Source organism: Sabulicella rubraurantiaca (assembly GCF_017355885.1).
In the GTDB taxonomy this organism is placed as follows: Bacteria; Pseudomonadota; Alphaproteobacteria; order Acetobacterales; family Acetobacteraceae; genus Roseococcus; species Roseococcus rubraurantiacus.
The window spans coordinates 55,116-109,415 of the sequence record NZ_JAFEUU010000009.1 but is presented as its reverse complement, the minus strand read 5'-3'; the positions used below and the strand labels follow the sequence as shown (position 1 = coordinate 109,415).

Below are 54,300 nucleotides of genomic sequence, written 5' to 3'. Positions count from 1 at the left end.
TTCGACGGGATCAACCGTGGCGACATCGGGACGGTGCGCGACGCCATCAATCGCGGGGCGGACGTGAATGCCCGCAACGCGCTGGGGCTGACGGCGCTGGATTCCGCCGTGGATCAGGGGCGGCCGGAGATCACCGTCTATCTTCTGTCGGTGCGCGGCACGACCAGCGCGCCCCCGCCGCCCTCCTCCGTGCCGCAGGGCCGCGCCACCGGCCGCCCCACGCCACTGCCGCGCGAGACGTCGCGCCGCGAGGCTGCGGCGCCCGTCCAGCCCGCCGCCCCGGCCCGGCCGCGCCTGTTCGGCAATGACGGCGGCGCGCCGCGTCCCGAGATCGGCTTCCTGGGCTTCGACGCCGGGCGGGGCTGAAGCCCGCCGCGCGTCAGAGCAGTTTGTACACCTCGTAGCGCGGCCCGGTGGGCGGGCGCTGGCCGATGCCCACCGCGACCACGCGGTTCAGCCAGGCGAGGTCCGGCGCGCCCGTCTCGAAACGCAGCGCGACGCGGAAATAATACTCGGACGGGTCCACGGGCTCCCCGGCGGCGAGGCGCGCCAGCACCTCCTTCGCACCAGTGCGGATGCCCGAATAGCGCACATGGACGATGCCGCCCGATTCGGCGCGCAGGGTCAGGCGCACGTCGATATGCGCCGTGCCATCCGTCTCCACCCGCAGCCAGTCGGCGGAGGCACCGCCCAACACCTCGGCCCGCAGGCGCGGCCCGTTCGCCGTGCCGCCCGTGACCGGGACGATGCGCAGCTCGTGTCCATCCGGCCCCACCCCGGCGTTCTGCGGTTCCCCGACCCGCAGGTCGAGGGTGAAGAGATGCTCGCCGCGCAATTCGTTCATCGCTGCCTCCAGGGAAGGCCCTCGGCCTTCCATCCCCCCACGGTGCCGCGATGGCCCTCGGCGTCAACCGGCCCCTCGAACCCGTCGCGCACGTTGAAGGCGTGGGGGAAGCCGGCCATCTGCGCCGCCTGCCCGGCGGCGAGCGACCGCGCCCCGGAGCGGCAGATGTAGTAGACGTTGCTTTCGGCGGTGACGCCGGCGCGGCGCAGATGCTCGGCGAAGTGGTCGTTCACCTGCATGGAGGGGAAGACCTGCCAGGGGATCAGCACCACCTGCTTGCCCAGTGCTGACAGGTCCGGCACGCCGACGAAGTTCCACTCGGCATCGGTCCGGACGTCCACCAGCACCGCGCCCGGGTCTCCCTGCAGCGCCGCGAAGGCTTCGGATGGCGTCACGTCGGGCACGGCTGGCATGGCCCCTCCTTCTCGCTTTCCGTGGTGCAGCATGGCGCGGAACCCGGCGCTTGCCCAGGGCGCGGGACATGCTGGATTGCCACTCGATGCCGCGCGGGAGGCCGCCGCTTGCGCAAGGCCCCCGCCCTGGTGTGTCTTGCGGCGGAATCCCTTGCCCGGAACCGCCCGATGTCCCTCCCTCGCCGCCTCCTCCTGTCGAGCCCCGCCTTGCTCGCCATGCCCTCTCTCGGCCGTGCCCAGGCGGCGCCGCGGGTGCGGCTGATGCTCGACTGGACCTTCCAGGCGCCCAATGCCTTCGCGCTGGTGGCACGGGAGCGTGGTTTCTTTCGCGAGGCGGGGGTGGAGGTGAGCGTGGATCGCGGCCAGGGATCGGGCGCGGTGCCCCCTGCCCTCGCCTCAGGCACGCATGACATGGGTTATGCCGACATCAATCCGGCGATCCGCTTCCTGGCGCAGAACACCGATAGCGGTCTCGTCGCGGTGGCGATGCTGCATGACCGCTCGCCGCTTTGCGCCATCGTCCGGGCGGATGGGCCGGTGCGGACGCCCAAGGATCTGGAAGGGCGGCGCCTCGCCGCGCCCGAATTCGACGCGGGGCGCCAGCTCTTTCCCGCCTTCGCCAAGGCGGCAGGCATCGATGCGTCCAAGGTGAACTTCCTCTCCGTCACCCCGGCGCTGCGCGAGCCCATGCTGGTGCGGCGCGAGGTGGACGGGGTGACGGGCTTCGTCACAACCTCGGCGCTTTCGCTCAAGAGCATCGGCCTCGACCACCCGCAGCAGCGGGTGATGATGTATTACGACCACGGGCTCGACCTGTATGGCGGCGCGCTGCTCACCACGCGGCGCTTCATCCAGAACAATCCCGAGGCGGTGCGCCGCGCTGTCGCCGCGCTGATCCGCGGCTTCCGCGACCAGCTCGCGAACCCCGCCGCCGCCATGCAGGTGCTGCGCCAAGCGGAGCCGCTGATCGACCTGGCCCAGGAGACCGAGCGCCACCAGATGAACGTGCAACGCGTGATCGTCACGGAGAATGTGCGCGTCAACGGGCTTTCCTCCGTGGACATGGCGCGGATGCAGCGCGGCATCACCGCGGTGGAGGAGGCCTACGGCCTTCAGCCGCGCCTCCAGGCCGCGCAGCTCTACACGGCGGAGTTCCTGCCCCCGGCCGCCGATCGCCGGATCTGACGCGCTTGCGGAACTTCGTGGAGATCGCCGACGTCGCCATGCGCTATGGCGGCGCGGAAGGCACGCTGGCCCTGCAAGGCTGCTCGCTCTCCGTGCAGGAAGGCGAGTTCGTAGCGGTGGTGGGACCCTCGGGCTGTGGCAAGTCCACGCTGATGCGCCTCGTCTCCGGCCTGTGGCCCGCCAGCGCGGGGCAGGTCTGGGTGGCGGGGCGCGAGGTGGCGGGGCCGGTGCCGCTGGTCGGCATGGCCTTCCAGAACCCGACTCTGCTGCCCTGGCGCTCGATCCTCGACAACGTGATGCTGCCGCTGGAGGTGGTGCCGGCGCACCGCGCCCGGCTGCGGGCCGAGCGCGCCGCCTATGAGGCCAAGGCCGAGGCGCTGCTGAAGCTGGTCGGGCTGGAGGGCTTCGGGAAGCGGCATCCGCACCAATTGTCCGGCGGGATGCAGCAGCGCACCTCGCTGTGCCGCGCCCTGATTCACGAGCCGCCGCTGCTGATGCTGGACGAGCCCTTCTCCGCGCTCGACGTGTTCACGCGCGAGGATCTCTGGGCCGTGCTCCAGGATGTGTGGTTGGAGCGGAAGCCGACGGTGATCCTGGTCACGCATGATTTGCGGGAAGCCGTTTACTTGGCCGACCGCGTGCTGGTGATGAGCGCGCGCCCGGGCCGTATCATCGCCGAGCGCCGCGTGGATTTCCCCCGCCCGCGACGGCTGGAGGCGACCTATGACGCCGAATTCAACGCGGTGGTGGCGGAGCTGCGCGCATTGATCGCCCGCGCTCGCGCCGGGGAGGAACCCGATGCCTGACTCCCGCGCCGATTCCCTGGCCACCGCCGCGCGCCGCCAGCGCCGGCTCGAAGCCGCCCTGCCCTGGCTGGTGATCGGCGGCGCCTTTTTCCTGTGGGAGGCTGGGGTGTGGCTGCTGGGCATCTCGCCCTTCATCCTGCCCGCACCCTCCGCCGTGGTGCAGGCCGGTCTGCGCTGGTGGCAGCCTCTGATGCAGGACAGTCTGGTGACGCTGGGCACCACGCTGCTGGGCTTCGCCATGGCGATCGTCTTCGGCCTCGCGCTGGGCGTGGCGATCGGCTCCTCGACGCTGGTGTATCGCGGCCTCTACCCGCTGCTGATCGCCTTCAATTCCATCCCCAAGGTGGCGGTGGTGCCGGTGCTGATCGTCTGGTTCGGCATCGGCATCTGGCCGGCGGTGATCACCGCCTTCCTGATCTCCTTCTTCCCCATCGTGGTGAACGTCGCGACCGGCATCGCCACGGTGGAGCCGGAGCTGCGCGACGTGCTGCGGGCCCTGGGCGCACGCCCGCTGGACATCGTCCGCAAGGTCGGGCTGCCGCGCGCCATGCCGTATTTCTTCGCCTCGCTGAAGGTGGCGATCACCGTGGCCTTCGTCGGTTCCATCATCGCGGAGAGCGTGGCGCCGAATGCGGGGATCGGGCGGCTGATGATGGTCGCCTCCTCCCGCTTCGACGTGCCGCTGGTCTTTGCTGGGCTGGTGGTGACCGGGGTGATGGGCGTCCTGCTGTACTGGATCGCGGAACGGCTGGAGCGGCGGGTGACGGGCTGGGCGACTCGCGGGCAGGAAGGGCTCACACCGGGAGGGTGATGCCGTCCCGCCGCGCCGGGTGATTGGGTGCGCGATGTCGCGTTGGGACGGCTGGACGGGCGAGGATGTTATAATGTAACTTAAGCGGTATGCGCCGCTCCCTGCTTGTTCTGCTGTTCCTCGCACCGTTCCCCGCCGCCGCGCAGGATTCTGTCCTGCTTCCCGACATCGTGGTCCAGGCCCGCCGCCTGGACGAAGCGCGGACGGCGATCTCGCCCACGCTCGGCGCCAGCGTCTCCTCGCTGAAGCGCGAGACGATCGAGAACCTGCCGCAGGGGGCCGATGCGCCGGTCAACCAGCTGCTGCTGCAATTCCCCGGGGTGGTGCAGGACAGCTTCGGCGAGATCCATGTCCGCGGCGAGCACCGCAACCTCCAGTATCGCGTCAACGGCGTCACCCTGCCCGTGGGCATCCAGGGCTTCGGCGCCTTCCTCGATGCGCGCGCGATCGCGGAGCTGCGCCTGCTGACCGGCGCCCTGCCTGCCCAGTTCGGCTACCGGACCGGCGGCGTCGTGGACATCACCCTGCGCTCCGGCGCCTCGGACCCGGGCGGGTGGGTCAGCGCTTATGGCGGCTCCTATTCCACCTTCCAGCCCTCCATCGGCTATGCCGGGCTGCATGGTGGCTGGGATGTCTTCGCCACCGGCACCTTCCGCCAGTCCCGCCTGGGCATCGAACCGCCGACCAGCAGCACCAGCCCCCTGCACAACCGCACCGAACAGCTGCGCGGGCTTGTCAGCGTGTCGCGCCTGCTGACCGACAATGTGCGGCTCTCCGTGATCGGCGGAACCTCGGCCAACCGGTTCCAGATGCCCAACAATCCCGGCCAGCCCATCGAGTTCCCGGTGATCGGCGAGGAGTTCGACAGCGCCCGCCTCCGCGCCCGGCAATGGGAGCGCAACCGCTTCGGTGTGGTGGCGCTGCAAGGAAGCTCCGGCGCCCTGGACTGGCAGGTGGCCGGCTTCGGGCGCGACTCCACCATCCGCTACCTGCCGGACCTGCTGGGCGAACTCGCCTTCAACGGCGTCGCCAGCCAGGTGCAGCGACGCTCCACCGCCTTCGGCGTCCAGGCCGATGGCTCATATCGCCTAAACGACCGCAACACGCTGCGCTTCGGCGTGATGAGCATGGGCGAGCGGAGCTTCGCCGGGAACGTGACCACCCTGCTGCCGCTCGACGCGGATGGCGAAGTCGCGGGCGACCCGTTCAGCATCGTGACGCGGCGCGGTCGCACGAGCTGGGTGCACGGGATCTACCTGCAGAACGAATTCCGCGTTTCCGAGCGCCTGACGATCAATGCCGGGCTGCGCGGCGACTACGCCGACCAGGCGGTGCGCGCCGGCCAGCTCTCGCCACGCATGAATCTGGTCTGGCGTCCGATGGACCGCACCACCCTGACCCTCGGCTATGCGCGCTACTTCACCCCGCCCGCGCAGGAGCTCATCTCGCCGGGCGACGTGTCGCTCTTCGCCGGCACGACCAACGAGCCGGAGAATTTCCGTGCCGATCTGCCGCGCCCCGAGCGCTCGCACTACTTCTCCGCCGGCATCTCGCAGCGCGTGACGGATCGGCTGACGCTGGGCGCCAGCGCCTGGCACAAGGAAGCGCGCGACCTGCTCGACCTCGGCCAGTTCGGCCGCGCCCTGGTCTTCACCCCCTTCAACTACCGCCAGGGCCGCTCCACCGGCATCGAGTTCACCGGGCAATGGCGCGGCGAGCGGCTGGACCTCTACGCCAATCTCACCATCTCCCGCGCCTCTGGCCGCGACATCCGCACCTCCCAGTTCAACTTCGAGCCGGAGGAGCTGGACTATGTGCGCAACAAGTGGGTCCGCACCGACCATGACCAGCTTCTGACCGCCTCGGCCGGCGCGGTGTGGCGCGCCTGGGAGGGCGGACGCATCTCGGCCACCCTGCTCTTCGGTAGCGGGCTGCGGCGCGGCTTCGCCAACACGGAGAAGCAGGACCCCTACGCGACGCTCAATGTCGGCCTCGCGCATGACTTCACCCTGCCGGGCGCCGGGCGCTGGACCGCGCGGCTCGACCTGCTCAACCTCGCGGATGCGCGTACGCAGCTTCGCGACGGATCGGGCATCGGGGTGGGGGCGCCGCAATTCCTGCCGCGCCGCGCCATCTATGGCGGGCTGACGCGCCACTTCTGAAGCGCATCACGCCGCAACGGCCGGATGGCGCCGTCGCGCCATCCGCGCTGCGATGCCACCCATGACATCCCGGGCCTGGGCGCTGCTGATCCTCCTCGCCTTCCTGTGGGGCGGGTCCTTTCTCTTCGTGGGCGTGGCGGTGCGGGAGTGGCCGCCCTTGGCCATCGTCCTGGCGCGGGTGGGGCTGGCGGCCTGTGCTCTCTGGACGGTCGTGGCGGCGCTGGGCCTGCCGGTGCGGGGCGATGCCGCGGCGCTGCGCGCGCATCTCGGCATGGGGGTGCTGAACAACGCCATCCCCTTCACGCTGATCGTCTGGGCGCAGTTCTCGCTGCCGGTGGGGGCTGCCGCCATCCTGAACGCCACCACGCCCTTCTGGGCGGTGCTGCTGGCGCATTGGGCGATGGCGGAGCGCGCCACCCCTGCGCGCCTCACCGGGATCGCCATCGGCTTCTCCGGCGTGGTGGCGATGGTGGGGGTGGACCCGCTCGCTGCGCCCTGGCCCGCCGTCTCGGCGATGCTGAGCGGGACCTTGTCCTATGCGCTGGCCGGGCTCTGGGGGCGGCGCTTCCGCGCACTGGGCATCCCGCCACTCCTGGCCGCCTCGGGGCAGGTCACGGTCGCCTCCCTGCTGCTGCTTCCCCTCGTGGCGCTGGGCCCGGTGCCGCCCTGGCCCAGCCCTGGCGCTGCCGCGGCACTCCTGGCGCTGGCGCTGCTCTCCACCGCCCTGGCCTATCAGGTTTACTTCCGGGTGCTGGAACTGGCGGGACCGGTGAACCTGCTGCTGGTCACGCTGATCATCCCCGCCTTCGCAGCGCTGATGGGATGGGCCGTGCTGGGCGAGGCGCTGGGCTGGCCCCACGCCTTGGGCATGGGGCTGATCGCGCTGGGCCTCGCGGTGATGGACGGGCGGGTCTTCAGCCGGTTCCGCCGATCATGAGCCCGCCCACACGCAGCGTCGGCAGGTGCCGATGCCTGGGTCCATACCACTGCCATCGCCGGGCGATCCAGGGCGGGCTGACGCCCACCTCTCGCTTGCAAGCCGCAGGCGCGGCGAAGCACCATCCCGCCAAGGGCCCGGTGGGGCGGAGGGGAACGGGGTATGGCCTACCGTATCCTGCTGGGAATCGATGCCCTGGCGCTGACCGTTGTGGTCGTCTTCTTTCTGTGGGGCATCGGCGACGGCAGCGTGTCGTCCTTCAACATCCTGTACTGGATGGTGCTTCTGGGCGGGATGGGCACGGTGGTCTGGGGCGGCGTCGCGCTGCACCGCGCAGGCCGCCAAGCGCAGGCTATCTCGCTGCTTGGCCTGCTGGCGGTGCCGGTGGCCCTGATCGGCCTGTTCTTCGTGGCGCTGATCATCCTGCAGCCGCGCTGGAACTGAGCGCGGCCGCCCGTGCCTCAGCCGGTTCCGCCGATGGTGAGCCCGCCCATGCGCAACGTCGGCTGGCCGACGCCCACAGGCACGCCCTGGCCGTTCTTGCCGCAGGTGCCGATGCCAGGGTCCATGCCGCTGTCATTGCCGATCATGCGGATCTTGGTCAGCGCGTCCGGCCCGTTGCCGATCAGCGTCGCGCCCTTCACCGGGGCGCCGATGCGCCCATTCTCGATGATGTAGGCCTCGCTCATCGAGAAGACGAACTTGCCGGAGGTGATGTCCACCTGCCCGCCGCCGAAATTCACCGCCCAGATGCCCTTCTTCACCGAGCGGATGATCTCCTCCGGCTCATGCGCGCCGCCGAGCATGATGGTGTTGGTCATGCGCGGCATGGGGCTGTGGGCATGGCTCTGCCGGCGTCCGTTGCCGGTGGGGGCGACGCCCATGAGGCGGGCATTCTGCCGGTCCTGGATGAAGCCGCGCAGGATACCGTCCTCGATCATCACGGTGCGGCCCGACGGCGTGCCCTCGTCATCCACGGTGATGGAGCCGCGCCGCCCCTCGATCGTGCCGTCATCCACCACCGTCACGCCGGGCGCGGCGATGCGGCTGCCGACGAGGCCGGCGAAGGCGCTGGTCTTCTTGCGATTGAAATCACCCTCGAGGCCGTGGCCGATCGCTTCGTGCAGCAGGATGCCCGGCCAGCCGGGGCCTAGCACCACCTCCTGCTCGCCGGCCGGGGCGGGGATGCTTTCCAGGTTCACCAGGGCCTGGCGCAGCGCCTCGGCCACGGCGCGCTGCCAGCCGCCATTGCCCAGCACGCGGTCATAGCCGTGGCGGCCACCCGTGCCGAAGGAACCCGTCTCGCGCCGGCCGTCCTTCTCCACCACGACGGAGACGTTGAAGCGCACCAGCGGCCGGAGGTCCGCCACCACCTGTCCGTCGGGCCGCAGGATGCGCACTGCCTGCCACTCGCCGGTGAGCGAGGCGCTGACCTGCACCACGCGCGGGTCCAGCGCGCGGGCATGGGCATCCAGCTCCATCAGCAGCGCCGTCTTCTCGGCGAAATCCATGGCGAGGAGCGGATTGGCGTCGTCATAGAGCCGGGTATTGGTGGCGCGCGGCCCGGCCTCCAGCGTGCCGGAGCGCCCCCGGGAGACGGCGCGGACGGTCTCGGCCGCGCGGGCCAGGGCCTCGTCCGTGATCTCGCCGGAATGGGCGTAGCCCGCGGCCTCGCCGCTCACCGCGCGCAGGCCGAAGCCGCGCGACTGGTCATAGGCAGCGGAGCGGATGCGCCCATCATCGAGCGACACCGCCTCGCTTTCCCGGTGTTCCAGAAACAACTCCCCGTCCTCCGCACCCGTCGCCGCCTCTCGAAGGCGGCGCAGCGCGGCATCGGGGTCCAGCGCGGCGTGGAAGAGGCGTTCCGTGACGGAAAGGGCGGTGTCGAGGCTCATGCCTCAAGAAGATGGGGCGGGAAGCGCAGCCGCGCCAGGGTCCCCTTGCCCAGCTCGCTTTCCAGCGTCAGCGTCCCGCCCTGCGCCTCCACCAGGACGCGGCACAGATAGAGGCCGAGCCCCGACCCAGCGTAGCGCCGCGCCGCGCTGCTCTCCACCTGGGCGAAGGGCTGGAAGAGCCGTCCCATGTCGGAATCGGCGATGCCGATGCCGGTGTCGCGCAGGTCGATCACCAGCCCGCCCTCGTCCCTTGCTGCCGAGAGTGTCACCGCGCCGCCTGCCGGGGTGAACTTCACCGCGTTGGACATCAGGTTCAGCAGCACCTGCCGCAGCCGCCGCGCGTCGGCGGTGAGCGCCGGCAGATTCTCCGGCGCATCCATGACCTCCAGGGAAAGCTGCGCCGCCTCGGCTTGGCCCGACATCATCCGGCAGGCGGAGCGCAACAGCGGACCCAGCTCCACCCGCTCCTTCGCCACGGGCAGGCGCCCCTCCTCCGCCCGGGTGATGTCGAGGATGTCGTCGATCAAGGTAAGGAGATGCCGCCCCGCCTCCTGGATTGCCCCCGCATATTCGGGCACCAGCCGCGCATCTGCCCCGGCCGCCAGCACCTCCGAGAAGCCGATCACGGCGTTCAGCGGCGTCCGGAGCTCATGGCTCATCGTGGCCAGGAAGCGCGACTTGGCGAGGTTGGCGGCCTCGGCCGCCTCGCGGGCGCGTTCCAACTCGGCGCGGATGCGGCGATCCTCCGACACGTCGGTGTAGGTGACGACCCAGCCGCCATCGGGGGTGGGGTCGGACACCACCTCCACCACGGTCCCGTCCGCGCGCTGGCGGGTGTGGCGGTAGGAGGTGCTGCGGTCGCGCCGCTTGATCTCCTCCACCCTCGCCTCGGCCTCCGGCCCCGTGCCGTATTCGCCGGCCTCCAACAGGGCGTTCACCATGTCGTCGAGCGTCCGCCCCGGGGCGACCGCCTCGGCGGAGATGTGCAGCATCTCGTGCAGGATCGAGTTGGAGGCGACGATCAAGCTGTTCCGGTCGAACATGGCGATGCCGTGCCGGATGTTGCCCAGCATGGCGGCCAGCAGGTCGGCGCGGCGCTGCGCCTCCTCCTCCGCCCGCACCAGGGCGGTGATCTCGCTGACCGACACGACGAAGCCGCCATCGGGCAAGGGATCGGAGGCGATGGCCATGACGCGGCCATCGGCGGTGCGGCGGGTGGAGCGCTGGCTCCGCGAGCGGTCGGCCGACAGCACGGCGACGATCTGCTCCTCGGATTCCAGGCTGCCGGGCGGGCCGAACTGGCCGGCCCGCGCCTGTTCGAGAACCAGCTCCTCCATGGTGGCGCCGATGCGGCCCTCCAGCCCCGGGAGGCTGAACAGCTCCGCGGCCAGGCGATTGGCCTGCAACAGCCGCTTGTCCTGGTCATAGAGCATCACGCCCTGCTGGCTGTTGCTCAGCATGGCAGAGAGCGTCTGCGCGCGGCGTTGCGCCTTCTCCTCCGCCCGCACCAGCGGCGTCACGTCGCTGGCGCTGATCACGATGCCGCCATCGGGCGTGGGGTCGGAGGAGATGTCGAGCACCCGTCCATCCGCCACGGCACGGGTGAAGCGGTGCGGAACGGAACGGTCGAGGCCGTGCAGCTGGGCTTCCACCACCTGCGCATCGGCGGTGCCGGGCTCGCCGAAATAACCCACCCGCGCCAGCTCGGTCATGACCTGCGAGCCAGCCGTGCCGGCCCGGTTCTCGATGCCCGGCAGGTTGAGCAACTCCCCGGCGAGGCGGTTCGCCGCCACCAGCTGGCGGTCCTTGCTGTAGAGCAGCACGCCCTGGCGGCTGTTGTTCACCATTGCCTGCAGCAACTCGCTGCGCCGCTTCGCCTCCTCCTCGGCCCGGACCAGCGCCGTCACGTCGGCCACGGCCACGGCGAAGCCGCCGTCATGCGTCGGGTCGGAGGTGACGTCGAGCACGCTGCCATCCGGGCGGCGGCGCTGGTAGCGCTGTGGCTTCGAGCGGTCGATCGCGAGAATGCCGGCCAGCTCGCGCTCCACCTCCTCCGGCTGGCCCGGATATTCGCGCCCCAGCTGGATCCGCATCACTTCCTCGAAGGTGAGGCCGATCAGCAGCCTGGGATCGCCGTTCAGCACCAGCGATCCGGCAATGCCGTTCGCGGAGACGAGGCGGTAGTCGGGCCCGTAGAGAGTGATGCTGTGCCGCGTGGCGTTGAGCGTCGCCTCCATCCGCGCCGCACGCTGCTTCGCTTCCTCCTCCGCGCGGACCCGGCTGGTTACGTCGGTGACGGTCAGCACGTAGCCGCCACCGGGAACGGGGCTGAAGGTCGCCTCCAGCTCCGTCCCGTCGGGGCGGCGGCGGCGGCGATGCGAGGGCTGGCGATTGTCGCGGCGCCCCAGCTCCTCCAGGTAGCGCGCCGTTTCCTCCGCATTGCCGAATTCCCCGGCGACAGCCTGGGCGGCGCGCAGCTCGGCCATGGTCGCGCCGACGACGAGCGCCTCGCCCATGCCGGTCAGCTCGGCGGCGAGGCGGTTGAAGGCGATCACCCGCTCCTCGGCATCGAAGAGCATGATGCCGTGCCGCATGTTGTCCAGCATGACCTGGAGCATGGCGGCGCGGTCCGCCGCCTCGGCCTGCGCGGAGGCCAGGGCGGTGATGTCCGTGACCGAACGGACACAACCACCTTCGGGCAGGGGCTCGGTGCGGACCTCGATCACCGTGCCGTCGGGGCGTCGGCGTTGATAGGTGTTTTCGCGATCCGCGAGGGTCGGACGCTCGGCCAGGGTGCGGGCGGCGGCCTCCGCGTCGCCATGCTCGCCGCGTGCGATCTGCTCCGCGCGCAACTCGTCATAGGTGACGCCTGGCCGCACCGTCCCCTCGGGCAGGCCGAAGAGCTGCTCGGCGAGGCCGTTGCCGGCCACCACCCTGCCCTCCGCGTCGTACATGATGATGCCGTGCCGCACCGTGTCGAGCACGCGCTGCAGCGTGTGCGCCCGCGCCTGCGCCTCGCGCTCCGCCCGCACCAGCGCCGTGACGTCGGTGTAGGAGCGGACGAAGCCTCCATCGGGCAGGGCGTCGGTCACGACCTCGATAACGGTGTTGGACGGGCCGGCGCGGCGGTAGGAATCCTGCGCGCGCAACGGTTGGTGCCCGCGCCAGTCCAGGAAGGCCCGGGTTTCCGCCTGGTCGCCGAACACGCCCCTGCGCGCCTGCTCCTCGCGAAGCTGGTAGATGGAGGTGCCGGGGGAGAAGGCGTCGGGCGAGACGCCGGCCAGAGGCGCAGCGAGCCGGTTCGCCGCCACCACCTTGCCATCCGCGTCGAACAGCACGATGCCGTGGCGCGTGCTTTCCAGCATCGTGTCGAGGACGGAGGCGCTTTCCTTCGCCTCCTCCCGCGCGGCCTGGAGGTCGGTGATGTCCGACACCACCATGGCGTGGCCGCCATCGGGAAGCGGCACGGAGCGGTGCACCGCGACCCCGCCGCCGGGGCGGCGCCGCTCGAAGCCCTGCGGCTGGTCCAGCCGGCTGAGGACGCGCTCCACCATCTCGGCCGGGCTGCCCTGACCGAACTCGCCCCGCCGGGCGCGGCGCTCCACGATGTCGCGGAGATTCTCCCCGATGCGGATCGGGTCGTCGGCGAGGATGCGGTTATAGGACTGGTTCACCAGCGACACGCGCCGGTCGGGCCCATAGACGGCGACGCCGACGGGCAGGGCTTCGATCAGCGCGTCGTGCATCGCGGCGCGCCTGCGCGCCTCGCGCTCCGCGTTGCGCGCCTCGGAAATGTCCGTGACCTCGGCGAGCCAGCCGCCATCGGGCATGGGGTGGTTCACGAAGCGGATGGTGCGGCCATCGGGCTTGGTGCGCTCGACATGCCAAGGTCCGCGCGCGCGGCTCAGCTTTTCGGCGAAATCCGCCTCGATCCCCGGCTTCAATTCCGCCGGCAATTCCCCCGCGCCGATCTGGATGTCGAGCAGGCCCGAAAGGGTCAGCCCTTCGATCGGCGTTCCTTCCGGCAGACTCAGCAGGTCCGCATAGCGCGGATTGGCCCGGCGCAGCCGCCCCTTGGCATCGAAGCGGGCCAGGCCGGTCTGCAGTTGCGCGAAGACCTCGCTTGCTTGGCGTGCCGCAGCTTCCGCCGCCTGGAGCGCCGCCGCGCGCGGCCCCGCCTCGGCGAGACCGGCGACCCAGCCTCCTGCCATGGGGGAGTGGAACCAATCGAGCGGCCGCCCCTCGGCAGTGCGGAGCAGCCGTGTCCCGGTGGGGCTGCCGCCGAAAGGCAGGAACTCCGCCGCGCGCTCTTCTGGTGCGCCGTCGCCCAGCAGCCCCCGGAAGGCCAGACGCCGGAGGAAGCCCGCCCAGTCCAGCGCCTCCGCCTCGGCTCGCGCGAGGCCGAGATGCTGGCGCATCCCCTCATTGCACAGGACGAAGCGCCCATGCGCCGCGAAGGCGGCGAAGGAGAAGGGAAGCGCGTCCAGCGCGTCCTGGAGGCTCGGCTGGCGCGGGGTGTCCATCAATGCTCCGGGTGACGCAGGGTGTGCAGGGCGAGGAGCCCCGTGGCGAGCACCACCACCGCCACCGCCTGGTGCAGCGTGCCCAGCGAGACCGGCACGACATGGACCAGCGTGGCGATGCCCAGCACGTATTGCGCGCCGATCGCCCCCGCGAAGCCCAGCACGGCGCGGCGTGCCGCCCCCACGGGGAGACGCCGCCACGCTGCCAGCGCCGCGCCGAAGGCGGCCAGCAGCGTCAGCGTGGCGAGGATGCGGTGGTTGAACTGCACCGTAGCGAGGTTGAGCGTCAGGTTGGTCCAGAGCGGCGACAGGTCGAGATAGCCGGCCGGGACGAGGCGCCCATCCATCAGCGGAAACGTGTTCCAGGTGAAGCCCGCCCGCGTCCCGGCGACGAAGCCGCCCGCCAGCATCGTCGCCACGGAAAGCAGGAACGCCGCCAGCGCCTGACGGCGCACGCTGCCCTGGCGCGGCCCGAGCGCCTCGCGCGCCGGGCGCAATAGCCCGAGCGCCGTCCAGAAAATTACCCCGAAGAGCAGGAACGCCATGCCGAGATGGAGCACGAGGCGGTAGGGCGAAACGGCGGTGCGGTCCGCCTCGAAGCCCGAGGCGACCATGAACCAGCCAATCGCGCCCTGTATGCCTCCCAGCACGAAAAGCAGCAGCAGGCGCGGCATCAGGGCGCGCGGGATGGCGCCGCGCCACCACAGCAGCAGGAAGCCGCCCAGATAGGCGAAGCCGATCAGCCGCCCCCAAAAGCGGTGGGCCCATTCCAGCCAGAAGATCTGCTTGAAGCCTTCCAGCCCGAAGCCGGCATTCACCAGCTCATATTGCGGGATGGTGCGATAAAGGTCGTAGAGGCGCTGCCATTCTGCCTGGGAGAGCGGAGGCAGCATGCCCGCCACCGGCGCCCATTCCATGATGGAGAGGCCGGAGCCGGTGAGGCGCGTCGCCCCGCCCAGCGCCACCATGATCCAGATCAGCCCCGCCACGGCGAGGAGCCACAGCGCGACGGCGCGCGGGTTCTCGCGCCGCCCATGCTCGGCGGGAGGAGTTGCGGTCTTGCTGGAGGCGTCGAACGGCATGCAACCCATGATAGTGAGACTCGCATCGCATTGGCAGCCCACCGCTTGTGGGGCAGGGGCGCGAGTGGTAGCGCCCCACCCATGCCCGAACCGCTCGTTTCGGTCGTCATTCCCGCGCGGAACGAGGCCCCCAATGTCGCCCCCCTCCTGGCGGAGATCGGGGCCGCGCTGACTTCTGTCCCGCACGAGGTGATCTTCGTGGATGACGGCTCCACCGACGGAACGGCGGAGGCTCTGCGCGAGGCGGCGAAGACCCACGCGGCGCTGCGATGGCTGCGCCATCGCGCCAGTTGCGGCCAGTCGGCGGCGATCGTGACCGGGGTGAAGGCGGCCCGCGCCCCCTGGATCGCCACGCTGGACGGGGATGGGCAGAATGATCCGGCCGACATCCCGCGCCTGCTGGACCGCGCGCAGCGCGAGGGGGAGTCCGTGCTGGTGGCCGGGCACCGGGTGAACCGGCGCGACACTGCGACGAAGCGCGTCACCTCGCGCATCGCCAACCGGGTTCGCGCGCGGCTTCTGGGCGACGCCACGCCGGATACGGGCTGCGGCCTCAAGGTCTTCTCGCGCGCCATGTTTCTTGGCTTTCCGCATTTCGACCACATGCACCGTTACCTTCCCGCCCTGGCGTTGCGCGCCGGAGGGCGGGTCGTGAGCGAGCCGGTGAACCATCGGCCCCGCACGCGCGGCGCCTCCAATTACGGCACGCTGGACCGGCTGCTGGTGTCCTTTCTCGACCTCGTCGGCGTGGCCTGGCTGCAGCGCCGCGGCCGGCGGCCGGAGGTGGAGGAGCCGTGAGCCGCGCCGCGCTGGGCCGGCTCCTTCTCCTGGTGCTGGGCTTGGCGGCCGTGGGCTGGGTGCTGCGGGAACTGGGCGCCGTGCCGGGAACCGACTGGGTGGATGCCCATGTCCGCGGCCAGGGCGTGAAGGGGGAGGCCATGTTCCTCTTGCTGGGCGCCGTCATGGTCGCGGCCGGGCTGCCCCGCCAAGCCGTGGCCTTCCTGGGAGGCTACGCCTTCGGCGCCGCACTAGGCTCCGCCCTGGCCCTCCTGGCGCAGGCGGGAGGCAGCGGAGTTTCCTTTCTCTGGGCACGCGCCGTCGGGCGACGCTGGACCGAGGACAAGCTTGCCGGGCGTTTTGGTGTGCGGCTACGTCCCTTGGTTGATTCCATGCGTCTTCAACCTTTCGGAACCGCATTGGCGTTGCGTCTGTTTCCCGTCGGCAACAATCTGGCCCTAAACCTCCTGGCAGGGGCGGTGGGTATTCCCGCCGGGCCGTTCCTCCTCGGATCGATGCTGGGCTTCCTGCCGCAAACCATCGTTTTTGCGTTGTTGGGCAAGGGTGTACGGGTGGATGGCGCGGTGCAGGTCGCGCTCTCGCTCCTCATGCTGGCGGCTTCGGTGGGGCTCGGGTTGTGGCTGATGCGGCGGAATCGCCATATCTGACAGAGAAGCCACGCAACTTTCACGCGACCCGCTTGCGCAGATGCCTCTCCCCGACTTATCCATAATGGAAGCATCACAGTAGCTGGGATCTTGCCGCTGATGTCCGCCCAGGAGAGAGCGATGCTGAAGCGGCTCCCCCTCTCCTTCCGGCTTCTCCTCGTTCTCATGGCGCTCGGCCTGACCGTGCCCTTCACCGTCCTGGCCAGCCACGCGGTCTGGCGGGCGGTGAGCGCCGAGCAGGGACGGTTCAGCGGCCAGCTCCTCGCCACGGCGCGCGCCCTCGCCCTCGCCGTGGACCGGGAACTGGGTCAGGCCCGCGCGCGGATCGATACCTTGGTCCTCGCTCGCTCCCTGGCCGCGCGCGACTTTGACGATTTCATGGAACAGGCGAGGCCGACCCTGCCGGAGGGTGCCTCCGTCACCCTCTACGACTCGCACGGCACCATGCTGTTCGACGCCAGGCTCGGCCGGGTCGAGCCGCGCCTCTCCGGCGCGGGGGAGGCGGTGGCGGCCGCGCTCGCGCAGGAGGGTTTCTACGTCTCCCCCCTGTTCACAGGGGCGCATACGGGCAATCCCTTCATCCTGATCGGGCGGCCGGTGGTGCTGGAGGGTGAGCGCTTCCTGCTCGCCTACGTGCTGAGCAACAGCCGGCTGCAGGACCTCCTTCGCGCCCAGCGCATCCCGGGGGACTGGACCTCGGCCATCCTGGACAACCGAATGCGCGTGGCGGCCCGCTCCCGGCTGGAGGAGCGCTTCCTGGGCGCGGAGGCCCATCCGGAGGTCCGCGACATGCTCGCCGCCGGTGAAGGTGTCCGGTCCTCCTTCATGACCATGGATGGAATGAGCAGCGTGGTCGCCGCCGCCCCCGCGCCGGAAAGCGGCTATGCGGTGGTGATGGCCGCCCCGAAGCTGGCACCCCTGGCCGCGGCTTGGCGCGCCATGGCGCCGACCCTGGTCGCGGGGCTCGTGCTGGTGCTGTTCGGGATCGCCATCGCCGTGTTCCTGGGGCGCCGGCTGGTCCGGGCACTGGACCTGCTGCGCGCCGGGCCGCTGCCGGGAAGCGGCACCGGGATCGCCGAGGTGGACGAGGCGGCCCGGCGCATCCACGCCGCGCGGCGTGCCCGCGACGAGGCGCACGAGGCGCTGCGCCTGAGCGAGGAGAGGCTGCGCCTCGTCACCGAGGCCTTCATCGGCGGCGTGTACGAATCCCTGCCGGAGGAGGATGTGCAGATCCGTTCCCCCGGCGTGGCGGCGCTGGTGGGCGAGGAGTCGGATGAACCCGGCCGCGACTGGTGGCGGTCGCGCATCCATCCCGCCGACCGCGAACGCTGGATGGCGGCGCGCACGGCGCTGGAGCGCGGCGAGGCTGACAGCTTCGAGGCGCGCTACCGGGTCCGCCATGCCGATGGGCATTGGGTGCATGTGTGGCACCGTTCCCTCGCGCTGCGTGGCCCGGATGGGCGGGTGGAGCGCCTTGTCGGCTCCGTGCTCGACGTCTCGGCCGAGGCGGAGGAGCGGCGGCGCGCCGAACTCCTGGCGCGGGAGATGGATCACCGCGTGAAGAACAGCTTCGCCCTGGTGATGGGGCTGGTCTCGGCCAGCGCGCACCGCCACCCGGAAGCGGAGGCGCTGGCCCAGGAATTGCGCGAACGCCTGAACGCGCTGTCCGTGGCGCATGACCTGTCGCGGGGAGGTGGGCATGCCGCGACGGTGCGGGCGTTGCTGAGGCGTCTCGCGAAGCCGCATGGCGACGCGGTGGTGGTGATGGGGCTGGACGCGACGCTTCCCGCCGACCAGGTGCAGCCCCTGGCCCTGGTCCTCCATGAATGGCTGACCAATGCGTTGAAGCACGGGGCGCTGTCCCGCCCGGGTGGCCGGATCCTGCTGGACCTGTCGGTGCCGGAGGGAACCATTACCTTGTCCTGGCGCGAGCAGGGTGGCCCGCCGGTCATTCCCCCGGTGGAGCGCGGCTTTGGCTCGGAGCTGGTGGACGTCACCGTTGCCGCCCAGCTGGGCGGCTGCGTGGAAGAGGAATGGGCGCCGGATGGTCTGCGCCGTGTGCTTCGTTGGCCGGGGGAGGCCACGCCGTCCAGCGTCGCCCCCCTCGCCTTCATGCGACAGGCCTGAACCGACGCTCAGACGATTTCGAGCAGCGCCTCGGCCTTGCTGACCTCGAAGGCGCCCGGCGCCTCCACGGCCACGTGCGACACGACGCCGTCCTTCGCCACCAGGGCGAAGCGCTGGCAGCGCATGCCGAGGCCGCGGGCGGTGAGGTCCAGCTCGAGCCCCAGGGCCTTGGTGAAGGCGCCCGACCCGTCGGCGATCATCACCACATCCTCGCCCACGCCCTGGTCGCGGCCCCAGGCGCCCATCACGAAGGCGTCGTTCACCGCCATGCAGGCGATGGTGTCCACGCCCTTGTCGCGCAGCGCCTTGGCGTTGGTGACGTAGCCCGGCAGGTGCTTGGCCGAGCAGGTGGGGGTGAAGGCGCCCGGCACGCCGAACAGCACGACGGTGCGGCCGCCGAACAGCTCCTCCGTGCTCACCTCGCGCGGCCCTTCGGCCGTAGCCTGGGTCAGCTTCGCCGAGGGGATCTTGTCCCCAACCTTGATCGTCATCCCGAATCCTCCGGAGTCCTGCCCTCCGCTTTAGGCAAGACCCGGGACGCTGTCACGCTTGCAGGGGGGCACCGGGCTCGCCATCTTCGATCCATGGCCAAGGACGACTGGAAGGCCGCCTTCGGGGCGGCACGGCAAGGGCCCGGCCCGGAGACCCCCATCCCGGAGGGGCGCCTCGCCGGGCAGCTGCTGATCGCGATGCCGCACATGCAGGACCCGAACTTCGCCGGGACGGTGATCTGCGTCTGCGCACATTCGGAGGAAGGGGCGATGGGCCTCGTCCTCAACAAGCCCATCGAGCGCCTGACCTTTGACGCGCTGCTGAAGCAGGTGGGGGTGGAGCCGGTGCCGCCGGCGCGCCGCATCCGCCTCGTCGCCGGTGGTCCGCTGGAGGAAAGCCGCGGCTTCGTGCTGCACAGCGGAGACTGGAAGGCCGAGGGCTCGCTGCCGGTCGAGGGCGGGTTCGGCCTGACTGCGAGCGTGGAGATCCTGAAGGCGATCGCCGCCGGGGGCGGCCCGCGCGAATGCGTCCTCGCGCTCGGCTATGCCAGCTGGGGCGCCGGGCAGCTGGAGGAGGAGATCGCGCAGAACTCCTGGCTCTCCGTCAGCGCGGATGAGGAATTGCTGTTTGACGGCGACGCCGCGACCAAGTGGCGCCGGGCGCTCGCCAAGCTGAAGGTGGATCCCCTGCTGCTGAGCGGCGCCGCCGGCCACGCCTGACCGGCGGGGACGAGGTTCCCGCCTCCGGAAAGCCAAGCTAGGCTTTCCGGCATGACGCTCCCTCCCCTTCTCCTGCTCGGCTGCGGCAAGATGGGCGGGGCCATGCTCGCCGGCTGGCTGGAGCAGGGCCTGCCGCCCGAAACCGTGGTGGTCGAGCCCCATGCCCCTGCCGCCGAGGCGTTTCGCGGCCGCGTGCGCCACGTTTCGGAGCCGGCCGCGATTCCGGACGGGTTCCGGCCCGGCGCCGTCATCCTCGCGACCAAGCCGCAGGAAGCGCCGAATGCGCTGCCGCCGCTGGCGCGCTTCGCGGGTCCGGAGACGGTGTTCCTCTCCATCATGGCCGGGCGCGGCGTGGCGGGGATGAATGCGCTGCTGGGCGGGTCCGCCCGCATCGTGCGCGCCATGCCCAATACCCCCGCCGCCGTGCGCCAGGGCTTCACCGCCGCCTTTGCCGGCCCCGACGTCTCGCCGGAACAGAAGGCGCTGGCCGACGCGTTGCTCGGCGCGATCGGCGAGTGCGCCTGGGTGGAGGAGGAGGGAATGCTGGACGCGGTCACCGCCGTTTCCGGCGGCGGCCCGGCCTACGTGTTCCTGCTCGCCGAGGTGCTGGAGCAGGCGGCGCTTTCTCAGGGCCTGCCCGCCGATCTCGCGCGGCGCATGGCGCGGGCGACCGTCTCCGGATCGGGCGCGCTGCTCGCCGCCAGCAGCGAGGATGCGGCGACGCTGCGGGTGAACGTCACCAGCCCCAAGGGCACCACCGAACGCGCCCTGGCCGTGCTGATGCGCGAGGAGGCGTGGCCCGCCCTGATGCGCGAGGCCATTGCCGCCGCGACCGCGCGCTCCCGTGAACTGGCAGGATAAGGCACCTATGGAAATCATCGACCTCAGCCGCGAAATCTTCCACCGCACCCAGGTGCATCCGTCGCACCCGCCCGTGGTGATGACGGTGTGGAACGACCACAGCGAGAAGAAGCAGGCCGGCAGCACGGTGTTCAGCAGCAAGGCGCTGTCCATCGCCTTCAGCGACCACGCGGGCACGCATGTGGACGCGCCGGTGCATTTCGACTCCCGCCCTGGCGCGGCCTCCATCGACGAGGTGCCGCTGGAGCGCTTCATCACCTCGGCCTTCTGCATCGACCTGTCGCACGCGCCGCTGAAGCACGCCGCGACGCTGGCCGAGGTGCAGGAGGCGGTGCGGAAATCCGGCGAGACGATCCGGAAGGGCGACACGGTGCTGGTGCTGCTGGGCACCAATGCGCGGCTGCTCGGCAAGCCGGGCTACCTGCACGACTTCGCGGGGCTTTCCATCGAGGCGATCCACTGGCTCGCCGACCAGGGCATCGGCATGTTCGGCGTGGAGGCGATCAGCCCCGCGCCGGAGGGCGAGCTGAACTTCCAGGCGCATCTCGCCTGTGCGGAGCGCGGCATCACCCACATGGAATGCCTCGCCAATCTGGAGGCGCTGGTGGGGCGCGGGCGCTTCCGCTTCATCGGCCTGCCGCTGAAGATCCGCGGCGGAACGGCCAGCCCGATCCGCGCCGTGGCGGTGTTCGAGTAGCATGAGCTACCCGCGCGACCTGATCGGCTACGGCGCCCATCCGCCTCATCCGCGCTGGCCGGGCGATGCCCGCATCGCGATCAACTTCGTGATGAACTACGAGGAGGGTTCGGAGCCCTCCCTTCCCGATGGCGACGGGCGCTCGGAAGCCGGGCTGACCGAGACCCCCGCCTCCCCCGTGCCCACCGGGCAGCGGGACCTGGCGGCGGAGGGGATGTTCGAATACGGCGCCCGCGTCGGCTTCTGGCGCGTCATGCGCCTCTTCGCCGAGCGCGGCATGCCGATGACCATCTTCGCCTGCGCCCTGGCGCTGGAGCGGCATCCGCCCGCCGCCCAGGCCATCCGCGAGGCGGGACACGACATTTGCTGCCATGGCTGGCGCTGGGTCGAGCATTACAAGCTCTCGAAGGAGGAGGAGCGCGAGCATATCCGTCGCGCCGTCGAGAGCCTGGAGCGGACCACCGGGCAGCGCCCCGCCGGCTGGTATTGCCGCTATGGACCCAGCATCCACACCCGCGCGCTGCTCCTGGAGCATGGCGGGTTCCGCTACGACAGCGATGCCTACAACGATGAGCTTCCCTATTGGGTGACGCAGGACGGCGAGCCGCACCTCGTCGTGCCCTATTCGCTCGTCACCAATGACGCGAAGTTCGGGCGCGGCCAGTTCTCCACCGCCGATGACTACTTCACCTTCCTGCGCGACCAGTTCGACATGCTCTATGCCGAGGGCGAGACGCAGCCGCGCATGATGTCCTGCGGGCTGCACCTGCGGCTGATCGGTCACCCGGCCCGCGCCGCCGGCCTCGCGCGCTTCCTCGACTACGTGCGCGGCCATGACCGCGTCTGGGTCGCCCGCCGCGCCGAGATCGCGGAGCATTGGCACCGCACCTTCCCCTACAAGCCGGGGATGGAGCAGATCGCGCTGGAGGCGCCATGACACGGGTCCTTCGCCTCGAACCCCTCACCGCCGAGGCCTTCGCCCCCTTCGGCGAGGTGATGGACGCGCCTGCCCTCGGACAGCGTCCGCTGCTCGGCGCTTCGCTGCGCGCCCTGCCCGGCGCGCCGACGCCCACCCTCGCCTTCAGCCACATCGCACCGCATGCGCTGCCCATCCTCGCCACGAAGATGGAGCGGCACAATTTGTCCTCGCAGTGCTTCGTGCCGATGGACGTGTCGCGCTACGTCGTGATGGTTGCGCCGGACAAGGGCGGAGCGCCGGACATGGCGGGGCTGCGCGGCTTCGTGGCGCGCGGCGACCAGGCGGTGAACTACGCGATCGACGCCTGGCACCACCCGATGCACGCGCTGGACCGCCCCGCGCGCTTCGCCGTGCTCATGTGGAGCACGGGCGAGAAGGCGCGGGACGAGGAATGGGCCACCCTGCCGGAGCCGGTGACCCTCTCCGAATAAGCTACCCGTCCGGCCGGATATTGCCGCGCCGGATCACCTCGCCCCAGCGGTTGCGGTCCTCGCCGACGAAGCGGGAGAACTCCTCCACGCTGGCTCTCATCGGCTCCACCCCCTGCGAGGCCAGCTTGGCACGGAACTCCTCGCGGCCCAGCAGCGTGTTCACCTCGTTCGCAACCCGCTCGATGACCGGGCGCGGCGTGGCGGCGGGGGCGAAGAGCCCGTACCAGCCCAGCGCCTCGTAGCCCGGCACGCCCGCCTCGGCGATGGTGGGCACATCCGGCAGGGCGGGGTCGCGCCGCGCGGCGGTGACGGCCAGCGGCCGCACCCGCCCGTCACGGATATGCGGCAGCGCCGTCGGGGTGGTGTCGAACATCATCGTCAGCCGCCCGCCCACCGTGTCCACCATGGCCGGTCCGGTGCCGCGATAGGGGATGTGGTTGATGTTCAGCCCCGTCTGCTGGAGCAGCAATTCCATGAACAGATGCTGTGCGGAGCCGATGCCGCTGGAGCCGTAGGACAGCTCGCCCGGCCGCGCCCGCGCCATCGCCATCAGCTCGCCCAGGTTGCGCGCCGGCACGGCGGGATGCACCACCAGCACGGAGGCGACGGAGGCGAGCGGCGCGATGGGGACGAGGTCGCGCGCCGGATCGTAGGACAGGCGGAACAGTGACGGGTTGATGGAGATCGGCCCGGTGCTGCCCATGACCAGCGTGTAGCCGTCGGGCGTGGCGCGCACCGCCGCTTCCGTCCCGACGCTGCCGCCGGCGCCAGTGCGGTTCTCCACCACCACGGATTGACGCAGCACCGGGCTCAGTTCCTCCGCCAGCACGCGGGCGAGGAGGTCGGCGGCGCCGCCCGGCGGAAAGGGCGAGATGAGGCGGATGGTGCGTTGCGGCCAATCACTGCCCTGCGCGTGCGCGACGGTGGGTGTGGCGAGTGCTGTGGCAAGAAGGAGGCGGCGGGTCGGCATGGCGGTTCTCCTGAGATGGCGCAGCCTCCTGCCGCAGATGACAGGATGTCAATTGAAGCGGCGGCGGCGAAGCGACCCTGCCATGCGAGGTCTTGCCCGGAATTCGGGCATCCCGCCCCTTGGCCGCGCCGCCATGCTGCGCGAGGCTTCGCCCACCGAACAGGGGACACGATCCGATGCGCGTCATGGTGCTGGTGAAGGCGACACGCGACAGCGAAGCCGGGCAGATGCCCACGACGGAGTTGCTGACGGCGATGCTCCGCTTCAACCAGGAGCTGGCGCAGGCCGGAATCCTGCTGGCCGGCGAGGGGCTGAAGCCTTCCTCGGCGGGGTGTCGCGTCGTGTTCTCGGATGGAGAGCGCCGCGTGGAGCCCGGGCCGTTTTCCGCCACGACCGAACTCGTCGCCGGGTTCTGGCTCTGGCAGGTGAAGGACATGGAGGAGGCGCTGGCCTGGGCGAAGCGCTGCCCGGACCCGATGCCCGGCGGCGGCACGCTGGAGATCCGCCCCCTTTACGAGATGGAGGATTTCGGCGAGGCCATGACGCCCGAACTGGCCGAGGCGGAAGAAAAGCTGCGCCCGGCCTCGCCCCGTCACTGACGGGGTTCAGCCTGCGCCGATCAGGGCGCGCAGCGCCGCCACCTGCACCTTGCCCAGCGAGGTGCGCGGCAAGGCGCCCACCGTCACCACCGCGCGCGGATGCTTGAAGCGCGCGAGGCGCCCCTCGCAATGGCGCAAAACCGCATCGGCGTCGAAGCCCGCGCCGGGCACGATGACGGCCACCGGCACCTCGCCCCAGCGCGGGTCCGGGCGGCCCACCACCGCGCATTCACGCACGCCGGGGGCGCTCATCAGCACGCGCTCCACCTCCGCTGGTGCGATGTTCTCGCCGCCCGAGATGATCAGGTGCTTCAGCCGATCGGTGAACCAGAACCGGCCTGAGGCGTCGCGCCGCCCGAGGTCGCCGGTGCGGAACCAGCCATCTGCGGTGAAGGCCTCCGCCGTCGCCGCATCCGCGTTCCAGTAGCCGGAAAACAGGTTGGGTCCGCGCAGCTGGATCTCGCCCTCCTCGCCATTCAGCGCCTCGTTCCCGTCGCGCCGCGCGATGCGGGCGGCGCAGTCGCCGATTGCGTGGCCGATGGAACCCGGCTCGGCCAGCGCCTCCTCCCGCGTCTGGGCGACGGCGATGGGGGCGCTTTCCGTTAGCCCATAGACCTGCTGCACCGGCACGCCCTTGGCGTGAAAGGCGGCGATCAGTTCGGGCGGCACGTCGGAGGACCCGGCTCCCACGGCGCGAAGCGAGGACAGATCGGCAGCTTCCCAGCGCGGATGCGCGACCAGCGCGCGCATGACCGCAGGCACGACCAGGGACAGGGTCGGCCGCTTCCGCTCCACCGCATCGAGGAAGGCCTCCGCGTCGAAGCGCCCGTGCAGCGTCACCCGCGCGCCCAGCAGCAGCGCCGGCAATGTCTGGATGTTCAGCCCGCCCACATGGAAAAGCGGCAGCACGGTGAGGACGTGATCCTGCGGCGAAAGCCCGAACACCGCCCGCGCATGCGCCGCATTGGCGCGCAGCGCAGCGGCGGAGAGCATGGCCCCCTTGGGATTGCCCGTGGTGCCCGAGGTGTAGGCGAGGAGCAACGTCCCATCCTCACGCCGCACCGGGATGCCGGCTGGACGCGGCGCGGTGGCGCCGGAGGGCGGCCCCTCGCGCACCAGGCGCAGCCCCGCATCCTCGCTGATCCATTGCAGCTCCGCCGGGGCGAGGCGCCAGTTCAGCGGCACCAGTGCCGCGCCGATCGCCTCGCAGGCCAGCAGGCAGGCGAGCATGGAGGGATGGTTCAGCCCGATCCATCCCACGCGGTCGCCCCGCGCCACGCCCGCCGCCTTCAGCACCTCCGCTTCGGCCTCGATGAGCGGGCGGAGCGCGGCGAGGTCCATCAATCCGCCTCGCCCTTCTCGTAGAGCGAGTCGCGGCCGATGCGGTCGATGCAGAGCTCCGCCGTCCAGGGCAGCATGAGCGAACCGCAGCGGCTGTCGCGGAAGATACGCTCCAATGGCAGGGTCTTCAGCATGGACTGGCCGCCGCAGGTGCGCACCGCCTTGGCGGCGAGGGCGGCGGCATTCTCCATCACCGTATGCTGCGCCGCCAGGGCGCGCAGCACCGCTTCCTTGGACGGATCGGGACCGGCCTCGCTCACCGCCTGGAACCAGAGCGCCTTGGTCTGTTCCAGCATCACGCGCATCTCCGCCACGGCGATCTGCTTCGTGGGATACATGCGGCGCTTCACCGGCGGCGTGCCCGGCTGCTCTCCGCGCAGGTAGCGGATGGTGAAGTCCAGCGTTGCCTGGGCGAGGCCCATATAGGTCGGCGTCAGCGTCATGAACATGTGCGGCCAGCGCGATGCCGCCTGGAAGTACAGGCCGGGCGGCATCAGCATCGCCTCCTCCGGCACCCACACGTCGCGGAAGACGAGGTTGCGCGACACGGTGCCGCGCATCCCCAGCGGGTCCCAATCACCTTCCACCGCAACGCCCGGCGTGCCCTTCGGCACGGCGAGGTAGAGCGTGTCGCGCCGTGACAGCTTCTCCTCACCATGCTGCTCGGTGCAGAGGATGCCGTAGTAATCCGCGTGGCCCGCGAGCGAAGCGAAGATCTTGCGGCCATTGATGCAGAAACCGCCGCCATCGCGCGTGGCGGTGGTGCCGAAGGCCACGGTCCCGGCCGCCGCCGCACCGCCTTCGCTGAAGGGCTGCGAGAACACCGCGCCCTCGCGCAGGATGCGGTCGTAATGCAGCGCGCGGCGGCTGCGATGCGTCGCGCGCGTCGCCTCGTCCATCTCCAGGTCGTCGGTCAGAAGACCGGTCCAGAGCGTCGAGCAGACATGCATGTTCCAGGTCAGCGCCGTTGCGCCGCAATAGCGGCCGAACTCCGCCGCCGCGAGGCAATAGGCGCGGAAATCGGCGCCCCATCCCCCCTCCTCGCGCGGGATGCAGATGCCGAGCCAACCTTCGCGCCGCATGTCCTCGTAATTGGCGACGGGAAACGAGGCCTCGCGGTCCCACTGCGCGGCGCGCGGCGCCAGGACGCGCTCGCCGAACTCACGCGCACGGGCGCAGAGATCGGCTTCGAAGGGCGAAAGGCGGAAGCCGCGCGGGTCGAAGATGGAAGCGTCCATGTCAGTCCCGAAAGTGTTCGCGCAGCGCCGCGGCCAGCGCCGCCGGCGCTTCGAGGTGCGGCATGTGTCCGGTCGGAAGCGTAACGAGGCGCGCGCCGGGGATGGCATCCGCCATGCGGCGCATGGTGCGCTCCGGCGCTGTGTTGTCCTGCGTCCCTGCGACCAGCAGCGTGGGCTCGGTGAGGCTTGGCAGCGCGTCGCGCCGGTCGAAGCTAGTGAGGCAGCGCAGCGTGGCGCGATAGGTGGCTTCCGGCACCTCGCCCATTGCCTGCGCCGCCGCTGCGCGCATCGTGGGCGTAGCCTCCGCGCCGAACAGCCCTTCCACCAGCTCCTCCGCGCATTCCGCCATGCTTCGTCCGGCATCGAGCGGGCCAAGACGTGCGCGCAGGAATTGCTCGGCGAAGCCGGGGTCGCGCCCGCCAAAGGCCGGAGTGGTGGCGATCAGCGCCAGGCGCCGCACGTGCGCGGGATGTCGCAGCGCCGCTTCCAGCGCGATCATCCCGCCCATGGAATGCCCGGCCAGATCGGCCTGCGCGATGCCGCGCGTGTCGAGGAAGGCGACCAGCGCATCGGCCAGCACGGCGAAATCCAGCACCGGCGGCAGTGCCGTGCCGCCATACCCCGGCTGATCCCAGGCGAGGAGCGGCAGCTCGCGAGCCACCTCCGCCCACAATCCCGCGCTGCCACCGATGCCGTGCAGGGCGACCAACGTCGTCATGCGACGAGGCGTCCCTCGCGCACCACCGCCTCGCCATCCAGCTCGATCGTGGTGTTGAACACGGGGATGTCGAAATGCCCTTCCGTGTGGCGCCCCGCGAATTCATTGGCGCCGGTGGAGAAGAGGAAGTTGCCGGCCACGGCGCGAAGCTCCGTCCCGTTGGTGTCCGACTTGTCGTGGAAGAGCAGCGCCTCGTAGCGCGCGCGCGGATTCATGCCCCAGCCGACATGCGACACGGCATAGGAGAGCGGATCGCCCCACGCTTCCAGATGGCGGCGCATCATCGCCGCATCGGCGCCCTCACCCTCGATGCGCGTGACGTGATCATCCTCGATGGTGAGCACGACCGGGCGTTCGAGGTAGCGCTTGAAGGACAGGTTCACGTCGCCCGCGTCGAGCACGAGGCGCCCGTTCACCGTGCCGGCACGAGGAAAGGCCACCACCACGCCGCCCGGCCAATGCGCCACCGTGCCCGGCCGGTCCGTCCAGCCCCAGACTCCGGCGACCGGCGCGCCGTCGGTGGCGATGTCGAGCGCGGTGCCGGCGGCAGAGGAGACGCGCATGCGCTGCGCCGCGCGCAGCCGCTTCACCGCCGCCTTCACCGGTACGTCGTCACCCTCCAGCGGCACCAGACGCTCCAGCGTTTCCGGGTGCTCGTTGCTCACCATCAGCACGCGCGTGCCGCCCTTCAGGATAGCGGGGAGTTCGGGCGCGTGCAGCACTCCCTCCACCGTCAGATCCACGAGGAACGTGCAGGCGCCGATGGCGGCCAGCGCGCCCGGATGCCCCGCAATGGCGCGCGAGGCGCCGGTGGAACGGACCGGGACGGGCGCGGCGGGGCGCGGGCTGGGCAGGGTCACGCGCACGGGGCGCGCGCCGAGGCGCTGCAGCGCCGCTTCCGCAAGCGCGACATTCACCGGGCGCGACAGGGATTCCGCCAGGACGGCCACGTTCTCCCCGGCGGCGACGCGGCACAGGCGGAACGCCTGCTCGAAGGCGTCCTGCCACCCCGCTTCCCAGCTTTCCATCGCGCCGCCCGCTCCCCCTGCCGCCGCGGGAGGTTAGCTTATGAAATTTCATGTGTCATGACGGCGACACTCATGCGTAGTTCACCGAATTGGAAGTGCTCGCAAATACCGCCAAGACGAAGCCTATGGACACCTTGCCCCGAGACCGCGACATGGACATCGCCCTAAACAACGAGGCGCCGCATACTTCTGTCGTTCCATCGGGCGAGGGTCGCTTCGTGGACGATTACCTTCTCTACCTGATGGCCCGCGCTTCGCATGCCATCTCGGCCGAGTTCCACGCGACGCTGCGCCGCGCGGGCATCCAGGTTCCGGTGTGGCGCGTCCTCGCCTCCCTGTCCGGCAGCACCACCGGCGAGACGGTGACCGGCCTTGCCGAGGCTTGCCTGCTCCAGCAGCCGACCATGACCAAGCTGCTCGACCGCATGGTGCGCGACGGGCTGGTGAAGCGCATGCCGGATGCGCGCGACCGCCGCGTGGTCCGCATCGCCATGACGCCGCGCGGCGAGGCGACGGTGCGCGACCTGCTGGTCTCGGCCAAGGCGCATGAGGCGGAACTCCTGTCCCGCTTCCCCGATATCGGCGCTAACCGGCTCAAGGAACTGCTCCGCAGCATGGCTGCCCGTCCGGCGCGTGGCCGCCGCCGCGAAGCCGCGTGAGGATTCCCCCGCCCGAGAAGCTCGGGCGCTGGGTGCTGGCCGCCCTGGTTCTGGCGGCCTTGGTCAACATCCTGGTTCTGATAACGCGCTGAGGCTCCGGCCCGGCGCGTTTCCCGTTGTGGGTGGCCGGAGGGTGCAATGCGGCTCCCGCGTCGCTATCTCCCTCCCGTGACCCAGTTCGAACCCGACTTCCTCAACCACGACCGGCCGGACGTGCCGAATCTCGTGGTTTCCGACGGCGTGAGCCCCTTCCACCTGCACCACAAGCCCGTTCGCGGGCGCCTGGTACGGCTCGGCCCGCTCGCCGACGCGATCCTGTCCCGCCGCGAGCAGCCGGAGCCGGTGCAGCGCCTGCTCGGCCAAGCGCTGGCGCTGACGGCCGGCCTCGCCTCCGCCCTGAAGTATCGTGGCTCCTTCTCGCTCCAGGCCAAGGGGGATGGGCCGGTGCCGCTGCTGATCGCCGACTGCACCGATGGCGGCGAGCTGCGCGGCCATGCCCGGGTGCTGGACGACAAGCTGGCCATGTATGGGCGCAACCCCTCGCCCCGCGCGCTGATGGGCAAGGGCTACCTCGCCTTCACCTGCGACCAGGGGCCGGAAATGGACCGCTACCAGGGCATCGTCGCCCTGGAGGGCCAGGACCTGACGGAGATGGCGGCGGGCTACTTCGCCTCCTCCGAGCAGTTGCGCACCCATCTGCACCTCGCGTGTGCGGAGGGGCCGGAGGGGTGGCGCGCCTCCGCCCTCATCATGGAGCGCGTGGCGGGCGAAGGCGGGCTGGCGCCCGGCATGAACGCCGCTGAGCAGGACGATGCCTGGGACACCGCCGTCACCCTGGCGCGCACCCTCACAGAGGAGGAGCTTCTGGACGATTCGCTGCCGCCCGGGCAGCTTCTCCACCGGCTCTTCGCGCTGGAGGGGCTCGCGCTCGATCAGACGCGGGCCCTTGCCTATGGCTGCCGCTGCTCGCGCTCGCGCCTTGCAGGGGTGCTGGAAGGCTTCCCGGCCGAGGATCTCGACGATATGGCCGAGGAGGGGCGCATCACCATGACTTGCGAGTTCTGCAACGTCCATTTCCGCTTCGAGCGCGACCAGGTGCAGGGACGCTGATGCGGCGGCGCGTTCTTCTCCTCGCCCTGCCGGCTGCCGCTTGCGCCTCCTCGCCGCCGCCGCGCGTCGAGGGGCCTCCGATCGGCTACAGCCACCTGACTCAGCTTCGGTTGGACGTCGCCTCGGTGGAGATTGACGGGCGCGACCCCCTGCCCGGCCCCGGCGACCTGGGGCGCGAGCTGAGCCCCAGCGCCACCGATGCGGTGCGGATCATGGGCCGCGACCGGCTTTCCGCCTTCGGGACGGAGAATCGCGCAGTGTTCAGCGTCCCGCGCGCGCAGATCACGCGCGACCGGCAGGGCGGGGGCGGTTTCCTGGGCGGCGGAGCGACCGAAAGGCTGGAGGCGCGCCTAGCCGCGCGGCTGGAGATCCAAGACCCGAATGGCCGCCGCCTGGGCTTCGCCGAGGCGGAAACCAGCCGCGTCCGCACCGGCGTGGAATCCAACCCCGCCGCGCGCCGCGCCGCCGCCGAGTCGCTGCTGCGCCAGGCGATGTTCGACCTGAACACGGAGTTCGAATTCCAGCTCCGCCGCTCGCTGCGTCCTTACCTGACCGAGGGGCCCGGACGCGGCCCTGCCCCTGGTGGTGGCGTGGAGCGGGAGGCGCTGCCCCCATCCTGAGTGGGGCGTCTTGAACACGGCGCGGATTCCGGCGGAAGCTTCCCTCACTGAAATGGAGGCTTCCCCATGGTCCTCGCCCGCCGCGCGTTGCTTGCCGCGCCGCTCTTGCTGCCCGCCGTCACGGCGCGGGCGCAGTCCTGGCAGCCGACGCGGCCGCTTCGGATGATCGTTCCCTTTGCCCCCGGCGGCTCCACTGATGTGGGCGGGCGCATCATCGCCGAGCGCATGTCGGAAACCCTGGGCCAGTCCGTGGTGGTGGAGAACCGCACCGGCGCCGGCGGTGCAGTTGGCATCGAGGCCGCGGCCCGCTCCCCCGCCGATGGGCACACACTGCTGGTCGCCACCAACGGCGCCTTCACCCTGGCGCCGCATCTCGGGCTGATGCGGCAGGTGGATGTTCGGCGCGACCTCGCCATGGTGTCGCTGATCTTCACCACGGACGTGATCGTGGTGGTCCACCCCTCCGTGCCCGCGCGCACGCTGCCGGAGTTCATCGCCCATGCGAAGGCCAATCCCGGGCGGCTTTCCTTCGCCACGTCGGGCGTGGGCACGGGGACGCATATCTTCACCGAGCTGTTCATGGCGGTGACGGGCACGCAGATGACGCACGTGCCCTATCGCGGCTCCGGCCAAGCGATGAGCGACCTGGTGAACGGGACGGTGCAGGTGATGCTGGACCAGCCCGCCTCCTCCATCGCGCAGGTGCGGCAGAACCTGATCCGCGTCCTCGCCACCAGCGGGCCGCGCCGCCTCTCCCTGCTGCCCGACACCCCGACCTTCACCGAGCTGGGCTATCCTGCGGCGACGGTGCAGTCCTGGGGCTCCATCGCTGTGCCTTCGGGCACGCCGCAAGCCGCCATCGAGCGCCTGGGCACGGCGGTGCGCGAGGCGGTGGCGCATCCGCAGGTGGTGCAGCGCATGGCCGGCGCCGGGCTGGACGCGGTTGGCTCCACCCCCGCCGAGATGGAGGCCTTCGTCGGCCGCGAGTATGAGCGCTGGGGCCAGGTGATCCGGGAGCGCAACATCCGCGTGGAAGGTTAGTCCAGGCGGCGCCAGCCCTCGAACACCGTCTCCCGCGCGATCAGCCCGTCCTGCATCTCAAAGACGTGCAGAAGGCGGATCTCGACGCGGGAGCCGACGGGAACCGGCGCGTTCACCATGCCGTCGCCGGTGAGGCGCAGGCGCACGATGCAGTCATCCACCACGCGCGTCTCCGTGGCGAAGCGGTCGAGCGGCGCGATCTCGACCTCGGCCATGGAGGCGAACATGCGGCGGTAATTGGCCTCGATCTCCGCGAGGCTCGACAGGCGCAGGCCGCGCCCCGGCACCTCCAGCACGATTTCCGGCGCGTAGAGCGCCATGATGGAAGCGGGGTCCTCCGCCTCGCCGCGCATATGCGCGTCCACGGTGGCGAGGTTGCGCGCGATGAGGTCGGGCTGGATGGCGGCGTGGTGGGTCATGGCGCTTCCTTTCGTCAAATTGCCTGACTAAACTAGGCAGAACACCTGACTTCCTGTCAAGAAACGAAATGACAGTCGAACGACACCCCACCGAGGCGCGCCGCAGCCTTGGCTGGCTGCTCCGCCTGCCCTACGCGCAGCTGAGCGAGCGCGTCTATGGCGGCCTTGCCGCGCGCGGTTTTCCGGATATCCGCACCGCGCACGGCGCGGTGTTCCGTCACATCCTCCCCTCCGGCTCCCGCCTCACCGAACTCGCTGAGGCAGCGGGGATGACCAAGCAGGGCATGGCCTATCTGGTGGAGGGGCTGACCGGGGCCGGCTACCTGGAGTCGCGGCCTGACCCGGCGGATGGCCGCGCCCGCCGCATCCACCTGACGCGGCGCGGCCAGGCGGTGATGGAGGCATTGCTGGAATTGAGCGAGGAGGCGGAGGAGGAGTTCGGCCGCCGCATCGGCGCCGCCAAGCTGGCCCGGCTGCGCACCTTGCTGGAGGAACTGGCCGAGGAGCTGTCGCCGGCTAAGGGCTGAGCAGCACCGCCACGGCCAACCCGGCCAGCACCGGCAGCAGCAGCCCGCCGCGCCAGAACAGCACGGCCACCGCCGCCCCCATCCCACCCAGCCGTGCCGCGATGGGAAGCGTCGCCAGCGCACCGGACGGCATCAGCAGCGCCGAGGCCACAAAGGCCGCCAGCGTCGCCATCGCCACGGAGGAGGCCCATCGGATGAAGGGATGCTCCGCCCCCATCCGCCCAGCCATCGCCAGCCCGGCGGCGCGCAGCGCCACACAGGCGCCGATGAGCAGCAGGAGTTCAGTCACGGCGGCGCGCCGACAGGGCGAAGGCGACGCTGCCGCCCACCAGCCCGGCCGCCAGCAATCCGAGGCTCGCGGGGAGGACCAGCGCCAGCGGCGTCGCCAGCAGGCCGCAGGCAACGGAAAGCCGCGCCGGATGGACCCGCGCCGCATCGGCGACGATCAGGCCGAAATAGATCGGGTTGGTCAGCAGCAGCACCGCCAGCACCGGACCGGGCAGCCGCCCCGCCAGTAGGAACCCGGCCAGGGCGGAGAGTCCCGCCACGATCCAGGAGGTGAGGGCGAAGCCGAGGAACCAGCGCAGCCGGTCGGTGGGCGGGGTGTGGGGTAGGCGCCGCATCGCCATGGCCCAGGGCGTCACCGCGATGAAGGGCAGGGACAGCCAGCGCCCCCCTCCCCGGCCGAGCCAGGGCGAGAGCGATACCGCCATGGGCAGGAAGCGCGCATTCGCCGCCACCGCCGCCGCCACGCCGCCCCCGCCGAGCAGGATCATCTGCCCCGGCATGCCATAGACCCCCAGCGCGGCGAGCAGGGTCCAGCCCAGCGACAGCCCCGCCGCGGCGGCCGCCGTCCCGAAGGCCAGGAAGGTCGCCGCCATGGCAAGGGCGGGGGCGCCCAGCGCCTCGCGGCAGGCGCGGGCGAAGGGGCCGGTCCCACTCAAGGGAATTTGGCCTCCAGCAGCGCCAGCAGGGCATGTACCCGCTCGGAAGGGAGGTCGCGGATGCGGCGGGCCAGCTCGTTCGCGAGCCGCGTCGCCTCGGGGCTCAGCCCCGCCGTGTCCACCACCACGCGCGGGTGCGACAGCCGCGCCAGGGAGACGAGTTCTTCCGCCTCGTCCCAGATCAGGCCGAAATGTTCGTTCACCTGGTGCACCAAGCCAGGCGAAGGCCGGCCGCGCCGCCCGTGCTCCAGCGCCGAGAGATAGGCGGGCGAAACCTGAAGCGCCGCCGCCAGCTCCGTCAGGGTGATGCCGCGCGCCTCCCGCAGTTCCCGCAGCTTGCGGCCGAAGGGGGTCACGGCGCGTCGCTTCGCGTCTGGATCATGTACGTGGGCGGCGCAGCAGGAGATGCACAGCCCCGGCATTGGCGCGGTGCGGATGCGCCGCGCCGAGCACGAGGCCGCGCAGCCCCGGCGCATTCAGCCAATGCGGCAATTCCCGCCGCAGCACGCCCCCTTCCGGCGTGGAACCCTTGCCGGTGACGATGCACACGCAGCGCACACCGTCCGCCAGCGCGGAATGGAGAAAGGAGGAGACGGCGCCATGCGCGGCGGCGGCCGTCATGCCGTGCAGATCCAGCTTGCGCTCGGGCCGCAGCTTGCCACGCCGCAGGTCGCGCCAGCGCCGCGCATCCAGGCCGGGCGGCGGGGCGCCGACCGCCACTTCCGGCGGGGGTAGGCGCGGCTTCAGCGGCGGAGGCGCGGCAGGACGCGGCGGCGGCGTGATCGTGACGGCGGGCGCGGCCGGGGGCGGCGGGACGGCACGGCCGGGCAGCGCGCGTACGCGCTGGGCATAGGCCGCCCAGACCGCGCGGTCCTCCTCCGTCAACTCGCCCCGGCGACGACGCATCAATCGCCCGGGCTGGCGGGCTCGCCCGGCTCCGCGATGGGATGGCGCGCCGGCTCGGGGCGCAAATCCGGCGCGGCCGCCACCGCCTCCGGCATGGCCGCCAGGTCGTCATCCAGCAGGATGACATGCAGGCGGCGCGGCCCGTGCGCGCCCAGTTCCAGCGTCTGCTCAATGTCGGCGGAGCGCGAAGGACCGGTGACCAGCATGACGTTGCGCGGCATGAAGCCGCCGGTCAGCGGGTCCACCCGCTCGGCGCGCAGGAGATCCCACGCCTCCTCATAGGCGCCGACGATGCGCGAGGCGCGCAGGAACACCATCGCCGTGTCGGGCAGCAGGTTCAGCGTGGTCGGGCGCTCGCCGGCGACGGGCAGCATCAGCGTCCCTGTCTCGGCAATCGCGGCGAAGCCGTGCTGCAGGCTGGCCTGGTCGCTGGCCGCGCCTTTCCGCGCCTCGAATTCCAGCAGCGGACGGTCGCTCCAGTCGATGCCCTGAAGTTCCGGGTGCGGCGCCATGGCGAAGCGCGGTGGCAGGTTATGCGCCGCGAGGTAGTCGGACACGGCGGCAGGCACGGCGGCGAGGTCCGGCACACGCTCCACCGTGCCGAACTCCTTCTCCACGTTGCGGATGAACAGCGCCACCTGACCGGCGCGGTCCAGCCGCGAGCGCGCGGGGATGAGGTGGCGCGGATGTGCCGCCATGCGGGCGCGCAGCATCGCCTTCTGGTCCTCCGGCAGCGGGCCGCGCTTCAGCCCGCGCCGGATGGTGCCGAGGATGGCGTCGCGGCTCATGGGCGCGCTCCCCGCTGGCGGCGCTTGTATTGCGCCATGAAGGTGCCGCCCTGCGGCACGGGCAGGTCGCGCCCCGCCGTCCAGCCGCCGGCCAGCGGCAGCGAACGGAAGCTGCCCTTGCCGCGCCCGAGCAGCCCCAGCGCCCCGGTCGCGGCGCGCGTCGCCATCCGATAGAGCGCGGGCCGCTTCGCGAACCACCCCCAGATGCCAAGATTGGCGCGGATGGTCGAAGGCGTCAGGTGGCGCTCGAACTCGCGCTCCCGCCAATGGCGCATCAGCTTGGGCAGCGGGATCTTCACCGGGCAGACGCTCTCGCACCGGCCGCAGAAGGTCGAGGCGTTGGGCAGGTGCCCCGCCTTGTCCACGCCGATCAGCGTCGGCGTCAGCACCGAGCCCATCGGGCCGGGATACACCCACCCATAGGCATGCCCGCCCACCACGCCATAGACCGGGCAGTGATTCATGCAGGCCGAGCAGCGGATGCAGCGCAGCATGTCCTGGAAGTCCGTGCCGACCATGTTGGAGCGCCCGGCATCCACCAGGATGACATGGTACTCCTCGGGCCCGTCCAGGTCGCCCTCGCGCCGCACGCCGGTCGAGAAGGTGGTGTAGACGGAGAAATCCTGCCCCGTGGCGGAGCGCGCGAGCAGGCGCAGTAGGGAAGTGCAATCCTCCAGCGTCGGGACGATCTTCTCGATGCTGGCGAGGACGATGTGGACGCGCGGCAGGGTCTGCGTCAGGTCGCCATTGCCCTCATTGGTGACGATGACGCTGCTGCCCGTCTCGGCGACCAGGAAGTTGGCGCCGGTGATGCCCACGTCGGCGATGAGGAACTTGTTGCGCAGCTTGGCGCGCGCCTCGGTGAGGATGTCGCGCCGCTCGTGGAAGACGCGGTCCTTCGGCAGGTCGGTGTGCGAGGCGCGGAAGCTTTCCTCCCAATCCTCGCGGTTCAGATGGAAGGCCGGACCGATGATGTGGGAGGGCGGCTCATTGCGAAGCTGCAGGATGTATTCGCCCAGGTCGGTCTCGACTGGCTGGATGCCGTGCGCCTCCAGGTGCTCGTTGATCCCGAGTTCCTCGGAGATCATGGACTTGCCCTTGGTGACGGTGCGTGCCCCGGCGCGGCGGCAGATTTCCAGCACGGCGCGGCGGGCATCGTCAGCAGTGTGGCACCAATGCACGTGCCCGCCCGCCCCCTGCACCTTCGCCTCGTATTCCTCCAGGTAGAAATCCAGGTGCTGGAGGGTGTGGTTCTTGATGTCGCGCCCGATGTCGCGCAGCCGCTCGAACTCCGGCAGGCCGGCGACGGCAGCGCCGCGCTTGTTCAGGAAGCCGCCCTTGGCGCGGTCGAGCGCCTTCTGGAGGCTGGGATCCTCCAGCGCGCGGGCAGCGTTGTCCTTGAAGGCGGGGGAGGTGGCGAGCACGGGGCAGCGTTTCCCGGAAAGGGGTGGCCCGCCAGCATAGCGCAAGCGGCGTCCGCGCGGAACGCGCCACGCTCGACGGAAGCCGGACGCGCTGGCAGGCTTCCCGCATGGAAGAGGATTGGCGCCGGCTGAACCGGGCGAACTGGGACGAGCGCACGGCGCTGCACCTGGGACCACGCGGCTACGACCTGTCCACGCACCGGGCGGGAAGCGGGCGGCTCGACCCTATCGTCGAAGCGATGCTGCCGCCGCTGGAGGGGCTGCGCCTCCTCCACCTGCAATGCCACATCGGCGATGACAGCCTGGCCCTGCTCCAGCGCGGCGCGAAGGAGGTGACGGGGGTGGATTGGAGCCCGCCCGCCATCGCCGCCGCCCGCGCCCTGGCCGACGAGACGGGCGCGGCGGCGCTGCGCTTCGTCGAGAGCGACGTCCTCGCCGCGCCGGAAGCGATGCCGGGGGAGGAGGCCAGCTTCGACCTCATCTTCACCTCCTGGGGGACGATTGGCTGGCTGCCCGACATCCGCCGCTGGGCACGGGTGGTGGCGCATTTCCTGCGGCCCGGCGGGCGCCTCCTCTTCGCCGATGGGCATCCCGTCGCCGCCGTGTTCGATGGCTGGTCCCCGCCCGGAGACCCGGAGGGAAAGCCCGGCTGGCTCGTCCCCTATTTCGAGCGCAAGGGCCGCGTCTTCGAGGATGCGGTGGATTACTGCGACCCCTCCGTGCCCATCCGCAACAGCCGGACAGTGGCATGGCTGCACCCGCTGGGCGACGTGCTGGACGCGCTGCACGAGGCCGGGCTGCGGCTGGAGCGGCTGCGCGAGCATGACCGCCTCCCCTGGGCCTTCTTCCCTGGCCTGGTGCGCGGGGCGGACGGGCTCTGGACCTGGCCCTCGCAGCCCTGGCTGCCCCTGTCCTACAGCCTCGTCGCGATCAAGGGCTGACGCGCCGTCCGGTCGGGAGGGCGCAGCCTCAGAACCTCACCCGCAACCCGCCCGAGACCGTCTGCGCCGTCAGGTTGCTCCGCCATTCCGAGGCGTAGTCCAGGAAGAGCGAGACGCCCGGCCGCAGCGCCAGGCTGGCGCCCGCGCCCAGCAGCGCCGCGTCGCGGCCCAGCCGGGTGGACGTGGCCTGGAAGCCCGCATCCGGCGCACCGAGCAGCGCCGCGCGCGTCGTGGCCGAGGCATCGGCGAATTCATGCGCCCAGCCCACGCGCAGCGCCGGCGTGACGGACATCCCGCCCCAGGGCAGGTCGAAGCGCCGGGCGGCGGTCACCCCGAGCACGCTGCGGAAGGAAAGCATGTCGCCCCCCTGGACACGCAGCCCCAGGCTGCCCGCGCCCGTCTCGGTCACGCCCGCGCGGCTCACGCGGTCGATGCGCAGGGCGAGGCTGGGCTCGATCTGCCAACCCGCGGCCTCCGCCGCGATGCCTGCCCGCACCCCGCCCCCAAGGGAGCCGCCCTCCGCCGATCCGCGTGCCTGACGGCCAAAGGCGGCGAGGCCGCGCTGCGACACGTCCCGCGCCCAGCCGCCGCCCGCGTCGCCCTCGACGAAGACGCCGCTTGATCCCGTCCAGCCGCCGTAAAGGGCGAGGTTCAGCGCCTCTCCCTCGATGCGGGCGCCCGAGCGGGTGGTGACCACGCCGGAGGTGTAGCCGAGCGCGACGCCCGCCCGCGCCCCGGCGCCGAGCCGGATCTCGGTGCCCGCCGCAACCCCGCCGAGCCCCGCCGTGAAGCCCGGCGCACCGTCGCGCCCGGCGCGCAGCATCGGCTGGCCCAGGGCGCGGAACCACGCGGCGCGGTCGGAAGCCAGCGCGACGCCTTGCGCGCCCCGTGCCTCGCGGCCCCCGCGCGCGAGGGCCAGCTGCTCAGATAGCCCCGCCGTGAAGGCCTGCCGGGCAGAAAGCCGCGCCGCCAAGCCATCGCCCCAGGAGGTGCCGGCCAACGCCTCCAGCGTCGCCGGCAGGGCGGAGGGGGCCAGGGCATAGAGCGGGCCGAAGACCGCGGCGGCCTCGCCGGACAGGCGCGGGCCGGCCGCGGGGCGGAAGGCATCCAGGGTCGCGCCCACTGCCATCTGGTTGGGCGTCTGCGGCAGGCCCGCGTCGCGCAGCGCGGCATAGGCGGCCGGGGTGGTCATGAGGGTGACGGAGTTTGCGCCGTAGAGCAGGTCGAAGCGCGTACCCGCCGTGCCGGCAGAAGGCTGCGCCACGGCGGCGAACTGGCCCGACACGCCGCCATCGGCCTGCACGAAGGTGAAGCCCTGGCCGAGAACGGGGGTGAAGCTGTTCGTCGCGCCGGACAGGCCACGCAGGACGGGGGCAACGGTGCCGGCAGCGGCGAAGCTTCCGCCCTGCACCACGACGCGGTCGAACTGGCCCGGGCCGTTCCCCGTGCCGGTGCCGTCCACCTCCACCGCGAGGACGGAGCCGGGCAGCATCGTGACCGGCGCCGTGAAGACCAGCGTTCCAGGCGAATTGCCCGGATCCAGTGTCCCCGCGACCGCAGTCGGCGCATTCACCGTGCCGGTGCCGCCCAGCGTCGCGCCGGGCGCGACGAGCAGGGCCGGGGCGGTCAGGCTGCCCGAGACGGAGAGACGTCCGCCACCCAGCGTCACCGGGCCAGCGGAAACGGCATCGCCCCCGTGATCCAGCCTCCCGTCGCCGAGTACGGAGATGGCGCCGTCATGGGTGAAGGCACCGCGCAGGGCGATGACATAGCCGCCCGTGGTGTCGAAGGCGCCGCCCGACACGCTGACGGGACGGAGGATGTTCAGGTTGGCCAGGGCCCTGAGCGTTCCACCCTGCAGCGCTAGAGGGGCACCGGCTGCGCCGAGCGAGAGGTCGGAGGCGGTGGCCAGCACCGCGCCCCCGCGCACCAGCGTGCCGCCCGCCTGAGTATTGGTGCCGCTCAGCGTCACCTGACCCGGCCCGCTGACCGTCAGCTGCCCCGGCCCCGAGAGATTGCCGGTCAGCGCGACGCTCTGCCTGCCCGGCTGCACCGTGCCGCCCCCGGCAGTGAGGTTCACGGGATTGGGCAGGGTGAAGCCGCCCGCGCCGATCAGCCGCCCGCCATCCAGCGTCAGCGCGCCCGAGCCGAGCTCGTTCCCCACGCCGATGGCGAGGCCGGTGCCCGCGCCGACCGTGGTTCCGCCCGTGTAGGCCCCCCGCCCGGCCAAGTTAAAGGTGCCGCCGCCCGAGAGCGTCAGCGAATGGGCACCGGTGATGCCGCCCGTCAGCGCCGCCGTGCCGGGGGTGGCGAGCGCCGTGTCGGCCACCAGCACCGTCGGCAAGCTGGACAGGAACAGGCTCGGAAGCTGCCAGGATCCCTGAAGGACGAGGCCGGGGGCGACGTGCCCCTCGGTCGCGCCCGCGGCGCGGCGATAGCCGACGAAGCCGTTGCCGCTGTCGTAGATGATGTCGAAGGCCTTGAGCGCGTAGCGCCCCGTGTTCACGAAGGGGGTGGTGCCGTGCGGAATGATGACGCTGCTGGGCTCAAGGGCCGAGCCACCGCCCACCATGAATCCGTAGGAGGCGAGGCCCGCCGCCTCCAGCCCGGGCAGCGACACGGTGACGCGCGTGCCCGCGGGCACGGTCTGCCCCGCGGCGAGGCCGGTGCCCGCGCCAGGCACCAGGAACATCTCGTTCACGCCGGTATCCACCAGCGAGTTCCCCTGGCCTCGGACGCCGTTGACGACGGTGCCGCCGGAGGCGGGCATCCACTCGCCGGGGATGGCGGGGTTGGGCAGCAGCCGCGCGAAGGCGGCGCCGGCCGTGTCGGCGGCGGTCAGGCCCAGCGTAACCCCGCCCCGCGTCACGACATAACCGGGGACATAGTTGGCGCCAGGCGTCACCGCCTCCAGCCCGCTGGCGCCGCGCATCTGGACGATGTTGATCAGGGCGTTGTTGCGCGGGCGGGAATCCTGCTGCTCGTCCGCCTCGCGCGCGAAGCCGACGCCCATCATGGAGACACCGCTGGGGCTGGTGGTGGGGGTGCATTCGCGCGCGTTGGTCAGGCAGGTGATCTGGGTCACCTGCAGCACCGGCACCTCGGCCACGGCGGCCACGCCTTGCGCGTCGTGGATGTTCACGCGCGTCAGGTACCAAGTGCCGTGATTCACGCGGCCGGAACTCGTGTAGGTCAGCTGGCCAGGGCCGATCGCCATGTCGCCCGCCTGCGGCTGGTAGTTGTCCGGCGAGGCGACGATGCCCATGGAGCCCGTATCCATGGTGAAGGCCAGGGTGCCCGGCGTGAAGGAACCGCCCGACAAGCCGCTGAAGGAAAGCTGGAGCGAGGGCGAATGCGTCAGCGACCCGTTCGTCCCGGCATTGTGATACGGGACGAAGACGCTGGCGGCGCTGCCGTCATACAGGTTCCAGCCCTGCGCGGAGGCGGCGGAGGCTGCACAGGCGAAGGCGAGGGCGAAGGGCGGGACGCGTTGGCGCATCGGAGAATCCAGGCAGGGAGCTTTAAGACCCCCTAGCCGCGCGTCCCGGCATCCATAAGACGGAGTTCTACGGATTCCCCTTCTGGGCGGGTGTTCCAACCTCCGCCCGCTTGGGTCTAGAGTCGCGCCAGCCGCCAAGGATCTGCCCGATGAACGAGATCTCGATCCCTCGCCCGAACGACCTCGACGCGTTCTGGATGCCCTTCAGCGACAACAAGTATTTCAAGGGCACGCCGCGCCTGCTCGCCCGCGCCGAGGGCATGCACTACTTCACCCCCGAGGGGCGCGAGGTGTTGGACGGCACAGCCGGGCTGTGGTGCTGCAATGCCGGCCACGGGCGGCGCGAGATCACCGAGGCGATCCAGAAGCAGGCCGCCATCCTGGACTTCGCACCGACCTTCCAGCTCGGCCATCCCATCGCCTTCGAGGCCGCATCGCGCGTGGCGGACCTGACGCCGGCCGGACTCGACCGCGTCTTCTTTACCAATTCGGGCAGCGAGAGCGCCGACACGGCTCTGAAGATCGCCCTCGCCTACCAGAAGGCCATCGGCCACGCGCAGCGCGTGCGCCTCGTGGGGCGGGAGCGCGGCTATCACGGCGTCGGCTTCGGCGGCATGTCGGTGGGCGGCATCGGCCCGAACCGCAAGCAGTTCGGCGCCATGTTGCCCTATGTGGACCACCTTTCCGCCACCCACCTGCCCGACCGCAACGCCTTCGCGAAGGGCCAGCCCGAGCACGGCGCCTTCCTGGCCGAGGAGGTGGAGAAGCTGGTGGCGCTGCACGGCGACACCATCGCCGCGGTGATGGTGGAGCCCGTCGCCGGCTCGACCGGCGTGCTGGTGCCGCCGGTCGGCTACCTCGAGAAGCTGCGCGAGCTTTGCACCAAGCACGGCATCCTCCTGATCTTCGACGAGGTGATCACGGGCTTCGGCCGCATCGGCAGCCATTTCGGCTCCGAGCGTCTCGGCGTGACGCCGGACATCATCACCATGGCCAAGGGGCTGACCAACGCCGCCGTGCCGATGGGCGCCGTGGCGGTGAAGAACGAGATCCACGACGCCATCGTGACCGGCGTCGCCGGCGGCATCGAGTTCTTCCACGGCTACACCTATTCCGGCCACCCGCTGGCCTCGGCCGCCGCCATCGCCGCCATGGAGATCCATGTACGCGAGGATCTGCCCGGCCGCGTCCGCGCCATCGAGCCCTATTGGGAGGAAGCGGCCCACTCGCTGCGCGCCGCGCCCGGCGTCATCGACATCCGCAATCACGGGCTGATCGCAGGGATCGAGCTGCAATCCACCGCCGGCAAGCCGGGCGACCGCGCCATGCGCGTGTTCCGCCGCTGCTTCGACGATGGTCTGCTGGTGCGGGTGACGGGCGACATCGTCGCGCTCTCGCCGCCGCTCATCATCGAGAAGTCGCACGTGGACCGCATCGTCACCACGCTGGGCGACGCGATCCACAAGGAAGCCGCGTAGCGGCTTTCTTGTAGTTTTTCTGTCCTCAGGCGCCGGGCGCGGCCTCCGGCCGCTTGGCTTTCGCCGCGCCTCGGCTGCGCCGGTTGGGTGGTCAGTCTGGCGGCGCCGGCCGCTGTGCGGCCGGATGGAGGCCGGCAGGCAATGAGGTGACGCTGGCGGGGTTCCGCCAGCGCCTTTCTTGTCAGTCCAGCGAGGCGCCCGAGGCTTCGACGAGGCCCTGCCAGACGCGTTCCTGCGCGCGCAGGTATTCGCCGAAGGCGGCCGGGGTCTCGTCCCACACCGGCGTGAAGCCCAGCGGCTCCAGCCGCCCCTTGTAGTCCTCGGAGCGGACCACCTGCACCAGCGCCTCGTGCAGGCGCTGGATCGCGGGGGCGGGCGTGCGGGCTGGGACAGAGACCGAGTACCAGGACTGCATGTCGATGTTGGAGTTGGGCAGCACTTCCTTCATGCCGGGCACATCGCGCAGCTCGGGCACGTAGGTGACGCGCTCGGCGCTGCCCACGGCCAGCGGGCGGAAGCGGCCCGAGCGGACATGCGGCATCAGCGCCGGGATGACGTCGAACATCATGTCGATCGTGCCAGCCAGCAGGTCGGTGATGGCCGGGCCGCCGCCCCGATACGGAATGTGGCTGATATCCATTCCCGCCGCGCGATTGATGGAAGAGAGCGTCAGATGGCTCACCGTGCCGGTGCCCGAGGAACCCATGCTGATCCGTCCCGGTGCGGCCTTCGCAGCCGCGACGAGGTCGGCGAAGCTTCGCCAGGGCCGGTCGGCATTCACCACCAGCAGCACCGTCCCGGTCGAGACGCGCGTGACGGGCGCCAGGTCGCGCATCGGGTCGAAGGGCATGGAACGGCGGTACAGGAACTTGTTCGCCGCCAGGATGCTGGCATTGCCGAGCAGGATGGTGTGCCCATCCGCCTCGGCCTTGGCGACGGCATCGGCACCGATATTGCCGCCCGCGCCGCCACGGTTGTCCACCACGATGGTCTGGCCGAGGATGGGCTGCAGCCGCTCGGCGAGGAGGCGCCCGGTGATGTCGACCGCGCCGCCGGCTGCGAATGGCACGATCATCCGCAGGGTTCGGTTCGGGTAGTTGGTCTGGGCGGAGGCGAGGCTCGGCATGGCCAGGAGGGCCGCCGCACCCATCATCTGGCGCCGTGTCGTGCTCATGAACAACTCTCCTCGAGACTGGAACCTATGGCGGCGGCACGGATGCCACGGCAGGCCGGGGCCGTGAAGCATGACGGGCGCTTCATCTGGCCCGGCCATGTCTGGCACGGCCCCAAAAAGCGGCGTCCTGCCCCTGTCCCTGGCAATCGTGGACCGGTCCTTGCCTCAGCCGCTCTTGCCCACCTGGTCCTTCATGGCGCCGTCGGTTTCGCCGCTGACGCTGGAGCCGGCGCTGGTCCCCTCGCCCTTGCCGGAGGCGGCACGATCGGGGTGCTTGCGAGTCTTCTCCGCCGCGAGGTCAGGGGTGGTGGAACGCGTGTCCATCTCGCCGTCCGTGGTCTTGGCCGAGCCACTCGGCTTGTTCTGCCCGCCGCCCATGGTCAGTGCGCCGTGGGCTTGCTGCGGCCGGAGCCGGATTTCTTGCCACCGCCATCCTGCTTGTTGACGGTCGCCCAGGCCCGGGACTCGGCTTCCTTCTCCGAAACACCGCGCGCCTCGTAGCCTTCGGCGATATGCTCGGCCTTGCGCTTCTGCTTGTCGGTGTATTTGTCCTTGGAACCCTGTGTCATGGGAGCCTCCTCGTCGCTTCGCAGGGGCAACGTCCCGGGTGGGCGGGGGTTTTGCCTCCCACCGGGCACGGTCCATATAGGGCAAAAGCCTGACGGAGTTTCCTTCCCATGGTGCAGAACCCTTCCGAACCCGTGCCCGTGACCGTGCTCACCGGCTATCTCGGCGCGGGCAAGACGACGCTGCTGAACCGCATCCTCACCGAGAACCACGGCAAGAAATACGCCGTGGTGATCAACGAGTTCGGCGAACTCGGCGTGGACAACGACCTCGTGGTGGATGCCGACGAGGAAGTGTTCGAGATGAACAATGGCTGTATCTGCTGCACGGTGCGCGGTGACCTGATCCGCATCCTGTCCGGTCTGATGAAGCGGCGCGGCAAGTTCGACGGCATCATCGTCGAGACGACGGGCCTCGCGGACCCCGCCCCCGTCGCCCAGACCTTCTTCGTGGATGAGGACGTGAAGCGGGCCACCAAGCTCGATTCCATCGTCACCGTGGTGGATGCCAAGCACCTCGCCGCGCGGCTGGAGGACAGCAAGGAGGCGGAGGAGCAGATCGCCTTCGCCGACCTCATCGTCCTGAACAAGATGGACCTGGTGAGCGAGGAGGAGGCGGCCTTGGTCGAGCGCCGCATCCGCGGCATCAACCCCTATGCCGAGATCCGCCGCGCCACCAAGAGCGACGTGCCGGTGAACGAGGTGATCGGCCGCGACAGCTTCTCGCTGGAGCGCATCCTGAGCCGCGAGCCCGAGTTCCTGTCCGGCGAGGACGAGCACGAGCACGACAGCGAGGTCAACAGCGTCTCCTTCGAGGTGTCGCGCCCCATCGACCCAGAGAAGTTCAACTCCTGGATGAGCGACCTCCTCGCCGCCAAGGGGCAGGACCTGCTGCGGACCAAGGGCATTCTCGCCTATCCCGGCGATGACCGCCGCTTCGCCTTCCAAGCGGTGCACATGATCGCCGATGGCGACTTCATCGGCCCCTGGAAGGAGGGCGAGGAGCGCCGCTCCAAGATCGTCTTCATCGGGCGCGACCTGAACCGCCCCGTGCTGCGCCGCGGCTTCGAGGCCTGCCAGGTGCCGGCGTGAGCACGACCGCCCCGGCGCCCGAGTTCCTGATCGCCAGCCGCGGCACCAGCGCCGATCTGGGCGCCTGGGTGGTGGGCCTCGCCTTCGGGCGCGATGGACGCGGCCTTTTCGCGGGGCTGGGGGATGGCACGGTCCGCATCGCCCAGCCCGGCGCCGAGTGGCGCGTGGTGGAGGCGCATGACGGCGCGGTGCTGTCCCTTTGCGCCGATGCGAAGGATGGCGCGCTGTCCGGCGGCGACGACGGGCGCCTGATGCGCGTGCCCTTCGAGGGCGCGGCGGAGGAGGTAGCGCGCTACGGCTCCAAGTGGATCGAGCACGTCGCCGCCCACGAATCCGGGCTGCGCGCCTGTGCCGTCGGCAAGGCCGTGCACGTGCTGGACGCGAAGGGCACGGCGCTGAAGTCGCTCGCCCATCCTTCCTCGGTGGGCGGAGTCGCCTTCGACACCAAGGGCAAGCGCGTCGCCGCCTCCCACTACAACGGCGCCTCGCTCTGGTTTGTCGGCGCGAAGGAGGACAAGCCGCGCGTGCTGGAGTGGAAGGGCAGCCACCACGCCATCACCCTCAGCCCCGATGGCACGCATGTCGTTACCGCGATGCAGGAGGCGGCGCTGCATGGCTGGCGCCTCGCCGACGGGCAGCACATGCGGATGTCCGGCTATCCTGCCAAGACCCATTCGCTGTCCTTCACCGCGCGCGGCAAGTGGCTGGCGACCAGCGGGGCGGAGGCGGTGGTGCTTTGGCCCTTCTTCGGCGGCGGGCCGATGGGCAAGGCGCCGACTGAACTCGCGGGTGGGGACGGGGTGATTTGCACCCGCGTCGCCTGCCACCCGCAGCACGAGATGGTGGCGGCAGGTTTCGAGGACGGGCTCGTGCTGCTCACCGACATCGGCTCCGGCCGGGTGCTGCCCATCGCGCCGCCGGGCGGCGGCGGCGTGTCCGCCCTGGTGTGGAACGCCTCCGGCACGCTGCTCGCCTTCGGGACGGAGGAAGGGCGCTGCGGGATCGTGGATCTCAGCAAGCGATGATGCTGGAAACAAAGCAGGTGCGAATGCCGGCGCTCGGCCTCGGCACCTGGCCGATGCGCGGGGCGGATTGCGAGGCGGCGGTGGAATCCGCCCTCGCCCTCGGATATCGCCACCTCGACACCGCCGAGATGTACGGCAATGAGCGCGAGGTCGGCACCGCCCTCCGGCGCGGCGGAGTTCCGCGCGAGGAGGTCTTCGTCACCACCAAGATCTGGTGGGACCGCACCACCGGCCCCGCCCTGCGCACCGCCGCCCTGGCCTCGCTGGAGCGGCTGGGGCTGGACCATGTGGATTTGCTGCTGATCCACTGGCCCTCGCCGCAGATGGACCTCCCTTCCCTGCTGGAAGCGCTGGCGCGGCTGCGGGAGGAAGGGCGCGCCGGTGCGGTGGGCGTGTCCAACTTCCCCGCCGGGATGCTGCGCCGGGCCCTCGACCTTCGCATCACCCCCCTCGCCTGCGTCCAGGTCGAGCATCACGTCATGCTGGACCAGTCGCGCCTGCTAGCGGTGACGGACGAGGCGGGGATGGTGTTGTCCTCCTACACGCCGCTTGGGAAGGGCGATTTGCTGGACCACTCAGCGCTGCGCAAGGTGGCGGCGAAGCACGGCGCCACGCCGGCCCAGGTGGCGCTGGCCGCCATCCTGTCGCGTGGGCGCGTCGCCGCCATCCCCAAGGCCCAGGGCAGGGAGCGTCAGCGCGAGAATCTGGGCGCGCTCGGCCTGCGCCTCGATGAAGAGGACCGTGCAACCCTCGCCGCGCTTCCGCAGAATCGCCGCTTCGTCCAGCCGGATTTCGCGCCCGACTGGAAAGCGTGAAACGGTTCCCTCCCTCGCGTGTTCGCCAGCCGGAATGGAGAACAGCGAGGAGCCCATACCCATGCCCGCGACGGACGAAGACGGCGAGGTGGATCTGGGCGTCAGCCTGGAGGTGATCGCGACGGTCGTGGACCTCGCCAACGCCGTGCAATCCCCCGAGGAAGGCACGCTGGGCGATGGCGACGAGGATGAGGAACTGGACGACGAGAGCGAGTCGGACGACCTCGACGACGAGGACGTCACGCTCGACGTGCTGACGGAGTATATCGACGAGCTGAACGAAGACCAGCAGGCCTCGCTCATCGCCCTGGCCTGGATCGGGCGCGGCGACTACGACGCGGAATCCTGGGACGAAGCGCTGAAGCTCGCTTATGAGCGCAATGCGGCCGGCACGGCGGCGCAGTACCTCGTGGACATGCAGGGGCTGGGCGACCTCCTCGCCGAAGGCGTCGCCGCCTTCGGGCTGAGCGTGGAGGACGTGGAGCGGTAGCCCCGCCTCAGGCCAAGCGGAAGCGCTCGATCCAGCCCGGATCGGGCGTCAGCACCAGTTCCAGCGGCGTGCGCAGCGAAGCGTCCAGCACGTGGTCGCGCGCCGCTTCCTCCGCGAGAAGCGTGGGCTGGGCTGGGTCGTCCAGCGCGGCGGCGCCGGGGAAGGATTCAGCCAGCAGCGCCAGGGCGCGGCGCGGATCCTCGCGGTCGGTCAGCAGCACGGCACGCGGGTCGAAGCGCAGCAGCACCACGCAGTCCGCCCCGGCGAGGGCGTCGCGCGCCGCAAGCGCTTCGCCCACCGCACCGGCGGCACCGAGGCGCAGCAGACCCGGCGCGCCCTCGGGCGCGGCAACGAGTTCGGCAGCGGGCGGGGCGGCGACCGCGAAGGGCGCGGCATCCGCGATTCCGTTGCCGGCGAGGTTGGCGGCCAGGAAGGCGGCCTCGCGCAGCCTTTCCTCGAAGCAGCGCAGCCCGCCATGGCCCGGCAAGGCGGCCGCCATGGCGAGGGAGATCAGCCCGATCCCCGCGCCGCTATCCACGAGCGAAACCCCCTCCGCGCCCTCCGGCCAGAAAGCGCGCAGCGCAGCCGCCACGGCGGGGGCCGTGCCGGGCGCCCCGGCGAAATCCGGGTCGCGCGTGTCGCCCAGCAGAGTTCCTTCCCAGTCGAGCAGGCGCAGGGTGCGGCTGCGCAGCCCCTCGCGAGGCGGAAGCACCGCGCGCACCGCCTCGCCCGCGAACAGCTCGCGGCGCAGCGCATCCAAATCCGCCCCGGCGCGCAGGCGCTGTTCCACCTCGGCCGGCGCGGGGGCGTGGCCGTTGCGCAGCGCCAGCATCGCCTCCACCGCCGCCGGGCCGATGGCCCAGGAGGCGGCGGAGCGCTCCGCGAGTCCGGCGGCGACGCGGCCCTGGAATTCGGGGCTGCGCAGCATGTCGTGGCGCAGGCGTTCCAGGCCGACGCCACGCCATTGCTCGATCACCTCGGGGGATTCGGGGTCGCGGCCCAGCAGCAGGCGATAGGCCCAGCCCACCGTCTCGGCGGTCAGCGGCGCCGTCGCGCCATCCGTCATCGATGTCATGGACGGGATTGAGCCCCGCCATGGGGAAAGATCAAGCGATCTCCCGGATCAGCTTGCGCCGCACCGCCGTGCCGAAGCTCTCGAAATCCTCTGCCACGATCATGAAGGCACCCGGTCCGCCGATCACGTTCTCGGCGTAATACTGGTCGAGCGGGATGGGTGGCATGCGGCCGAAGCTCGGGCGGTCATTCACGATGGGCAGGCCGTTGATGGTGATGCCCTGCGCCACCGCTTCGTCCCGCGCCATGGAGGATGGGCGGCCGCTGTTGTTCACGCCATCGCCCGAGACGTCGATCACGCGCCGCGTCGCCTCGAAGGGTGCCTCCTCCAGCACGCGGCGAGAGAAATCGATGGCGCCCGAGATGGAGGTCCAGGAAAGCGAGGCGCGCGGCGCCTCTGCCAGGGCCTGCGACCATGCATCCGCGTCATGCGCGTCGGCGATGCGGGTCCAGGGCAGGACGAGGCGCTGATACTCGAACCCCGCCCATTCGACATAAGCGAGGCCGATGGCGCCGATCATGCCGCGCCCGATCGCCTCCACCACGCGCGGGTCGCTCACCGCCGCGCGGTAACCCTCGCGCTGGAGGCGCGCCTCGTCCTCGTCGATGGAGCGGGACACGTCCACGGCCAGGACGAGGGCGACATCCACCGGGTCATTGGCCCGCGCAGCGAAAGGCAGGACGGCGGCAGGCAGACCGGCGAGGAGGCTTCGGCGGCGCATGGCGCATCGAAGCGCGCCTTGCCCCCCGGCCGCAACGTCAAAGCGTGGGAAGCAGCGCCTCGCACACGCGATCCACCTGCGCCTCGGAGAGGTAGGGATGCATGGGCAGGGACAGAACCTGCCCCGACAGGGCCTCGGACACGGGCAGCGGGGCGGCGCCCGTCCCGGCATGGGCTGCGCGATAGGCCGGCTGATGATGCAGCGGCTTCGGGTAGTAGATGGCCGAGGGGATGCCTGCCGCCTTCAGCGCTGCCTGTGCGCTGTCCCGCTGCGCTGTCCCTTCGAGGCGGATGGTGAAGAGGCCCCAGGCGCTTTCCATCCCCGCATCCACGCGCTGCAGGGTGACGCGCCCGGCGAGGCGCTCGCGGTAGCGCGCGGCGACGGCGGCGCGCTGCTCCAGCTCGCGCGGGAAGAGCGTCATCTTGCACAGGAGGATGGCGGCCTGGAGCGTGTCCAGGCGCCCATTCATGCCGGTCCGCAGCACCTCGTAGCGGTGCCCGCCCTCGCCATGGGTGCGGAGCGAGCGATACAGATCCGCCCGCTCGGCACTGTCGGTCAGCAGCGCGCCGCCATCGCCGTAACCGCCCAGGGTCTTGGTCGGGTAGAAGGACAGGGCCGCCGCCCCGCCCCAGCGCCCGAGCCGCTTGCCGTGCAGCGCGGCGCCGAAGGCCTGGGCCGCGTCATCCAGGGCGAACATGCCGTATTCGGCGCAGAGCGCCTCAATGGCGGGCCAGTCGGCCGGCAGGCCGAACAAATCCACCCCGACCACGGCGCGCGGGCGCAGCTGCCCCGCCTTCGCCACCGCCTCCACCCGGCGGCGCAGATCGGCGAGGTCGATGTTGAAAGTCTCGGGGTCCACGTCCACGAAGACCGGGGTGGCGCCCAGCACCAGCGGCACCTCGGCGGTGGCGGTGTAGGTGAAGGCCGGCAAGAACACCGCGTCGCCGCGCCCGATCCCCTCGGCCATCATGGCGATCTGCAGGGCATCCGTGCCGGAGGATACGCCCACCGCATGGGCGCAGCCGGCGAAGGAAGCGAGCGCTGCCTCCAGCTCCGCCACCTCGGGCCCGTTGATGAAGCGGCCGGAGGACAGGACGTGCGCCACGCGGCGGTCGATCTCGCCGCGGATCAGCGCCTGCTGCGCCTGCATGTCGAAAAGGGCGATCGGGGTCTCGGTCATGGCGCGCTTCCTGCGGTTTCCGCCGGGGGCAATCAAGTCCCGCCCCCGTCACGAGAAGTGACGACGGTTTACGGCTTGCTCAGGCCGACGGCGGAAGGGTCGGTCATGTGCGCGAACTCGGGCACCAGCCGCGACAACTGCGCCAGGGCCAGCTTGGCGTGGCCGCCCCGCGCGGCCGCCGTCACCTCGTCCAGGGCGCGGCTGACCAGCGCGGTATCGGCCGTACGGGGAGTCGCCACCAGCAGGCCGGGGAAGTGCGTCGGGCGCGGCGGCTCCTGTCCGTGGAACATCTCCTCGAACAGCTTCTCGCCGGGGCGCAGCCCGGTGAAGCGGATCTCCACATCCTGTTCCGGCCGCAGCCCGGCGAGGCGGATCATGCGCCGCGCGAGGTCCACGATCTTCACCGGATTGCCCATGTCGAGCACGAAGATCCCGCCCTCGCGCAGCTCCGGCGGCGTGTCCTGCCGGTCCGCCGCGCCCACCACCGCGGCCTGGAGCACGAGCCCCACCGCCTCGCGCACCGTCATGAAGTAGCGGCGCATGTCGGGATGGGTGACGGTGAGCGGCCCACCGCGCTCCAACTGCCGGCGGAACAGCGGGACGACGGAGCCGGTGGAGCCGAGCACGTTGCCGAAGCGCACCGTGACGCAGCGCATGCCGCGCCCGGTCGCCCGCGCCTCGCGGTCCATGGCCTGGCAATACATCTCGGCGAGGCGCTTGGAGGCGCCCATGACGCTGGTCGGGTTCACCGCCTTGTCGGTGGAGATGAACACCATCAGCGCGCAGCCTGCAGCGCGGGCGGCATCCGCCACGACGCGCGTGCCCTCGCTGTTGGTGAGCAGCCCTTCGAGCGGGTCGCCCTCCACCATCGGCACGTGCTTCAGCGCGGCGGCGTGGAAGACCAGCTCGGGCCGGATCTCTTCCATGAGGCGGCGCATGCGCGCGGCGTCGCGGATATCGGCCAGCACGGCGCGGCGGTGGACGCCCGGATGACGCTCGGAAAGTTCGAGGTCGATCTCGTAGAGCACGTATTCGCCGTGATCGAGCAAGACGAGCAGCGCGGGGCCGAGCGCCGCCACCTGCCGCGCCAGCTCGCCTCCGATCGTGCCGCCCGCGCCGGTCACCAGAACGCGCTTGCCCTGCACCAGCCGTGCCATGCCCTCGCGGTCCAGTGGCACTTGCGGGCGGTCGAGCAATTCCTCGATGGAGACGGGGCGGAGGTCCATGCGCGGCGCGTCGCCGGTGCTGCGCGCGGCATGGCCGAGGGCGGTGGGCTGCGGGGCGCGACGCACCGGCACGCCGTGATGGTCGGCGGCGTCCAGCAGCGCCTCCAGCGCCGGGCCGGACAGGTCGGGCGAGGCGAGGACGATGGCGGAGGGAAGCTGCCCCTCGGCGCGCAGCCCGTCGAGCACCGTATCGGCCTCCTCGATCGTGCCCAGGATCGGGTGGCCCTGGATGCGCCGCCCTGATTGGCGCGACCGGCGGGCCAGGATGCCCTGCACGCGCCAGGAGGGCCGGCGCTCCCGCCGCAGGGCACGGATGAAGAGATCGGCCTGGTCCACCCCGCCCACCACGAGGACAGGCTGCTGCCCCGCATCCTCCGTGCCCCGGCGCAGCGTCTGCAGCCGTCCGGTGAGGCGTGGGATGCCGAGCAGCGCCCCCAGGACCATGGCATGGATCAGCGGATAGGCACCGTTGGGCGAGAACCACAGCCCGCCCAGCCGCAGCCCGGCGGAGAAAAGCCCGGCCGAGATCGCCGCCGCCCCCATCAGCGCCAGCAGGTCGGGCAGCCCGGCATAGCGCCAGTATTGCTTGGGCAGGCCCAGCGCCCAGCCGGGCAGGACCGTCGCGAAGACCGCCAGTGGTAGACCCACAGCCCACCAGAGCAAACCAGGCGGCCAAGCCCCCGGCGCGGCCAGCCACAGGGCGAGCGGCAGCGCCAGCGCCGCCAGCGTGGCGTCGAGGGACAGGTTCAGCAGGATACGGGCCGGGGCGGTGCGCGCCATCGCGACCCTATAGCGCGGCTTCCGCCGCCCTCCTACCGGCCCGCGCGCGGGGCGCGAGCAACTCGCGATACAGGGCGGCAAGACGCGCGGCCTCCGGCGCCCAGCCCCATTCCCCTTCCGCCGCGCGCCGCCCCGCCACGCCCATCGCGACGCGTTTCGTGCGGTCGGAGGGATCGGTCGCGATGCCCGAACCCGTGGTTCGCGCGATGCGCGCCACGTCGGCAGCAAAGCCCGGCACCACGGCGGGCAGCCCCGCCGCCATGCCGTCGAACAGCTTGTGCGGCAGGGCGAGGCGGTGATTTTCCTCGCCCGGCTGGAACAGGACGAGGTTCACGTCGGCCTCGGAGGACGCGCGGGCCAGCGCCGCCTCGCGCTGCATCCAGGGCGCCACCTCCACCCGATCGGCGAGGCCCAGCCGTGCCGCCTCCGCGCGGAACTCCGCCTCACTGCCATCGCTGAAGCGGCCGATGACGAGAAGCCGCGTGTCCGGCGGTAGCAGGGCCAGGGCGGCGAGCATCTGCGGCCAGCCCCGCGCCCGAGTGATGGCGCCGAGATGCAGCAGGGTGAGCGGCCCGGCCCGGTGCTGGCGCGGGTGCAGCCCCGGAGGGACTAGCGCCCGGTTGCGCGCCGCGACGCAACGCGCGCCGGGGAAATCCGCCTCCAGCCCATCCTTCGCCACCACCACCGCATCCGCCATGCGCCCCATCAGCGCCAGGACCAGGCGCAACGCAGCGCGGCCCAGCGGGCGCAGAAGGGCGGGCAGCCGCCCGTCTAGGCGCGATGGGTAGTGTTCATGCACGTCCAGCACTACGCGCGCGCCGGTCATACGTCCTGCCAGCAGCGCGACCGCCCAGGAATCGGGCTCGGAGGCGTGGATGGCGGCGGGACGCAGCGCCAAGGCGCGGCGCAGCAGCTTCCCCCATCGAGAACGCCGACCGAGTCCGGGCGGCAGGGTCTCGATCTCGACCCCGTCCAGCATAACGGGGGCTGCGCAATGCGGCGCGAGGTGCCGGACGCGCCACCCGGCCTCAGCCAGGGAAGCGCCTTCCTTGCGCGCCACCCGTAGATCATCCGACGGATGGGCCGCCGAAAGGAGAAGGATCACGCAGTGGCCTCGAAGGGGCGGGGCGGCGCGCCGAGGGCAGTCTCGGCCGCCGCCACAAAGCGCGCCGCGAGGAAGCGCCGGTCGAGGCGGCGCTGCGCCAGTTCCCGCGCCGCCCGGCCCATGGTGATGCGCTCGCCCGGCCGCGCGGCCAGCCGGACCAGAGCCGCCGCCAGCGCCTCAGCGTCGCGCGGCTGCACCGTGACGCCGCACGCCCCTTCCTCCAGCAGGCGCGCGGCGGCGCCGGGGAGGTTCGAGACGACAGGCAGCCCGGCGGCCAGGAAATCCATCAGCTTGTTGGGCGCCGTCCACTCCGCGAATTCCTCCACGGGAGCGAGGCAGAGCAAGCCGATCTGGCTGCCCGCCAGCAGCCCCGCGAGTTCGCGCTTGGGCAG

The 54,300-nt window shown here is 71.2% G+C and carries 54 protein-coding genes and 1 pseudogene (2 of these 55 running past the window's edge); 27 read left to right on the top strand and 28 right to left on the bottom strand.

The features are described 5' to 3' along the window. Positions 1–366, top strand: partial view of an ankyrin repeat domain-containing protein gene (locus tag JTJ31_RS16350; protein WP_207539795.1) — the 3' portion only. It extends 219 nt beyond the left edge of the window; 366 of the gene's 585 nt are visible here — the last part of the coding sequence; its start codon lies beyond the left edge, outside the window; it ends in the stop codon at positions 364–366. Positions 367–379: 13 nt separating this feature from the next. On the opposite strand, the gene JTJ31_RS16345 is transcribed toward JTJ31_RS16350, so the two are convergent. Next, positions 380–844, bottom strand: coding sequence for a DUF3237 domain-containing protein (locus JTJ31_RS16345; RefSeq protein WP_207539794.1), 465 nt, complete (start codon positions 842–844; stop codon positions 380–382). After that, positions 841–1,257 (bottom strand): rhodanese-like domain-containing protein, encoded by a 417-nt coding sequence (locus JTJ31_RS16340; protein WP_207539793.1) that lies wholly within the window; start codon positions 1,255–1,257, stop codon positions 841–843. The genes JTJ31_RS16345 and JTJ31_RS16340 overlap by 4 nt, the downstream gene beginning before the upstream one ends. A gap of 168 nt (positions 1,258–1,425) precedes the next feature. Here JTJ31_RS16340 and JTJ31_RS16335 point away from each other — a divergent pair, with 168 nt between their 5' ends. The 6 genes from JTJ31_RS16335 to JTJ31_RS16310 all read left to right on the top strand — a co-directional run bounded on the left by JTJ31_RS16335 (position 1,426) and on the right by JTJ31_RS16310 (position 7,602). Further along, positions 1,426–2,442, top strand: a complete 1,017-nt coding sequence (locus JTJ31_RS16335; RefSeq protein ID WP_207539792.1) for an ABC transporter substrate-binding protein — start codon at positions 1,426–1,428, stop codon at positions 2,440–2,442. Positions 2,443–2,447: 5 nt separating this feature from the next. After that, the gene (locus tag JTJ31_RS16330; RefSeq protein ID WP_207539791.1) at positions 2,448–3,248 is read left to right on the top strand and encodes an ABC transporter ATP-binding protein; all 801 of its coding nucleotides are present in this window, start codon (positions 2,448–2,450) and stop codon (positions 3,246–3,248) included. Further along, on the top strand, positions 3,241–4,059 hold the full coding sequence (locus JTJ31_RS16325; RefSeq protein ID WP_207539790.1) for an ABC transporter permease: 819 nt from the start codon (positions 3,241–3,243) through the stop codon (positions 4,057–4,059). Before JTJ31_RS16330 ends, JTJ31_RS16325 begins: the two co-directional genes overlap by 8 nt. Positions 4,060–4,148: 89 nt before the next feature. Continuing rightward, on the top strand, positions 4,149–6,221 hold the full coding sequence (locus tag JTJ31_RS16320; protein ID WP_207539789.1) for a TonB-dependent receptor: 2,073 nt from the start codon (positions 4,149–4,151) through the stop codon (positions 6,219–6,221). Positions 6,222–6,282: 61 nt separating this feature from the next. After that, a complete protein-coding gene (locus JTJ31_RS16315) occupies positions 6,283–7,158 on the top strand; it encodes a DMT family transporter (protein ID WP_207539788.1) in 876 nt (291 codons plus the stop codon). 162 nt (positions 7,159–7,320) lie between these two features. Next, positions 7,321–7,602 carry a hypothetical protein gene (locus tag JTJ31_RS16310; RefSeq protein WP_207539787.1) on the top strand — a complete coding sequence of 94 codons (282 nt, stop codon included), beginning with the start codon at positions 7,321–7,323 and terminating at the stop codon, positions 7,600–7,602. A 17-nt stretch (positions 7,603–7,619) separates the two neighbouring features. On the opposite strand, the gene tldD is transcribed toward JTJ31_RS16310, so the two are convergent. From tldD to JTJ31_RS16295, 3 genes are read right to left on the bottom strand one after another with little or no spacing between them, the layout of a single operon-like run. Beyond that, positions 7,620–9,053: a metalloprotease TldD gene (gene tldD, locus JTJ31_RS16305; RefSeq protein WP_207539786.1), complete on the bottom strand. Its 1,434-nt coding sequence runs from the start codon at positions 9,051–9,053 to the stop codon at positions 7,620–7,622. Then, positions 9,050–13,576, bottom strand: a complete 4,527-nt coding sequence (locus tag JTJ31_RS16300; protein WP_207539785.1) for a PAS-domain containing protein — start codon at positions 13,574–13,576, stop codon at positions 9,050–9,052. The genes tldD and JTJ31_RS16300 overlap by 4 nt, the downstream gene beginning before the upstream one ends. Continuing rightward, on the bottom strand, positions 13,576–14,658 hold the full coding sequence (locus tag JTJ31_RS16295) for a COX15/CtaA family protein (RefSeq protein ID WP_207539784.1): 1,083 nt from the start codon (positions 14,656–14,658) through the stop codon (positions 13,576–13,578). The genes JTJ31_RS16300 and JTJ31_RS16295 overlap by 1 nt, the downstream gene beginning before the upstream one ends. A gap of 81 nt (positions 14,659–14,739) precedes the next feature. Here JTJ31_RS16295 and JTJ31_RS16290 point away from each other — a divergent pair, with 81 nt between their 5' ends. From JTJ31_RS16290 to JTJ31_RS16280, 3 genes are all read left to right on the top strand, one after another. After that, positions 14,740–15,456: a glycosyltransferase family 2 protein gene (locus tag JTJ31_RS16290; RefSeq protein ID WP_207539783.1), complete on the top strand. Its 717-nt coding sequence runs from the start codon at positions 14,740–14,742 to the stop codon at positions 15,454–15,456. Then, on the top strand, positions 15,453–16,103 hold the full coding sequence (locus JTJ31_RS16285) for a TVP38/TMEM64 family protein (RefSeq protein WP_207539782.1): 651 nt from the start codon (positions 15,453–15,455) through the stop codon (positions 16,101–16,103). Before JTJ31_RS16290 ends, JTJ31_RS16285 begins: the two co-directional genes overlap by 4 nt. A gap of 120 nt (positions 16,104–16,223) precedes the next feature. Then, entirely contained in the window at positions 16,224–18,230 is a 2,007-nt protein-coding gene (locus JTJ31_RS16280; protein WP_207539781.1) for a sensor histidine kinase, read from the top strand. Positions 18,231–18,238: 8 nt separating this feature from the next. On the opposite strand, the gene JTJ31_RS16275 is transcribed toward JTJ31_RS16280, so the two are convergent. Beyond that, positions 18,239–18,721: a peroxiredoxin gene (locus JTJ31_RS16275; protein WP_207539780.1), complete on the bottom strand. Its 483-nt coding sequence runs from the start codon at positions 18,719–18,721 to the stop codon at positions 18,239–18,241. Positions 18,722–18,814: 93 nt separating this feature from the next. On the opposite strand from JTJ31_RS16275, the gene JTJ31_RS16270 reads away from it, so the two are divergent. Genes JTJ31_RS16270 through JTJ31_RS16250 form a run of 5 tightly spaced genes read left to right on the top strand, consistent with a single transcriptional unit; the run spans position 18,815 to position 22,409 of the window. Continuing rightward, positions 18,815–19,441 (top strand): YqgE/AlgH family protein, encoded by a 627-nt coding sequence (locus JTJ31_RS16270; protein ID WP_207539779.1) that lies wholly within the window; start codon positions 18,815–18,817, stop codon positions 19,439–19,441. Between the two features lie 51 nt (positions 19,442–19,492). Beyond that, on the top strand, positions 19,493–20,302 hold the full coding sequence (gene proC, locus JTJ31_RS16265) for a pyrroline-5-carboxylate reductase (protein WP_207539778.1): 810 nt from the start codon (positions 19,493–19,495) through the stop codon (positions 20,300–20,302). A 7-nt stretch (positions 20,303–20,309) separates the two neighbouring features. Then, positions 20,310–20,999 (top strand): cyclase family protein, encoded by a 690-nt coding sequence (locus tag JTJ31_RS16260; protein WP_207539777.1) that lies wholly within the window; start codon positions 20,310–20,312, stop codon positions 20,997–20,999. Between the two features lies 1 nt (position 21,000). Continuing rightward, the gene (locus JTJ31_RS16255; RefSeq protein ID WP_207539776.1) at positions 21,001–21,936 is read left to right on the top strand and encodes an allantoinase PuuE; all 936 of its coding nucleotides are present in this window, start codon (positions 21,001–21,003) and stop codon (positions 21,934–21,936) included. Then, positions 21,933–22,409 carry an ureidoglycolate lyase gene (locus JTJ31_RS16250; RefSeq protein WP_207539775.1) on the top strand — a complete coding sequence of 159 codons (477 nt, stop codon included), beginning with the start codon at positions 21,933–21,935 and terminating at the stop codon, positions 22,407–22,409. The genes JTJ31_RS16255 and JTJ31_RS16250 overlap by 4 nt, the downstream gene beginning before the upstream one ends. A 1-nt stretch (position 22,410) precedes the next feature. Here JTJ31_RS16250 and JTJ31_RS16245 read toward each other — a convergent pair whose 3' ends face one another. Beyond that, complete coding sequence (locus JTJ31_RS16245; RefSeq protein WP_207539774.1) at positions 22,411–23,379, bottom strand: Bug family tripartite tricarboxylate transporter substrate binding protein; 969 nt, start codon at positions 23,377–23,379, stop codon at positions 22,411–22,413. A 176-nt stretch (positions 23,380–23,555) separates the two neighbouring features. Between JTJ31_RS16245 and JTJ31_RS16240 the strand changes: the two genes are divergently transcribed. Next, positions 23,556–23,978, top strand: a complete 423-nt coding sequence (locus tag JTJ31_RS16240) for a YciI family protein (protein ID WP_207539773.1) — start codon at positions 23,556–23,558, stop codon at positions 23,976–23,978. 6 nt (positions 23,979–23,984) lie between these two features. Here JTJ31_RS16240 and JTJ31_RS16235 read toward each other — a convergent pair whose 3' ends face one another. Genes JTJ31_RS16235 through JTJ31_RS16220 form a run of 4 tightly spaced genes read right to left on the bottom strand, consistent with a single transcriptional unit; the run spans position 23,985 to position 28,303 of the window. Continuing rightward, positions 23,985–25,319 carry a class I adenylate-forming enzyme family protein gene (locus JTJ31_RS16235; RefSeq protein ID WP_207539772.1) on the bottom strand — a complete coding sequence of 445 codons (1,335 nt, stop codon included), beginning with the start codon at positions 25,317–25,319 and terminating at the stop codon, positions 23,985–23,987. Further along, positions 25,319–26,557, bottom strand: coding sequence for an acyl-CoA dehydrogenase family protein (locus JTJ31_RS16230; RefSeq protein ID WP_207539771.1), 1,239 nt, complete (start codon positions 26,555–26,557; stop codon positions 25,319–25,321). Before JTJ31_RS16230 ends, JTJ31_RS16235 begins: the two co-directional genes overlap by 1 nt. 1 nt (position 26,558) lies before the next feature. Further along, entirely contained in the window at positions 26,559–27,275 is a 717-nt protein-coding gene (locus JTJ31_RS16225; RefSeq protein WP_207539770.1) for an alpha/beta fold hydrolase, read from the bottom strand. After that, a complete protein-coding gene (locus tag JTJ31_RS16220) occupies positions 27,272–28,303 on the bottom strand; it encodes a M29 family metallopeptidase (RefSeq protein WP_207539769.1) in 1,032 nt (343 codons plus the stop codon). Before JTJ31_RS16220 ends, JTJ31_RS16225 begins: the two co-directional genes overlap by 4 nt. 152 nt (positions 28,304–28,455) lie before the next feature. On the opposite strand from JTJ31_RS16220, the gene JTJ31_RS16215 reads away from it, so the two are divergent. The 4 genes from JTJ31_RS16215 (at position 28,456) to JTJ31_RS16200 (ending at position 31,733) form a co-directional block, all read left to right on the top strand. Continuing rightward, complete coding sequence (locus JTJ31_RS16215) at positions 28,456–28,962, top strand: MarR family winged helix-turn-helix transcriptional regulator (protein WP_207539768.1); 507 nt, start codon at positions 28,456–28,458, stop codon at positions 28,960–28,962. Between the two features lie 138 nt (positions 28,963–29,100). Beyond that, positions 29,101–30,072, top strand: a complete 972-nt coding sequence (hslO, locus tag JTJ31_RS16210) for an Hsp33 family molecular chaperone HslO (protein WP_207539767.1) — start codon at positions 29,101–29,103, stop codon at positions 30,070–30,072. Next, entirely contained in the window at positions 30,072–30,692 is a 621-nt protein-coding gene (locus JTJ31_RS16205) for a hypothetical protein (RefSeq protein ID WP_207539766.1), read from the top strand. Before hslO ends, JTJ31_RS16205 begins: the two co-directional genes overlap by 1 nt. A gap of 66 nt (positions 30,693–30,758) precedes the next feature. Then, a complete protein-coding gene (locus JTJ31_RS16200) occupies positions 30,759–31,733 on the top strand; it encodes a Bug family tripartite tricarboxylate transporter substrate binding protein (protein WP_207539765.1) in 975 nt (324 codons plus the stop codon). On the opposite strand, the gene JTJ31_RS16195 is transcribed toward JTJ31_RS16200, so the two are convergent. After that, positions 31,730–32,152, bottom strand: a complete 423-nt coding sequence (locus JTJ31_RS16195; protein ID WP_207539764.1) for a nuclear transport factor 2 family protein — start codon at positions 32,150–32,152, stop codon at positions 31,730–31,732. The two genes, JTJ31_RS16200 and JTJ31_RS16195, sit on opposite strands and share 4 nt — an antisense overlap. Positions 32,153–32,220: 68 nt before the next feature. On the opposite strand from JTJ31_RS16195, the gene JTJ31_RS16190 reads away from it, so the two are divergent. After that, positions 32,221–32,679 (top strand): MarR family winged helix-turn-helix transcriptional regulator, encoded by a 459-nt coding sequence (locus tag JTJ31_RS16190; RefSeq protein ID WP_207539763.1) that lies wholly within the window; start codon positions 32,221–32,223, stop codon positions 32,677–32,679. On the opposite strand, the gene JTJ31_RS16185 is transcribed toward JTJ31_RS16190, so the two are convergent. From JTJ31_RS16185 to JTJ31_RS16160, 6 genes are read right to left on the bottom strand one after another with little or no spacing between them, the layout of a single operon-like run. Further along, positions 32,669–32,968, bottom strand: a complete 300-nt coding sequence (locus JTJ31_RS16185) for an AzlD domain-containing protein (RefSeq protein WP_207539762.1) — start codon at positions 32,966–32,968, stop codon at positions 32,669–32,671. The genes JTJ31_RS16190 and JTJ31_RS16185 overlap by 11 nt on opposite strands. Next, positions 32,961–33,623 (bottom strand): AzlC family ABC transporter permease, encoded by a 663-nt coding sequence (locus JTJ31_RS16180; protein ID WP_207539761.1) that lies wholly within the window; start codon positions 33,621–33,623, stop codon positions 32,961–32,963. The genes JTJ31_RS16185 and JTJ31_RS16180 overlap by 8 nt, the downstream gene beginning before the upstream one ends. After that, a complete protein-coding gene (locus JTJ31_RS16175; RefSeq protein WP_207539760.1) occupies positions 33,620–33,979 on the bottom strand; it encodes a helix-turn-helix domain-containing protein in 360 nt (119 codons plus the stop codon). Before JTJ31_RS16175 ends, JTJ31_RS16180 begins: the two co-directional genes overlap by 4 nt. A gap of 22 nt (positions 33,980–34,001) precedes the next feature. Continuing rightward, positions 34,002–34,529, bottom strand: coding sequence for a Smr/MutS family protein (locus JTJ31_RS16170; protein WP_207539759.1), 528 nt, complete (start codon positions 34,527–34,529; stop codon positions 34,002–34,004). Beyond that, positions 34,529–35,317: a LutC/YkgG family protein gene (locus JTJ31_RS16165; RefSeq protein ID WP_207539758.1), complete on the bottom strand. Its 789-nt coding sequence runs from the start codon at positions 35,315–35,317 to the stop codon at positions 34,529–34,531. The genes JTJ31_RS16170 and JTJ31_RS16165 overlap by 1 nt, the downstream gene beginning before the upstream one ends. Then, complete coding sequence (locus JTJ31_RS16160) at positions 35,314–36,741, bottom strand: LutB/LldF family L-lactate oxidation iron-sulfur protein (protein ID WP_207539757.1); 1,428 nt, start codon at positions 36,739–36,741, stop codon at positions 35,314–35,316. Before JTJ31_RS16160 ends, JTJ31_RS16165 begins: the two co-directional genes overlap by 4 nt. Positions 36,742–36,764: 23 nt before the next feature. Between JTJ31_RS16160 and JTJ31_RS16155 the strand changes: the two genes are divergently transcribed. Beyond that, entirely contained in the window at positions 36,765–37,682 is a 918-nt protein-coding gene (locus tag JTJ31_RS16155; RefSeq protein WP_207539756.1) for a class I SAM-dependent methyltransferase, read from the top strand. 28 nt (positions 37,683–37,710) lie between these two features. Here JTJ31_RS16155 and JTJ31_RS16150 read toward each other — a convergent pair whose 3' ends face one another. After that, positions 37,711–41,181, bottom strand: coding sequence for an autotransporter family protein (locus JTJ31_RS16150; RefSeq protein ID WP_207539755.1), 3,471 nt, complete (start codon positions 41,179–41,181; stop codon positions 37,711–37,713). Between the two features lie 149 nt (positions 41,182–41,330). Here JTJ31_RS16150 and JTJ31_RS16145 point away from each other — a divergent pair, with 149 nt between their 5' ends. Beyond that, positions 41,331–42,659: an omega-aminotransferase AptA gene (locus JTJ31_RS16145; protein WP_207539754.1), complete on the top strand. Its 1,329-nt coding sequence runs from the start codon at positions 41,331–41,333 to the stop codon at positions 42,657–42,659. Positions 42,660–42,840: 181 nt separating this feature from the next. Here the strand turns inward: JTJ31_RS16145 and JTJ31_RS16140 are convergent, their stop codons facing one another. From JTJ31_RS16140 to JTJ31_RS16130, 3 genes and pseudogenes are all read right to left on the bottom strand, one after another. Beyond that, a complete protein-coding gene (locus JTJ31_RS16140) occupies positions 42,841–43,833 on the bottom strand; it encodes a Bug family tripartite tricarboxylate transporter substrate binding protein (RefSeq protein ID WP_207539753.1) in 993 nt (330 codons plus the stop codon). 165 nt (positions 43,834–43,998) lie between these two features. After that, entirely contained in the window at positions 43,999–44,157 is a 159-nt protein-coding gene (locus JTJ31_RS16135; protein WP_207539752.1) for a hypothetical protein, read from the bottom strand. 59 nt (positions 44,158–44,216) lie between these two features. Continuing rightward, positions 44,217–44,402 (bottom strand): annotated as a pseudogene (locus JTJ31_RS16130) (plasmid stabilization protein); the annotation flags it as partial. Positions 44,403–44,510: 108 nt separating this feature from the next. Between JTJ31_RS16130 and JTJ31_RS16125 the strand changes: the two are divergent. The 4 genes from JTJ31_RS16125 (at position 44,511) to JTJ31_RS16110 (ending at position 47,821) form a co-directional block, all read left to right on the top strand. Continuing rightward, the gene (locus tag JTJ31_RS16125) at positions 44,511–45,491 is read left to right on the top strand and encodes a CobW family GTP-binding protein (protein WP_207539750.1); all 981 of its coding nucleotides are present in this window, start codon (positions 44,511–44,513) and stop codon (positions 45,489–45,491) included. Beyond that, complete coding sequence (locus JTJ31_RS16120; protein WP_207539749.1) at positions 45,488–46,516, top strand: WD40 repeat domain-containing protein; 1,029 nt, start codon at positions 45,488–45,490, stop codon at positions 46,514–46,516. The genes JTJ31_RS16125 and JTJ31_RS16120 overlap by 4 nt, the downstream gene beginning before the upstream one ends. Beyond that, on the top strand, positions 46,513–47,331 hold the full coding sequence (locus tag JTJ31_RS16115; protein WP_207539748.1) for an aldo/keto reductase: 819 nt from the start codon (positions 46,513–46,515) through the stop codon (positions 47,329–47,331). Before JTJ31_RS16120 ends, JTJ31_RS16115 begins: the two co-directional genes overlap by 4 nt. A gap of 61 nt (positions 47,332–47,392) precedes the next feature. Next, positions 47,393–47,821, top strand: coding sequence for a DUF3775 domain-containing protein (locus JTJ31_RS16110; protein ID WP_207539747.1), 429 nt, complete (start codon positions 47,393–47,395; stop codon positions 47,819–47,821). A 7-nt stretch (positions 47,822–47,828) separates the two neighbouring features. Here JTJ31_RS16110 and JTJ31_RS16105 read toward each other — a convergent pair whose 3' ends face one another. From JTJ31_RS16105 to JTJ31_RS16080, 6 genes are all read right to left on the bottom strand, one after another. Continuing rightward, the gene (locus JTJ31_RS16105) at positions 47,829–48,896 is read right to left on the bottom strand and encodes a hypothetical protein (RefSeq protein WP_207539746.1); all 1,068 of its coding nucleotides are present in this window, start codon (positions 48,894–48,896) and stop codon (positions 47,829–47,831) included. Between the two features lie 31 nt (positions 48,897–48,927). Next, positions 48,928–49,617 carry a DUF1194 domain-containing protein gene (locus tag JTJ31_RS16100; RefSeq protein ID WP_207539745.1) on the bottom strand — a complete coding sequence of 230 codons (690 nt, stop codon included), beginning with the start codon at positions 49,615–49,617 and terminating at the stop codon, positions 48,928–48,930. Between the two features lie 37 nt (positions 49,618–49,654). Continuing rightward, positions 49,655–50,797 (bottom strand): DegT/DnrJ/EryC1/StrS family aminotransferase, encoded by a 1,143-nt coding sequence (locus JTJ31_RS16095; RefSeq protein ID WP_207539744.1) that lies wholly within the window; start codon positions 50,795–50,797, stop codon positions 49,655–49,657. Between the two features lie 68 nt (positions 50,798–50,865). Continuing rightward, positions 50,866–52,803 carry a polysaccharide biosynthesis protein gene (locus JTJ31_RS16090; protein ID WP_207539743.1) on the bottom strand — a complete coding sequence of 646 codons (1,938 nt, stop codon included), beginning with the start codon at positions 52,801–52,803 and terminating at the stop codon, positions 50,866–50,868. Between the two features lie 7 nt (positions 52,804–52,810). Further along, a complete protein-coding gene (locus JTJ31_RS16085) occupies positions 52,811–53,863 on the bottom strand; it encodes a glycosyltransferase (protein WP_207539742.1) in 1,053 nt (350 codons plus the stop codon). A 41-nt stretch (positions 53,864–53,904) separates the two neighbouring features. Next, positions 53,905–54,300, bottom strand: partial view of a glycosyltransferase family 4 protein gene (locus JTJ31_RS16080; RefSeq protein WP_207539741.1) — the end only. The gene runs 843 nt beyond the window's last position; 396 of the gene's 1,239 nt are visible here — the last part of the coding sequence; the start codon falls outside the window, past its right edge; it ends in the stop codon at positions 53,905–53,907.

Excerpts from the sequence above, each read along its gene's own strand:
- JTJ31_RS16345 (WP_207539794.1), bottom strand. The coding sequence starts at position 844 with ATGAACGAATTGCGCGGCGAGCATCTCTTCACCCTCGACCTGCGGGTC.
- JTJ31_RS16340 (WP_207539793.1), bottom strand. The coding sequence starts at position 1,257 with ATGCCAGCCGTGCCCGACGTGACGCCATCCGAAGCCTTCGCGGCGCTG.
- JTJ31_RS16335 (WP_207539792.1), top strand. The coding sequence starts at position 1,426 with ATGTCCCTCCCTCGCCGCCTCCTCCTGTCGAGCCCCGCCTTGCTCGCC.
- JTJ31_RS16325 (WP_207539790.1), top strand. The coding sequence starts at position 3,241 with ATGCCTGACTCCCGCGCCGATTCCCTGGCCACCGCCGCGCGCCGCCAG.
- JTJ31_RS16320 (WP_207539789.1), top strand. The coding sequence starts at position 4,149 with ATGCGCCGCTCCCTGCTTGTTCTGCTGTTCCTCGCACCGTTCCCCGCC.
- JTJ31_RS16315 (WP_207539788.1), top strand. The coding sequence starts at position 6,283 with ATGACATCCCGGGCCTGGGCGCTGCTGATCCTCCTCGCCTTCCTGTGG.
- JTJ31_RS16310 (WP_207539787.1), top strand. The coding sequence starts at position 7,321 with ATGGCCTACCGTATCCTGCTGGGAATCGATGCCCTGGCGCTGACCGTT.
- tldD (WP_207539786.1), bottom strand. The coding sequence starts at position 9,053 with ATGAGCCTCGACACCGCCCTTTCCGTCACGGAACGCCTCTTCCACGCC.
- JTJ31_RS16300 (WP_207539785.1), bottom strand. The coding sequence starts at position 13,576 with ATGGACACCCCGCGCCAGCCGAGCCTCCAGGACGCGCTGGACGCGCTT.
- JTJ31_RS16295 (WP_207539784.1), bottom strand. The coding sequence starts at position 14,658 with ATGCCGTTCGACGCCTCCAGCAAGACCGCAACTCCTCCCGCCGAGCAT.
- JTJ31_RS16290 (WP_207539783.1), top strand. The coding sequence starts at position 14,740 with ATGCCCGAACCGCTCGTTTCGGTCGTCATTCCCGCGCGGAACGAGGCC.
- JTJ31_RS16280 (WP_207539781.1), top strand. The coding sequence starts at position 16,224 with ATGCTGAAGCGGCTCCCCCTCTCCTTCCGGCTTCTCCTCGTTCTCATG.
- JTJ31_RS16275 (WP_207539780.1), bottom strand. The coding sequence starts at position 18,721 with ATGACGATCAAGGTTGGGGACAAGATCCCCTCGGCGAAGCTGACCCAG.
- JTJ31_RS16270 (WP_207539779.1), top strand. The coding sequence starts at position 18,815 with ATGGCCAAGGACGACTGGAAGGCCGCCTTCGGGGCGGCACGGCAAGGG.
- proC (WP_207539778.1), top strand. The coding sequence starts at position 19,493 with ATGACGCTCCCTCCCCTTCTCCTGCTCGGCTGCGGCAAGATGGGCGGG.
- JTJ31_RS16260 (WP_207539777.1), top strand. The coding sequence starts at position 20,310 with ATGGAAATCATCGACCTCAGCCGCGAAATCTTCCACCGCACCCAGGTG.
- JTJ31_RS16255 (WP_207539776.1), top strand. The coding sequence starts at position 21,001 with ATGAGCTACCCGCGCGACCTGATCGGCTACGGCGCCCATCCGCCTCAT.
- JTJ31_RS16250 (WP_207539775.1), top strand. The coding sequence starts at position 21,933 with ATGACACGGGTCCTTCGCCTCGAACCCCTCACCGCCGAGGCCTTCGCC.
- JTJ31_RS16245 (WP_207539774.1), bottom strand. The coding sequence starts at position 23,379 with ATGCCGACCCGCCGCCTCCTTCTTGCCACAGCACTCGCCACACCCACC.
- JTJ31_RS16240 (WP_207539773.1), top strand. The coding sequence starts at position 23,556 with ATGCGCGTCATGGTGCTGGTGAAGGCGACACGCGACAGCGAAGCCGGG.
- JTJ31_RS16235 (WP_207539772.1), bottom strand. The coding sequence starts at position 25,319 with ATGGACCTCGCCGCGCTCCGCCCGCTCATCGAGGCCGAAGCGGAGGTG.
- JTJ31_RS16230 (WP_207539771.1), bottom strand. The coding sequence starts at position 26,557 with ATGGACGCTTCCATCTTCGACCCGCGCGGCTTCCGCCTTTCGCCCTTC.
- JTJ31_RS16225 (WP_207539770.1), bottom strand. The coding sequence starts at position 27,275 with ATGACGACGTTGGTCGCCCTGCACGGCATCGGTGGCAGCGCGGGATTG.
- JTJ31_RS16220 (WP_207539769.1), bottom strand. The coding sequence starts at position 28,303 with ATGGAAAGCTGGGAAGCGGGGTGGCAGGACGCCTTCGAGCAGGCGTTC.
- JTJ31_RS16215 (WP_207539768.1), top strand. The coding sequence starts at position 28,456 with ATGGACATCGCCCTAAACAACGAGGCGCCGCATACTTCTGTCGTTCCA.
- hslO (WP_207539767.1), top strand. The coding sequence starts at position 29,101 with ATGCGGCTCCCGCGTCGCTATCTCCCTCCCGTGACCCAGTTCGAACCC.
- JTJ31_RS16205 (WP_207539766.1), top strand. The coding sequence starts at position 30,072 with ATGCGGCGGCGCGTTCTTCTCCTCGCCCTGCCGGCTGCCGCTTGCGCC.
- JTJ31_RS16200 (WP_207539765.1), top strand. The coding sequence starts at position 30,759 with ATGGTCCTCGCCCGCCGCGCGTTGCTTGCCGCGCCGCTCTTGCTGCCC.
- JTJ31_RS16195 (WP_207539764.1), bottom strand. The coding sequence starts at position 32,152 with ATGACCCACCACGCCGCCATCCAGCCCGACCTCATCGCGCGCAACCTC.
- JTJ31_RS16190 (WP_207539763.1), top strand. The coding sequence starts at position 32,221 with ATGACAGTCGAACGACACCCCACCGAGGCGCGCCGCAGCCTTGGCTGG.
- JTJ31_RS16170 (WP_207539759.1), bottom strand. The coding sequence starts at position 34,529 with ATGCGTCGTCGCCGGGGCGAGTTGACGGAGGAGGACCGCGCGGTCTGG.
- JTJ31_RS16165 (WP_207539758.1), bottom strand. The coding sequence starts at position 35,317 with ATGAGCCGCGACGCCATCCTCGGCACCATCCGGCGCGGGCTGAAGCGC.
- JTJ31_RS16150 (WP_207539755.1), bottom strand. The coding sequence starts at position 41,181 with ATGCGCCAACGCGTCCCGCCCTTCGCCCTCGCCTTCGCCTGTGCAGCC.
- JTJ31_RS16145 (WP_207539754.1), top strand. The coding sequence starts at position 41,331 with ATGAACGAGATCTCGATCCCTCGCCCGAACGACCTCGACGCGTTCTGG.
- JTJ31_RS16140 (WP_207539753.1), bottom strand. The coding sequence starts at position 43,833 with ATGAGCACGACACGGCGCCAGATGATGGGTGCGGCGGCCCTCCTGGCC.
- JTJ31_RS16135 (WP_207539752.1), bottom strand. The coding sequence starts at position 44,157 with ATGGACACGCGTTCCACCACCCCTGACCTCGCGGCGGAGAAGACTCGC.
- JTJ31_RS16125 (WP_207539750.1), top strand. The coding sequence starts at position 44,511 with ATGGTGCAGAACCCTTCCGAACCCGTGCCCGTGACCGTGCTCACCGGC.
- JTJ31_RS16115 (WP_207539748.1), top strand. The coding sequence starts at position 46,513 with ATGATGCTGGAAACAAAGCAGGTGCGAATGCCGGCGCTCGGCCTCGGC.
- JTJ31_RS16110 (WP_207539747.1), top strand. The coding sequence starts at position 47,393 with ATGCCCGCGACGGACGAAGACGGCGAGGTGGATCTGGGCGTCAGCCTG.
- JTJ31_RS16105 (WP_207539746.1), bottom strand. The coding sequence starts at position 48,896 with ATGACATCGATGACGGATGGCGCGACGGCGCCGCTGACCGCCGAGACG.
- JTJ31_RS16100 (WP_207539745.1), bottom strand. The coding sequence starts at position 49,617 with ATGCGCCGCCGAAGCCTCCTCGCCGGTCTGCCTGCCGCCGTCCTGCCT.
- JTJ31_RS16095 (WP_207539744.1), bottom strand. The coding sequence starts at position 50,797 with ATGACCGAGACCCCGATCGCCCTTTTCGACATGCAGGCGCAGCAGGCG.
- JTJ31_RS16090 (WP_207539743.1), bottom strand. The coding sequence starts at position 52,803 with ATGGCGCGCACCGCCCCGGCCCGTATCCTGCTGAACCTGTCCCTCGAC.